Origin of the sequence: Sphingosinicella terrae, from assembly GCF_003347635.1 — a bacterium.
Taxonomy (GTDB): domain Bacteria; phylum Pseudomonadota; class Alphaproteobacteria; order Sphingomonadales; family Sphingomonadaceae; genus Allosphingosinicella; species Allosphingosinicella terrae.
In genome coordinates, this window is the sequence record NZ_QDFY01000013.1 from 1 (window position 1) to 54,161 (window position 54,161).

Genomic DNA, 54,161 nt, shown 5'->3' on the forward strand with positions numbered 1-54,161 from the left:
CCGGACAGATGGCAGCATCCGACAACGTGCCACGCCCGAAAAACCGCTTGCGCTGTAGGGGGCGTCCACAGATGATGAAATTGACGACCCCCAGGCGTTTTCAATTTGGACGCGCGGCCCCGCCCGAGCCGCCGCTCCGCTATCCCTTCAGCGCCCGCACATGCACCCGCCCCGCCGGCACCCGCTGCCCGCCGCTCAGCACCACTTCCGCCCGCCCCAGCCGCGGCCGCCGTACCTCGACGATCTCGCTGCGGCGGACCAGCCATTTGCGGTGGACCCGGACGAACGCGCCCGGATCGAGCCGCGCCTCGAGCTGGCGGATCGATCCGCGCATCAGCCAGGAGCCGGCCGGCGTGTAGAGCCGGACATATTCGTCCTCGCTGCCGACATGGGTGATCGCCTCGGCCGCCACCCGCACGGTGCCGCTGCCGTGGCGCAGCCAGAACTCGCTCTCCTGCGCCGGCCGGCGCTCCGCCGCCTCGGTCCCGGCGCGGAGCGCGGCGACCACCGACTGGAGCTCGGCGATCCGCGCCTGCGCGTCCTGGGCGGCGCGGCGGGCGCGGGCCTTGTCCAGCGCCTGCGCCAGCCGCTCGCGCTCGACCGGCTTCAGCAAATAATCGGCCGCGATCGTCTCGAAGGCGCGCAGCGCGAACCGGTCGAAGGCGGTGACGAAGACGATCGCCGGCGGCTCCGGCGCCCGGCTGAGCGCCTCGGCGACCGCGAAGCCGTCGCCATCGCGCATCCTGATGTCGAGCAGGACCACGTCCGGGACGAGCGCGCCGGCTTTCTCGATCGCCTCCGCGCAGCCGCCCGCCTCGCCGACCGCCTGCGCCTCGGGCAAAGCGTCGAGCAGCCGCTTCAGCCGCCGCCGGGCCAGCGGCTCGTCGTCGACGGTGAGCACCCGAAGCGCTGCCGGAGCGTTCACCGCCCCACCTCCGCCGGCAGCACCAGCCGCACCCGCCAGACGTCGCCGGCCGCGGGCCCGGCCTCGATCGACTGGGCCGCGCCATGGAGCAAGGCGAGGCGCTGGCGGACATTGGCGAGGCCGATCCCGGCGCCGGGCAGGCGGCCCGCCGCCGGCCGCTTCGTGCCGGGGCGGGCGCGGTTGGTCACCGCGATCGCCAGCCGCCCGTCCGGCGTCCGCTCGGCCTCGATCTCGATCCGCGTCGGCGGCGGCGATCCGGCGACGCCGTGCTTCACCGCATTTTCGACGATCGGCTGCAGGATCAGCGCCGGCACCGGCGCCGTCTCCAGCCCCGGCTCGACGCGGACGTCGATCTCCAGGTCCGGATAGCGATATTGCTCGATCTCCAGATAGGCGCGCTGGAGGGCGATCTCCTCGGCGAGCGGGATCGTCGCCATCGGATCGGCCGCGAGGCCCGCGCGAAGGAAGCGGGCGAGGCCGGTCACCATCGCCTCCGCCCGCTCGGCCTCGCCCTCGAGGATCAGCGCCGACACCGAATTGAGGCTGTTGAACAGGAAATGCGGGTTGATCTGCCCCTGCAGCGCCCGCAGCTGCGCCGCATGCGCCTCGGCCTGGAGCGCCGCCGATCGCGCCTTCTCCGCCTGCACGTCGAAGCTGTAGGACAGGGCCAGATAGAGGCCGGCCCAGGCGAGGAAGAACCAGGTCCAGTAGGCGATCGTCCGCACCGCCCCCGCCCAGGTGAAGCCGCCGAGGCCGATCGCCGGATCGGCCGCCATCTCGGCGAAGAAGGCGAGCCAGGCGAACAGCTCCGCGCAGACCGGCGCGACGATCGCCAGCGCGATCACCCGCCGCTGCCAGCTCGACAGCCTCGGCCAGGCCAGCAACCGGTGGATCAGCCAGCACAGGCCCAGCCCGAGCAGCATGACGAGCGCGCGCATGCCGGCAATTCCGGCCAGATGCGGGTTGCCGGACAAGGCGGTGCCCAGCGTCAGCAGCGCGAAGTTGGACAGCCAGAAAGCGAGGGTCAGCCAGACGATCGCCCGGCTGCGCGCCGACAGCCGGGGCAGGAGCCCCGCTCGCGGCAGCACGCCGCCTTGCGCCCCCGCGCGATCGAGGCTCCGGCTCGCCATGCGCGCGAGGATGCGCCGGGACGGCCGCGGAGTCGACGCCGTTCGTCCACGCCGTTTCGACGTCCACCGACAGCCGCGCACGTTCGGCGGCAGGATCGGCGCGCCCGCCGGCAACCCCGCCGCGCCCCGCCGCCCGCAGGCGTAGAAGCAAGCCGTTCGGCTCCCGCGCTTTTTCCCGGCCACGCCGCCCCTCGCGCGCCGGGAACAAGCACGGGGCCGGACGCCGCAATTTGCCCCCTCTCCCTGGAGGGAGAGGGCAAGACTCCCTCTCCCATTGGGAGAGGGTTGAGGTGAGGGTGCTCGGCGGCCGAGGATGATCCTCCAACGCCGAACACCCCCACCCTACCCTCCCCCTCCAGGGGGAGGGGCCTTCGAGGGGCACACTAAGGCTCCCTCCTCCTGGAGGGGGAGGGTTCAGTCGAGGGGAACAGCTAAGCTCCCTCTCCCATGGGGAGAGGGTTGGGGTGAGGGGGTTCGGTATCGGAGGACAGACCTCGGACTCCGAACACCCCCACCCTACCAGTTCAGCGGCAGCCCTGTCCCCCGGACAGGGCCGAGAGCCGCTGAACTCCCTCCAGGGGGAGGGAAGATCATGGGGGAGAGCGAAGTCCATGTCCGAAGCCGCCACCGCCTCCGCCGCCATTGCCGCCCCACCCGGCCCGCTTGCCGCGATCCTCGCCGGCGGCTTCGTCGCCGGGGCGATCGACATCGCCTACGCCATCCTCGCCAACCTGCCCAAGGGGGTGGCGCCGGCGCGCGTGCTCCAGTCGGTGGCGAGCGGCCTGCTCGGCCGCGACGCCTATCAGGGCGGCGCCGCCACCGCCGCTTTCGGCCTGTTCCTTCATTTCGCGATGACCGTGGCGATGGCCGCCTTGTTCGTCGCCGCCGCCCGATCGATGCCGGCGCTGCGCCAGCAGCTGCTCGTCGCCGGCCTGGTCTATGGCGGCCTGATCTATTTCGCGATGCGCTGGGTGGTGGTGCCGCTGTCCCGCTTCCCGGGCGACCTGCGCAGCTTCTCCGCCCTCGAATTCGCGGTCCACGTCGTCGGCGTCGGCCTCGTCATCGCTATCGCCGCCCGCCGTCTGGCGGCGCTCTGAGCCACCAGCCGGGGCCCTCATGCCCACCAGGCCCCGGCGAGGGGGTGGAAGTCATTCCCTTCCACCCCCTTCACCCTCAACCCCACTTCCGTTCGGGCTGAGCCCGTCGAAGCCCCTTCCTTTCCGGAAACAAGAATGGGGACTTCGACAAGCTCGGCCGGAACGGGGAGAGGGGATCAGAGCCGAGACGAGATTTCCGCCAGGAACGCGTCCCGCTCCGCCGGCGGCAGCGCCAGCGCGGCCTCGATGATCGCTATCCGCGCTCCGCACCGCAGCTCCGCCGATCCGCGACCGCGGGCCGCTCGGTCGAAGCGCCGGCGGTCGAGCGCCAGGCGCTGCCGCGCCGTCTCGGCGAGGCCCGGCGGAATGTCGAAAGCGTCAAGCGTTCCGGCGGCCGGCCGCGGCGTCGCCGGCGCGGACATCACCGCTTGCTCGACCAGCGCCCGCCCCCGCGCCTCGAGCGCCGGCGGAAGCTCGACCGGACGCCGCTCGCCGTCGAGCCACGCCCGGCAGGCTTCCGCGCCGTCGGCGCCGCCCCGCAGCCATTGCAGTCGATCGGCATGGAAGCGCCAATAGTCGCGCTGGAGTGCCGCGTCCCCGGCGGCGATGCCGTCGCGAAAGGCCTGTTCGATCATCTGCCCGATCGCCGCCGCGAAGGCCTGCTTGTCCTCGTCCGCCGCCCGCGCCTGCTCCCAGCGCGCCAGCAGCCGGTCGAACAGCGGCTTGTTGCGGATGTTCAGCCCGAAATAGCTGCCCTCGCTGCCTAGCGCCGCGTCGAGCACCGGTTCGAGATCGTCGAGCGCGCTCGCATAGGACGGGGTGGAGACGGCGATCGGCGGCGGTCCTGCGGCACCGGGCTCCGGCGGCGGGGGCGTCCAGGCGAGGAAGAGGAAGACCATCACCGAGAGCCAGGCGAAGCCGGCGAAGCGCAGCGCCGGAGGATAGCCGCGCTTCAGCAGGACCCAGGCGAACAGAAAGGGGGCGACCAGCAGCCCGATCCAGAGCCAGCCGCCCGGCCACAACCGCGGCGCCGGCTCGACCGACCAGATGCCGGTCCGGCCGCGCGCCATGCGCCGAAGCGAATCCCATTCGCGCTGCCACGCCGGCTGCGCCTCGAAATAGCCGTTCCACCAGTCGAGCATGGCCCGGCTGCATGCCTCGACCGAGCTGGGATGATGCAGCCGCGCATAATCGGCGAAATCGTGCACGTCGGGCGCGATCCGGCGGACCTGCTCGGCCGGCGGCGGCACCGCGTCGGAGCGCAGCAAAGCGAGCACCTCGGCGAAGCGCGGCCTCGCCGCGACCAGCCGGCGCTCGAAGGCGAGGTCGTTCAGCCGGCGCGCCGCCCAGCGGATGAAATGGGGCGCCTTCCAGTCGTCCTGCCGCGCCGCCCAGCCGAAATGCGCGCCTGCCGCCTCGAGCGCCGGATCGGAGCGCGGGTGGAAGTCCTCGATGAACTCCGCCAGCCAGTCCTCGACCGAGGCGGCGACGCGGATCCGGTCCAGCGAGGGGTGGGCGAGCAAAGCCTCGGTCGCGGCCCGCAGCCGTTCCGCTTCGTTCGGCCGCGGCCCGCCGGCGAGCAGCGCCTCGATCCGGGCGAACAGGGCCGCCTCGGGATAGTCGGCCGCGGCCGGCTCCGCCGCCGGCGGCGCTTCCGGCGCCGGCCGGACGATCACCTCCGGCGGAGGGTCGGAAGGGAGGGGGGCGGCCGGTGCCGGCGGCAGCACGGTGACGACCACTTCCGGCGCGGGATCGGTGGCGGCGGCGGGCTCCGCAGGCGCGCCGGGCGGCAGGTCCGTGATCGTCACCGTGGCGGGCGCGGCGGCGGCGGGTGCCTCCTCGGGCTCGGCGGCCCGGACGGCGACGTCGGCCGGCGATGGCGCGGCCGCCGCCTCGACCGGACCGGTCTCGGCGGGAGCGGGTGCGGGATCGGTTGTGTCCTGAGGGATTTGCTCGGCATAGGCCTGCGCCCCCGCCGCCTCGGCGGCCAGTCTCTGCGCCGCCTCCCATGCCTCGCGCAGGGCGATGAAGGCCTGCGGGTCGGCATCGGTGTCGATCGCCTTCAGTCTCGCGGCATAGGCTTTGCGGATCTCGCGCCGGTCCGCGGTCGGCGCAAGGCCGAGCCGGTTCCAGACCCAGCGATGCTTGGGCAGGTGGATCGTCAAGGCGCGTCCGGACCTACAGCGCCTGGGACATCTCGCGCAGGAAGCGCGCGCGCTCGCGTCCCTCCAGCGCCAGCGCCGCCTCGACCAGGGCGATGTCGGCGCGGCAGCGATCCTCCGGCGTGCCGCGCGCCTGCAGCGCCCCTCGGAATCGCGTCTCGGCCAGGCCCGAGCGCCGCCGGGCGTCGGCGAAGACCGCCCGGCGGATCGAGAAGCGGCGGTCCTCGCTGCGCGGGGCCGGCGCCGGCGGCGGCTCCAGCAGCGCCCGCCCGAGCACGCTGCGCTGGCGGCGCCTGAGTTCCGGCGGCAGATAGAGCCTCGCCACGCCTTCGGGATAGCGGGCGCAGCCCCCGGTACCGCCGTCGGTGCCGTCGCGAAGCCAGACCAGGCGGTCGCGGTGGAGCTGCCAGTAAGCGAGCTGAAGCCCGTCCGATCCGCCGCGCAGCCCCTGGGCCACCGCCCGGTCGACCAGCGCGCGAAGGTCGGCGTCGAGCTGGAAAGCGCCTTCGTGGCGGTCGCGTGCCTCGCGCCAGCGCGCCTCGAGCGTCGCGTGGAGCGCCGGGTTCGCCGCCCGCAGCCGGGCGGGCGCGTCGCCGTCGAGGAAGTCGTCGAGCACCGGCGCCAGCGCCGCGCCGGGCTCGGCGGCGATCCGGGGCGCGGCGGGGATGGGCGGCGGCCCGGCCGGCGGTGTCGCCGCATCGGGCATGGCGACGGACAGCAGCTGGGTTACCGCGAACACCACCCAGCCGGCCAGGATCATCCCGGCGATCGGCCTCGGCACCCTGGGCAGATCGTGGCCGTCCTGCTCCCACAAGGCGACCCGTGCTGGATTGAGCCACTCCATCGCCGCCGGACATTGCCCGCGTATCCGGCCCAGAAGCTGGCGAACGTCGCGGCCGAGGGTGAAGCGGCGAAGGCCGGGCCGCCTCGCGTCGGCGCGGGTCAGCTCGGCCCAGGCCTTGTGGAGCCGGTGCCCGGGCTGCGACACCGCCTCGGCGAGAGCGAGGGCGCGGGCGCGGTCGACGAGCAGGTCGACGTCCCACGGCTGGTCCCATTGGCCGGCGCGCTCCTCCCAGCCGAAATGGGCGACCACCATCGGCAGCAGCGGGTCCGACCGCGGCACGGCTTCCGCCAGCGCCTGGGCCAGCCAACCCTCGACGGCGCGGCCATGGTCGACATGCGCCATCTCGGAATGCTCGAGGATGGCCCGTACCGCCACGGTCAGCGCCGCCTCGTCCGGGCGGCGCTCCGGATCGGCGAAGAGCAGATGCTCGAGCCAGCCGAAGCGGTCGGACGTTCCGTCGGCCCGGGCGGCGGCGAGCGCCGCCTCGGCCTCCGCCTCCGAGACGTCGAACTGCGCCAGCGGCGGATAGGGATCGTCGGCCGCAGCGGCGCCGGCCGGCTCGGTCCAGGCGCGGCTCGCCCAGGCGAGCGCCTCCTCGAGCGCCTCGCGAAGCCGCATGAAAGCCTGCGGCTCGGCCTCGACGTTCATCGCCTTGAGGCGCCGCGCATAGGCCCGCCGGATCGCGCGGACGTCGCCGGTCCGCTCGATCCCGAGGACCGGCCACGGCTGGGTCACAGGTAGCGCTCGCCCTCGATCGCGTTCAGCCGCTCCTCGACGTCGCGGCGGACCGACTCGATCTCGCGCGGGTCCTGGCGCTCGAGCACCGCCTCGAAGGCCATGATGATCTGGCTGATCGCCTCGCGCCGCTCGCCGAGAAAGCCCTCGTAGCAGCGCGCCGCCCGCGCCAGCACCGCGGCATTGGCGGCATCGTCGCGGGGATGGACCTTGAGCGCCGCCAGCGCCTGGCGCCGCGCCTCGATCTCGGCCTCGCTCGGCGCATCCTCCTCGTCGAGGATGAGGAGCTGGCGGGCGGTTCCGGTCAGCGGCACCGTCGCATCCACCTCCAGCAGGCCGCTCGCATCGTAGCTGAAGCGGACGTCGACGCTGACCTGGCCGGCGGGCCGCGGCGGCACCGGCACGGAGAGCCGGCCGAGCAGGACGTTGGCCGAGACGTCGCGCGCCTCGCCCTGATAGACCTGCAGCTCGACCCGCGACTGGTTGTCCTGCATCGTCGAATAGCTGTGCACCCGGCTGGCCGGGATGACGGTGTTGCGCTCGATGATCGGCGAGAAGATGCCGTCATGGATGCGTCCGTGGCGGTCGCGCTCCGCCACCGCGATGCCGAGCGTGAACGGGCAGACGTCGGTGAGGCGGACCTCGTCCAGCGCCGCGTCGCGCGCGCGCAGCCCGGCCTGGACGGCGGCGCCGAGCGCCACCGCCCGGTCGGGATCGACCGAGGTGTCGGGAAAGCGCCCGAACATCCGGGTGACGGCGCGGCGGACGATCGGCATCCGGGTCGATCCGCCGACGAGGATGACCTCGCTCAGCGAATCGGCGAGGATGCCGCTGTCGCGCAGCGAGCGCAGGACGGGGTCGCGCAGCCGCGCCAGCAGCGGCTCGGCCGCCTCCTCGAACTCGGCGGCGCGGATCGACGTCGCGAAATGCCGGTCCTTCCAGACGAACTCGAACGGCGCCTCGTCGGCGCCGCTGAGGGCGCGCCGGGTGCGCTCGGCGGCGGCGCGCATCACTTCCTTGAGGAGGCTGTCATGGGCCGCCTCGGCCAGCTCCGGCAGCCGGCTGCGGACCAGGGCGACGACCGCCTCGTTGAAGTCCTCGCCGCCCAGCCGGTTGTCCCCGGCCGAGGCGCGGACCTCGACGATCCCCTCGAAGATCTCGACGATCGACACGTCGAACGTTCCGCCGCCGAGGTCGAAGACCAGGAACGGCTCCTTGTCCTCGCGCTCGTGGATGCCGTGGGCGAGCGCGGCCGCGGTCGGCTCGTTGAGCAGCCGCTCGACCTTGAGCCCGGCCAGCTCGCCCGCCCGTCGCGTCGCCTTGCGCTGGCGGTCGTTGAAATAAGCGGGGACGGTGATCACCGCCGCCTCGACCGGCTCGCCCAGCAGGGCCTCCGCGTCGGCCTTGAGGCTGCGCAGCACCAGCGCCGAGAGCTCCTCGGGCGCGTAGAGCTTCTTGCCGAGCGGCACCTTCTGGCTCGATCCCATCAGCCGCTTGAAGGCGGTCGCGGTCAGCTTCGGGTGGGTCGACTGGCGCTCGCGCGCGGCCATGCCGACGAGCAGCGCGCCGTCGTCCCCGAGGCTCACTGCCGACGGCGTCAGCAGATCGCCCAGGCTGTTGGGGATCAGCTCCGCTTTGCCTTCCCGCCAGATTCCGACCGCGCTGTTCGTCGTGCCGAGATCGATCCCGACGATCATTCCATTCCCTCGATCATGGCCGATGCTTGCAGAAGTCATTGCGCGAGAAAAGAGGGAATGGCCGACGCATTCGGGACGGGCCGGCGAATAAGGTTGCCCTTCGCCCGGAAAGCGCCCACGCCCGACGGGCGGCTCCGGGCATGTCGCCAGGCAATCCGCCGCTCCATCGGGAGGCGCCGGGTCCGGAGCGGAAAGGAACCTGCGTGACCACAACCTCCGAACATTACCAGGCCAAGGCCGACGAAGCCCTGACCCAGCTCGCCGAAGCGACCAGCGACGCCGAAAGGACCCGGCTGAAGCGGGCGCGCGGCGCCTATCTCAAGCTGGCCGCTCACGGCGCGCAGGCGGCCGAGCGCGCGGCTGCCGGGCCTGGTCCGCGGATCGTCCCGGAAAAGCCCACCGCCGCGGCGACGCCGCGCGCGTCCACCTGGACGCTTCGCTGACGTTCGGGACCTGCCTTGCCTCCCCCCGCAACCGCGGACGCGGCGGCAGGGGGAGGCGCTGGCAAGCGTCAAGTCAGCGCAGGCGCCAGGGCATTCCCGGCAGCTTGATCATCGGCTTCTGGCACAGGACGCAGCGGCTGACGAAATAGCCGCCGTCCCAATGGCTGGTCTTGAGATCGGCGACGTGCCGGCCGAGCCACGAATGCAGGCTCATCCATCCAGTCTTTCGGCGCGGGCGCGGCGCGTGACTTGCGCGAGCGCATCGGCGAGATTGCCGTAGCGATAGCCGTCGACATGATATTGGAAGGCGGCGACGCGGATGATGCCGTTGCGCTCCATCACCGCGGATTCGGGATCCGGCCGCGATGGGAGGCGCGCGTCGGGCGCGGTCGGTAAGGGCGTCGGCATCATCGTGCATCTCCTTCGGCGCGGCGCCGGGCTTCGATCGCGATCGCCGCCTCGACCACTCTCAGGCCGGCGCTGCTTGCCGCCGCCAGTTCGACCGGCGGCCCGTTGAGCCCGCGATGGTGACCGTTGAGGAAGGCGCGCCCGTCCTGCGCCCCGAAGGCCGCCACCGCGGCGGCGAGCGCCCGCTTGCAGCGGTCGGCCGAAGGGGCGGGGCTTCCCGATGGGCGCTTGCTCTTCTTCGCCGGCACCTTGCGCAATCGGAGCGTCCCGCCGAACAGGCCCGCCAGCTCGGACCGGATCAGACGGGCTTCAGCGGCGGTGGCGGAGCGCGCCATCCCGATCGCCGGCGGTCTGCCGATCCTGTCGTTTCGTCCCTGCATCGGAGATCACCTTGAACGGCAAGCGGGAGCACGAAGTGTCTCTCAGTCACGAGGGCTTGCGGACGGAATGCCGGTGATGACCTTCCATAGCAGAGCCGGCCAGGGCTGGCGAATCCCTCCGCCGTCGCCGCAGCCGAACGGTGCGTCTCGCGCGGGCGAGGGTTAACCCTTGATTCGGCACGATTAGCCGGAACAACGAACGTCCAGCTGCGCTATCGAGACGGGTCTTCGGACGGATGCGGAATCGACAGTGGGTGGCGACGACAAGGCGGAACTGCGCCGCAGCAGGCGGCTGAAGGTGTTCCAGCCGGCCGCCCTCGCGGGACCGGCCGGGACGATCCGGATCCATCTCCTCGACGTCTCCGCCACCGGCGCGCTCGCTTATGCCGCCACCGCCCCTCCGGCGGTCGGCGACGCCTTGCAGCTGGAATGTGCCGGCATCGTCGCCGCGGCCACAGTGCGCTGGTGCAAGGGGAACCGCTTCGGCCTCCATTTCGACGCGCCGCTCGACGCGGAGGCCCTCCGGCGCATCGCCTCGCCGTCGCATGCCGCCAAGGGCCGGGCCTAGGAGAGTTCGGCAGGTCGCCGAGGCTAGCGGGCAGCCGCCCGCTTCAGCCTCCGGACGAGGTCGGGATTGCTCAGCCGTCGATGCCGCGCCTCGACCAGGCTGAACAGGCCGAACAGGAAGAGGCCCAAGGCGATCGCCCAGCGCAGCGTCGGCGGCATCGCATCCATCGCCTGGCCCATCCCGCCGGCCTCGCCGGCATCGGCCTCGGCGCCGGCCCGCCACAGCAGGAGGGCCATCGCCAGGAAGACGATTCCGCGGGCGAGATAGCCGGCGCGGCCGAGCCAGGCGACCCAGGCGCGGTGGGCCGCGGTCGGCTCGAGGTGGCGCAGGAAGCCGAGCCGGACCGCCTTGACGAGCTGATAGCCGCCGGTGACGAGCAGCACGAAGGCGCCGGCGGTGAGCAGCCACTCGCCGCCGGGCCATTCCAGCACCGCCGCCGCCCCGCGCTCGAGCGAATCGCCGCCGCCGCCGGCATCGTCGGTGAGCCCGAGCTTCAGCGACAGCCAGGCGAGCCCGAGATGGATGAAGCCCGAGACGGCGCCGCCGAGACGCACCGCTCGGCCCTTGGCGTCGTCGCCATGGCCCTCGCTGTCGAGCACCGCTTCCGCGAGCCGCCAGAGGCCGTAGCCGATGAAGCCGACGGCCAGCAGCACGAGCAGGATCCGGCCCATCGGGCTGGAGAGATAGGCGAGCGATCCGGCGCCGTCCTCGGTCCGCCCGAGCCGCAACGCGAGATAGCCGATCAGCCCGTACATCACGCCGCGCGCGGCAAAGCCGAGACGGGTCACGGCCTCGAACGCCCCTACTGACAACATCGCTCACTCCCTTGCGCAGGCGCAACGAAGCTGTCGGGCCGCCGTTCCGATGACTCCGTCGGGCGGCCGGGTCGATCGGCTTCAGCGTGTCCGGGCACGATTGTGCTCGCGTCGGGGCGCGTTGCGGTTAGGAAATGAGACCGGGCGACGCTTTATCTCCCCGACGCCCGGGAGGCGACATGGAACGCGAACCCAAGAAGATCGACTCGCTCGAGCTACGGCTCGCGCCCGAGACGAAGCGCGCCTTCATGGCGGCCTGCCGCGCCAACGGCGAGTCGGCCAGCCAGGTTCTGCGGTCCTTCATCCATCGCTATCTCCGTTCCGCCTCCCGGGCATCGACCGAATGGACAAGGGAGAGAGAGATGCCGTTCATGACGAGACACCGCCGCGCCGGCCTGGCCTTGGGTCTGGCCGCAGGGGCTGCCGCTGCCGCCTCGCTGACGCTGAGCGGGCCGGCGCGGGCGACCGGACATCCCGGGATCGAGGCCGTGTTCGACCTGATGGACCGCGACCGCGACGGCCGCGTCAGCCTCGCCGAGTTCCGCGCTCCGCCGGTGCCGGCCGACGATTCCGGCGCGGTCAGGCTGGAAGTGACCGGCAAGGCGCCGCCGCAGCTGCAGGACACGCCGGAGAGCCTGTTCGCCGGTCTCGATGCGAATGGGGACCGCGCGCTCGTGCTCGACGAGCTCGTCGCCGGCACGCTCGCCCGCACCATCGCCACACGCGGCCTCGCCCCCGCCGATCGCGACGGCGACCTTTTCCTGACCGAAGGCGAGATCGCCGCCTTTCTCGGCGCCGAGCGCGTGCGCGGCGGCGTCGCCGACCCCGCCGCCGGAATCGCCCTCCTCGCCCGCGGCGTCGTCGCCGACCATGACCGCGACGGCGACGGAAAGGTGGCGCTGAGCGACCTCACGGGGTGAGGGTATTCCAAAATCAGTGTCATCCCGACGAAGGTCGGGACCCATGAACACCGCGTCCGACGAATTCCCTCGTCGGTCTGCGTTCATGGGTTCCGGCTTTCGCCGGAATGACGGATTTGGCCCTCCCCTAGGCCGCTCCCGCCCGCTCCGCCGCGATCCAGGCGTCGATCTCGCTCTCGAGGACGTCGAGCGGGACCGATCCGTTGCGCAGCACCGCGTCGTGGAAGCGGCGGACGTCGAAGCTCTCGCCGAGCGCCTGCTCGGCCCGCGCGCGAAGCTCGAGGATCTTGAGGCGGCCGATCATGTAGCCGAGCGCCTGGCCGGGCCAGCTGATGTAGCGGTTGACCTCCGCCTCGATATTGGCGTCGGTGAGGGCGGTATTCTCGCGCATGAAGGCGATCGCTCGCGCCTTGTCCCAGCCGAAGGCATGGATGCCGGTATCGACCACCAGCCGGCTCGCCCGCCACATCTGGTAGGAGAGCTCGCCCATCCGCCGCTCCGGCGTGTCGTAGAGGCCCATGCCGCCGCCGAGGCTCTCGGCATAGAGGCCCCAGCCTTCGGTGAAGGCGGTGAAGCTGGTGAAGTTCCGCCGGAACGGGGCGATGTCCATCTCCTGCTGGAGCGCGATCTGGAGATGGTGGCCGGGCACCGATTCATGCAGGCTGAGCGCCGGCACCTCCCAGAGCGGCCTCTGGTCGAGCTTCGAGGTGTTGACGTAATAGGTGCCGGCGATGCCGCTCTCCGGGGAGCCCGGCCCGTAGAAGGCGGTGGTCGTGCCCTCCGCGATCTCGGCGGGTATCTCCCTGATGCCGTAGGGGAGGCGGGGCAGGGTGCCGAACAGGCCCGGCAGCTGCCCGTCGATATGCTTGGTGACGCGGGCGACCTCGCGCATCAGCTGCTCGGGCTCGGTGACATAATGAAGCGGGTTGGTGCGCAGCGCCTGGATGAAGGCCTCGCGGCTGGGATGCCCGGCCTCGCGCGCGACCCGGTCCATCTCGGCGCGGATGCGCGTCACCTCGGCGACGCCGATATCGTGGATCTGCTGCGGGCTGAGGTCGGTGGTCGTGTACGCGCGCACCTGGAAGGCATAATAATCGGCGCCGCCCGGCTGGGTGGAGACGCTGTCGCTCGCCGCGCAATGCGGCTTGTACTCTTCGAGGTAGAAATCGAGGTGGCGCCGATAGGCCGGGTCGACCGTCCCGGTGATGATCCGGCGCGCGCGATCCTGCAGCGCCGCCCATTCCGCCTCCGGGATCGCCGCCGGCCGCTGCCCGGCGAACGGCTCGTAGAAGCGCGACTGCGCCGGATCCTCGGCGATGACGCCGGCGATCGTGCGCTCATAGCCGTCCAGCACCGAGCAGGGCAGGACGTAGCCGCCGCGCACCGCATTGGCGGTCAGCGCCAGCGCCTGGTCGTTGAGGCGGGGATAGAGGGCGAGGCGGGTGAGGTAGCTCTCATAATCGGCGCGTGTGCGGAAAGGGAGGTTCCGCGCCAGGCCGGCAAAGCCCTGGTGCCAGCCATAATAAGTGGTGAACAGCATGTCGCGCTGGCCGAAGCGGTTCTCCTCGACCGTCTCGGCCAGCGTCCGCCGCAGGATCGCCCGGTTGACCCGGTCGGCGGGGTCCAGCGCCTCGGCCGGAATGGCGTCGAGCCGGACGAGGAAGCCCTGCGCTTCGCGCACCCGCCGCTCGCGCGCCTCCGGCGAAAGGTCGCGGAGGCGATCGTCATGGTCGCGCACGCCGAGTGCGGTCGCCTCGGTCGGATTCTCGCGCAGCAGCCACTGATAATGCTCGTCGAGCAGCCGCCGGAAATCGTCGGCCGGCGCGGCGGCGGCGGCGGGCGAGGCGAAGGCGAGAGCGGCGGCGGCGGCGAGAAAGGCAAGGCGCATGAGCAGGTCTCCGGCTGACCTCCCCCGGATTTCCGGGGGAGGGGGACCGCGCGTGGCGCGGTGGAGGGGGCTCTTCGGCCGCAGGGCCCCTCCACCGTCCTTCGGACGGTCCCCCTCCCCTGCGAAAGCAGGGGAGGAAACAGGTCCGACCCTATTGCGGGAACGCCTGCGCGCAAGCCTTGTTGACCCGGTCGAGGAGGCCTTCGCATGTCCGACCATGTCTACAAGATCGTCGAGATCGTCGGCAGCTCGCCCGACAGCATCGAGGATGCCGTGCAGCGCGCCGTCGCCCGCGCCTCGCAGACCCTGCGCGAGATACGCTGGTTCGAAGTCACCGATACGCGCGGCCATGTCGAGGACGGCAGGGTGGCTCACTATCAGGTGACGCTGAGGATCGGCTTCACGCTCGAGGATTAGGCGTCCGTCCAGGCGGAGGACGTTGAAAAGGCGTGGCCAGGCGGGCGGTTCGCGCTACCAAGGGGCATCCTCAGCGAAAGGCCCGCATGACCAGCGCCGAAGCCACGCCGCCGCTCGACATCGCCGACCGCGCCGACCGCGCCTTCCTCGGCCATCCCAAGGGTCTCGGCTATCTCGCCTTCACCGAGGCGTGGGAGCGCTTCTCCTATTACGGCATGCAGGCCTTGCTCGTCCTCTACATGGTCAACGAGCTGCTCCTGCCCGGCCATGTCGAGAATATCGCTTTGTTCGAGCCCTTCCGGCGGCTCTACGGGCTCGAGGGCCAGCCGCTCGCCTCCGCCATCTTCGGCACCTATGCGGCGCTCGTCTATCTGACTCCGATCCTCGGCGGCTTCCTCGCCGACCGCGTGCTCGGCAAGCGGCGCACGGTGCTGCTCGGCGCGGTCACGATGGCGGTCGGCCACTTCCTGATGGCGTTCGAGCTCACCTTCCTGTTCGCCTTGCTCTGCCTGATCCTCGGCAATGGCATGTTCAAGGGCAATATCGCGAGCCAGGTCGGCTCGCTCTACAAGCCCGACGACCTCCGCCGTGCCGACGCCTTCCAGATCTTCTATCTCGGCATCAATGCCGGCGTGATCGCCTCGCCTTTGGTCGTCGGCACGCTCGGCGAGACGGTCGGCTGGCATTGGGGCTTCGGCGCGGCCGGAATCGGCATGCTGATCGGCCTCGCCATCTATCTCGCCGGCCAGAAATATCTGCCGAAGGAGCATTTCGAACCGCAGGCGCGCGCGGCCCGGGCGGATCGGCCCCGGCTCAGCCGGAGCGACTGGCTCGCCACCGCCGCCCTCGTCCTGCTGATCCCGGTGATGGCGATCGCGGTCGTCCCCAACCAGCAGATCTTCAACGCCTATCTGGTCTGGGGCGACCAGCGCTTCGACCTCGTCTTCATGGGGACGCGGCTGCCGACCACCTGGCTGGTCACCCTCGACGCGATCGTCAGCGTCTCCGCGCTCGTCGCCGTGACCGTCTTCTACCGCTGGTACGGCAAGCATTGGCGCGAGCCGGACGAGCTCGGCAAGCTCATCATCGGCTCGCTCTTCTCGGTCGGCGGGATGCTCTGCCTGTTCATGGCCGCCGCCTCGGCCGGGCCTGAGGAGAAGATCGGCCTGTTCTGGCCGGTCCTGTTCCACGTCGTGAACAGCATCGGTTTCGCCCACATGCTGCCGGTCAGCCTCGCTCTGTTCGCGAAGCTCGCGCCCAAGGCGATCAACGCCACCGTCATCGGCCTCTATTATCTCGCCTTCTTCGGCGGCAACTCGCTCGTCGGCTGGGTCGGCGGCCTCTACGAGACCTGGCCGACGACCAGCTTCTGGCTGCTCCATGCCGGCTTCGCCGCGGTCGGCCTCGTCGTCTTCATCCTGTTCAGGCTGCTTCTCGCGCCGCGGCTGATGGCAAGCGAGCCGGCGCCGCTGCCGGCCTGAACGCTGGACGGTGACGGCCCAGCTGCTAGACTGAAAAGATGCGCTATCTTCTCGTCGCCATGGCCGCCACTGCGGCCCTCGCTCTCCCCGCCGCCGCCGAGGCGCGGCCGGCACGCTGCGTCCTCACCGCGGCCGGATCGCCGCAGTTCAGCGGTCCCTGCGATTTCCAGGCGGAGCGAGGCGGCAGCTTCACGGTGACGCCGGCCGAACGCCGCCGCTTCCCGAACGGGCTCGGCGCCGTCAGCCTGTCCGTCGTCGAACCCGGGATCGGCGAGGTTCGCGGCCTCACCCGCGACGGCATCAACTCGCGATGGGGTGAAGCGCGGCGCTCGCCTCGCGACCCCGCCTGCTGGGTCGGTGCGGACTTCAGCCTCTGCGTCTACTGATCCTCTGAGGAGGCGGGGGCGGCACTTTCGCGCTGCGCCGCCTGTTCGCGGCGTCTCAGGTTCTCGGCGATCCGCGCCTGGACATCGGGGCGGCCGCACAGGGTGCGATCGTACGCCGACTGTGGGCGGTCCTCGTCCATGCAGAGCCAGGGCAGGCGGACCTCGTCAGCCAGGTCCAGCGGCTCGACCGCACCGTCCTGCCGCTCCACCGCCGGAAGCAACTGCTCGGCGAAGCGGCTCCATCCGCTCTGGTCTCCCGCCGAGGACCAGCCGACGATTTGCCGCAGCATCGCCGCCGCCTCGTCGAACCGGCCGAGCTCGCGCTGCGCGTTGGCGGCGCGCGCATGGAGGCCGACATATTCGGCGTCCTGCGGATCGGCCGGAAGCGCCATGACGCGGCGAACGAACTCCTCCTGATAGCGCCGCGCCCGCTCCGGCGACGGAAGGGGCTGACCGGTTGGCCCGTCTTCCGGCTTGACCTGCCACGTCGCCGCCAGCAGCAGGCCGAGCGCCTCCTTCTCGGGAAGGCCGAGGCGGGTCGCCAGCCACTGCGCCCGGTAATAGGTGCTGTCGTCGGCCACCATCGCCCGATAGGCGTCCGAAGCGATCAGCGACTCCAGCGTCCCGACCTCCTCCGGGCTGAAGTCGCGGAAGACGACGAGGCCGTTGGAGGGGCATTCGGGAATCGGAAGCGGCATGTACCAATAGCTGTGCGGCCGCCCGTCCGGTCGTCTTCCGGTGGTGCTGTAATGGCTGGACTGGAGCGCTTCGAAGGATTCGCCGCCGACGGGGCAGGTCATCGTCGCGGGGCCGCCATGGAGGGGCGGCGGTGGCGGTGGCCCGGCTTGCGCCAGCAGCAAGAGGGCGAATCCGATCATGCCACTACCCTAGGCCGGCGTCGCTCCGGCTGGAAAGGGGCGACCTCACCGCCCCAGCATGTTCTCCGGCTTCACCACCCGGTCGAAGGTCGCTTCGTCGACGAGGCCGAGGGCGAGGCCCGATTCCTTCAGGGTGAGGCCCTTCTCGTGGGCGTTCTTGGCGATCTTCGCGGCATGGTCGTAGCCGATCTCCGGCGCGAGCGCGGTCACCAGCATCAGCGACCGGTTCATCAGGTCGGCGATGCGCTGCTCGTCCGGCGCCATCTCGTCGAGGCAGCGTGCGGTGAAGCTCTCCATCCCGGTGGCGAGCAATTCGATCGACCGGAGCACGTTGGCGCCGATCAGCGGCTTGAACACGTTCAGCTCCATATGGCCCTGGAGGCCGCCGACGGTGACCGCGACATGATTGCCCATCACCTGGGCGCAGACCATGGTCAGGCTCTCCGCCTGGGTCGGATTGACCTTGCCCGGCATGATCGAGCTGCCCGGCTCGTTCTCGGGGAGCCTGAGCTCGCCGAGGCCGCAGCGCGGCCCCGAGCCGAGCAGGCGGATGTCGTTGGCGATCTTGGTCAGCGACACCGCGATGACGTTGAGCACGCCGGAAAGCTCGACCAGGCTGTCATGGCTGGCGAGCGCCTCGAACTTGTTGGGCGAGGTCTCGAACGGGAGCCGGGTGAGGTGGGCGATGTCGGCGGCGAACTTCTCGCCAAAGCCCTTGGGCGCGTTGAGGCCGGTGCCGACGGCGGTGCCGCCCTGGGCGAGCTGGTAGACGCGCGGCAGCGCCGCCTCGACGCGGGCGATGCCCTGCGAGATCTGGAAGGCGTAGCCGGAGAATTCCTGGCCGAGTGTCAGCGGGGTCGCGTCCTGGAGATGTGTGCGGCCGATCTTGACGATCCGGTCCCAGCTCTGCGCCTGCTCGGAGAGGCGGCGATGGATCGTCCGCATCGCCGGCAGCAGCCGATCGTTCACCGCGCGCGCCGCGGCGACGTGCATCGCCGTCGGGAAGCTGTCGTTCGACGACTGGCCGCGATTGACATGGTCGTTGGGATGAACCGGGCTCTTGCCGCCGCGATTGCCGGTCAGGATCTCGTTGGCGCGGCCGGCGATCACCTCGTTGGCGTTCATGTTCGACTGGGTGCCGGAGCCGGTCTGCCAGATGACGAGCGGGAACTGGTCGTCATGCTCGCCGCGCGCGACCTCGGCCGCCGCCTGCTGGATCGCCTCGGCGAGGCCGGCATCGAGGCCGCCCTCGCGCGCATTCACCCGCGCCGCCGCCTGCTTCACGAAGCCGAGGGCGTGAACGATCTCGGCCGGCATCTGCTCGCGCGGACCGAAGGGGAAATTCTCGATCGAGCGCTGCGTCTGGGCGCCCCAATAAGCGTCGGCGGGAACCTCGATCGGCCCGAAGCTGTCGGTCTCGGTGCGGCTTGTGTCGGTCATCTCTGGCGCTTCCTTTCGCCGCGCTTCCTAGATCGGGAGCGGCGCCGGGTGAAGGGGGGCGACTCCGAGGAGGTCAAGTCGCCGCGTCAGCGGACGATATGCCCCCGGCCGTCCTGGTCGACGCGCACGCGGATGGGCTCTCCGGCATAGAAGCGCTCGCGCGGAGCGACTTCGCCCGTCGCCTCGAGATGGATCGGCTCGAAGAAATAGCCGGTGGGGAGGTCGTCGAAGTGGATCTGATAGCCTTCTATCACGCCATGATCCGCCTCGACGCCGAGCATCCAGCCGAACCCGCCGCGGAGCTCCTTGTGCGGAGCGGAGTCGCGGATGCGGACCTTTTCGTAGAAGGCGACAAATGGACCGCCGTCGGCGGTCGGCAGGCCGCTGTGCCAGTCGCTCACTTCTTCCGCTTGAAGTCGACCGAGACGACGTTGGAGCCGTCCTCGATCGGCTCGGCCGCCGGCGCGTCATTCTCCGCCTCGTCATGCTCCTCGACCTGCGCTTCCTCGGCGCGGGCGTGGAACTGGAGGGCGAAGTCGACGGCGGGGTCGTGGAAGCCGGTGATCGCGGAGAAGGGGATGAACAGCCGCGCCGGCGCCTGATTGAAGGAGAGGCCGACCTCGAAGCCGTCCTCGCGCACCTTGAGGTCCCAGAAGCGGTTCTGGATGACGATCGTCATCTCGTCGGGAAAGCGCTCGGCGAGGTGGCGCGGAATGTCGACTGCGGCCGCCGCGGTCTTGAAGGTGATGTAGAAATGATGCTCGCCGGGCAGCCGTCCGGTCGCCTCGACCTCGCCGAGCACGCGGCCGACCACGGCGCGAAGCGCCTCCTGGACGATCTCGTCATAGGGAATCAGGCTGTCGGGCGGCGAGCCGGTCATCCCGCACTCGTAGCGCGGCGGGGATGGCGGTCAAGCTGTTGCTTTCCGTGGGCCGCAACCCGGTTGCGCGGCGCCCGTCGGCGGCGGTATCGCCCGCTTCGCCTCCTCAGGCCCCCATCAGGAGCAGGACCATGCCGATCGACGCGACCAGGCCTTATGACGAGAGCAACATCTTCGCCCGCATCCTGCGCGGCGAGCTGCCCTGCAGCAAGGTCTATGAGGACGAGCATGTTCTCGCCTTCAACGACATCAGGCCGCTCGCGCCCACCCACGTCCTGGTCATCCCGAAGGGTGCCTATGTCTCGTGGGACGATTTCTCCGCGCGGGGCTCGGACGAGGAGATAGCCGCCTTCGTCCGCGCCGTCGGCCGGATCGCGCGCGAGCAGGGGCTGGTGGCGCCAGGCTACCGCCTGCTCGCCAATATCGGCGAGGCCGCGGGGCAGGAGGTGCCGCACCTCCACGTCCACATCTTCGCCGGCCGCGGCCTCGGGCCGATGCTGGCCGGGTGACGCCAGCGAATGGCGGAATGGGCTCTTGCCCGCGTCGAATAAGAGGCTAGGCTCCGCGCCGAGCCGACCGATGCCAGATCTGGCGGCAAGGGGACAGGATCTATGATATTTGGGCGAGTAAAGCCTCTCGACGCCATTCTCGCGACAGCCGAGAAGAAGTCGCTGCACCGCTCGCTTGGCGCGGTACAGCTGACCTTGTTCGGGATCGGCTGCATCATCGGCACCGGCATCTTCGTGCTGACCGCCGCCGGCGCGCAGAAGGCCGGTCCGGGGCTGATGCTCGCCTTCGTCATCGCCGGGCTGGTCTGCGTCGTCGCCGCTCTCTGCTATGCCGAGATCGCGGCGATGGTCCCGGTCGCCGGATCGGCCTACACCTACACCTATTCGGTGATGGGCGAGTTCCTCGCCTGGACGGTCGGCTGGGCGCTCGTGCTCGAATATGCGATCGCCGCCAGCGCCGTCTCGGTCGGCTGGTCGGGCTATTTCACCGGCACCATCCTCAACGAGACGTTCGGCATCGCGCTGCCGGCCTGGCTCAGTGCCGGCCCGCTCGCCCTGGGTGGGGCACCGGGCGGATTCATCAATCTCCCGGCGATGATCATTGCCTTGCTGATCACCTGGCTGCTGATGGTCGGAACGACCGAATCGGCGCGCGTCAATGCCGTGCTCGTGACAATCAAGGTGGCGGCACTGACCGTCTTCATCGCCCTCACGCTGCCGCGCATCGACGGCGGAAATTTCAGCCCCTTCCTTCCCGCCGGCACGTTCGGCGGCTTCGGCACCGGCGTCGGCGCGGTTGGCGCCGCGGCGACGATCTTCTTCGCCTATGTCGGCTTCGACGCCGTCTCGACCGCGGCCGAGGAAACCAAGAACCCGCAGCGCAATGTGCCGATCGGTCTGATCGGAAGCTTGGGCTTCTGCACCATCTTCTACGTCCTCGTCGCCGCCGGCGCGATCGGCACGATCGGCGGCCAGCCGATCATGGGCCCGAATGGCATACCGTTCCCGGCCGGCTCCGAGGAGCTCGCCCGCCAGTGTGCGATGCCGCAATATGCCGAGGCGCTGGTCTGCTCCAACGAGGCCCTCGCGCACGTGTTGCGGACCATCGGCTTCGGCCCGATCGGCGATGCCGTCGGCTATGCGGCGATCCTGGCGCTGCCGTCGGTCATCCTCATCCTCCTGTTCGGCCAGACCCGGATCTTCTTCGTTATGTCCCGCGATGGCCTCCTCCCGGAAAAGCTGTCGACGGTCCACCCGAAGTGGCGGACGCCCTACGTCGTGACGGCGATCACCGGCGGCGTCGTCGCCGTCGCCGCCGCCTTCTTCCCGGTGGGTCAGCTCGCCGACATCGCCAATGCCGGCACCCTCTACGCCTTCTTCATGGTGGCGATTGCGGTGATGTTGCTCCGGCGCCGCGATCCGGCACGGGAACGGCGGTTCAGGGTTCCGCTCCTGTGGCTGGTCGGGCCGCTCACCATCGGCGGGACCTTGTTCCTGTTCCTCAACTTGCCGACCGAGGCGATGCTGGTGCTACCGATCTGGTCGGTGGTCGGCTTCCTGATCTATTTCGGCTACTCCTACCGTAACAGCCATCTCGGCCGCGGCCTCATCGAGGTGCATGAGCCCGAGATTCACGACGTCGATCCGGACATTCCCGGCCTCGACACGCGAGATCCGCTCGATCCTCCGCGCCGGCCGCCGGGTGTCTGACCGGAACGGTCCCGGGGAAGGGAGGCTTCGGCCTCCCTTCTCTTTTCGAGCCGACGCCGTCCGACTCAGAGCCGGCCTGCCGGGGCTTTGCAGCGCCCGGGCGTTCCTCTAGGCCGTTCGCGGACAAGAGCAAAAGGGGCGGGAATGACGGCAGCGCAGCAGGATGCGATCGCGGACGAGCCGGCGGTGGCCGGACTGATCGACCACGTCACCAACGTCTCCGACTTCATCTGGGGCGGCAGCTGGAACGGCGCCGAGGTGATCCCGCTCCCGCCGATGGTGCTGATCCTGCTCGGTATCGGCCTCTACATGATGGTCGGCTTGCGCTTCTATCCGATCCGCATGCTCGGGACCTCCTTCGCCGGCCTGTTCCGCCGGTCGGGCGACGGCGCGGCGGGCGAGATCTCGCCCTTCGCGGCCTTGTCCACCGCCCTCTCCGGACAGGTCGGCACCGGCAATCTTGCCGGCGTCGCCACGGCTATCGCGCTGGGCGGTCCGGGCGCGATCTTCTGGATGTGGATCACGGCGCTGATCGGCATGGCGCTCGCCTTCGCCGAAGGCGCGCTCGCCATTCGCTACCGCGAAATCCTTCCCGGCGGCCACCGACGCGGCGGACCGATGAGCTACATCGCGATCGGGCTGGGGCCGAAATGGAAATGGCTGGCGGTCGTCTTCTCCATCGGGACGGTCTTCTCCGCCTTCGTCACCGGCAACATGATCCAGGCCAATTCGGCCGGCGCCTCGATCCAGCAGCTCACCGGCTGGGAGGCCTGGGTCGGCGGACTGCTCGTCGCCGGGCTCACCTTCGTCGTCATCATCGGCGGCATCAAGTCGATCGGCGCGGTCGCCGAGCGCGTCGTGCCGACCATGGCCGTGGCCTATATCGTCATGGCGCTGATCGCGATCGCCATCAACATCGAGGACATTCCCGCGACCTTCGGCCTGATCTTCCACGGCGCCTTCAACCCGCAGGCGGCGAGCGGCGGCTTCATCGGCGCCGCGATGATCGTGGCGATCCGCGCCGGCGTCGCCCGCGGCCTTTTCTCGAACGAGGCGGGGCAGGGCTCGACCCCGATGGCCCATGCGGTCGCGCAGACCAACGATCCCGCGCTGCAGGGCCGCTTCGCGATGATGGGCACCTTCATCGACACGATCGTCATCTGCACGATGACCGCGCTCGTTTTGCTGACCGTGCAGGGCAGCTTCGCGTCGACCGATCCGGTGACCGGAGCGGTGACCTTGCAGGAGCACGCCTGGAACTCGGACCTGCGCGGCTTCGACATGACCGCCGGAGCCTTCGGCGCAGCCTTTCCCTTTGCCCTCGGCGGGATTCCGGTGGGCGTGCTGGTGGCGTCGATCGCGCTTCTCCTGTTCGTCTTCACCACCCTGCTCACCTGGTCCTATTATGGCGAGCGGGCGATTTCCTTCCTCGTCGGCGATTGGGCGATCATCCCCTTCCGCGTGCTCTGGTGCGTGATGATCTGGGTGGGCTCGTTCCAGGAGCTCGAACTGGTCTGGCGCCTCGGCGACATCGCCAATGCGACGATGGCGCTGCCTAATCTGATCGCCTTGCTCTTCCTGGCGCCGGTCGTCTTCGCCCTCGCCCGCGGCCGCCGCGACGCCGGCAAGGATCATGGCCGCGAGACGCCGCCGGAGCTGTGCGATCCGCCGCTTCCCGGACCCGCCGATTGAGAGGGCCGGCAAGAGGCCGCGATCGGATCCAACAGCCGTCCTGAATCGGTCTAGCCGGTCAACCGAGGCCCTCGGCTTCGGCCCGCCCGTGACCGGTGCCGCAACTCGCATCGTCGCCCGGCGTTGGTGCGGCGAAGGAGATTCGCATGGCGACCGATCCGCCGACCCCGTCCGTCCCGCCCGAACAGCCGCCCCGGCAGGAACCGCCTGACCAGCCTTCCCGGCCGCCCGAAATCCGGCCGCCCGGCCCCGACATCGACAATCCTGAACCACCGTCGACGCCGCCGGAAACACCGCCTCCGGGGCCCGGCGGGCCGGAGATCAGTCCGCCCGGTCCCGATATCGACGTGCCGCAGCCGGCGCCGGACATGCCGTCGACGCCGCAGCCGGGAGCGCCGATAGCCTGATCGCGGACGCGCGGCTAAGCGCGCCCTCAGCCCAGCCGTTCGGCGACGAGCGCCTTGAGGTCGGCCTGGGGCCGCGCGCCGTAATGGGAGATCACTTCGGCGGCTGCGATCGCGCCGATGCGCAGCGATTCCTCGAGACTGCGGCCGCGAGCCTCGCCGAACAGGAAGCCGGCCGCGAACAGGTCGCCGGCGCCGGTGGTGTCGACCACCGCCTCGACCGGCTCGGCCGCGACTTCGGCGCGCTCGCCGCCGCGCAGGGCGACCGCGCCCTTTTCGCTGCGCGTCACCACCAGCGTCCGGACCTGGCCCGCGATCGCCCGGATCGCGGCCTCGAAGTCGCTCTCGCCGGTCAGCTCGCTTATCTCGACCTCGTTGGCGAAGAGAATGTCGATGAAGCCGCCCTGGATCAGCTTGAGGAAGCCGTCCCGGTGACGCTGGATGCAGAAGCTGTCGGAGAGGGTGAAGGCGACCTTGCGCTTCGCGGCGCGGGCGATCTCGATCGCCTGCTGCATCGCCATTCGCGGCGCCTCCGGGTCCCAGAGATAGCCTTCAAGATAGAGAATCGCGGACTGCTCGATCTGGACCGGATCGAGCGCCTCGGGCGGCAGATGCTGCGCAGCGCCCAGGAAGGTGCTCATCGTCCGCTGGGCGTCGGGCGTGACGAGGATCAGGCAGCGCGCGGTCGGCGTCCCGAAATCCTGCGGCGGGGTCTCGAATTCGACCCCGATCGAGCGGATGTCGTGACTGAACACCTCGCCGAGCTGGTCGTCGGCGATCTGGCCGATGAAGCCGGCGCGGCCGCCCAAGGCGGCGACGCCGGCGGCGGTGTTGCCGGCGGAGCCGCCGCTCGCCTCGCGCGCCGGGCCCATATGCTCGTAGAGCCGGGTCGCTTCGTGCGCGTCGACCAGCCGCATCGAACCCTTGGCCAGACCCTCCGCTTCGAGAAAGGCGTCGTCGGCATCGGCGAGCACGTCGACGATGGCATTGCCGATGGCGAGGACGTCGAGGCGGGGTTCGGTCATTGGGGGCTCCGCAGCGGGGAAAGCGCCGGCCGTAGCCAAGGCGAGGGGGCAGGGCAATCGCCGAGCCTCCTTCCGCCCGAGCGTCAGGGGGCCCGCACCAGCTCCAGCGCCTCGACGATGCGCGCCGCGGCCTCGGCCGGCGCCAGCGCGCCGGTGTCGAGGGTGAGCGCCGGAGCCGGCATCGCGGCGTCGCAGGCCTCGAAGCCCTCCGCCAGCGCGCGCAGCAGCCCGACGTCGCGAAGCTTGCCATGCTCGGCACGCGACGCCTCGACGAGGCGCTGCTCCTGCTCGTCTCGTGCCACGGTCAGGCGGACGAAGGCGACTTCGCCGCCTTGCGCCGTTACGGCCTCCTTCAGCCGTTCGGGAAAATCGGGCGCCACCGTCGGCTCTGGGGCGAAGGTGAAGACAAGCGAGCGGCCGGCGCATGCCGCTTCCGTCATTGCCTCGATCCAGAACAGCTCCCGCAGCCTGACGAAGGCGGGCGAGCCGAACGGGAAGAGCGAAGCGACGGCATCGACGACGAGATGATTGTGAAAGAGCGCGAGGCCGCTCGTTTTGGCGATCTCGCGCCCGACGGTGAGCTTGCCGCTCGCCGGCGGACCATACAGGAAGACGAGCTTCATCGCGCCGGGATAGCCGACGCGCGGGCCCGCGCAAGGCCGCCTTCGTTCGGCCGCCATTGACGACGGGTCGCGCGGGTCCACATAGGCCTGCCGATGAAGCTTCTCGCCCTCGCCTTTGCCGCCGGCCTGGCCAGCGCCCTCGGCTTCCAGCCGATCGGGGCGTGGCCGGTGACCATCCTCGCCTTCGCCATGCTGCTCTGGCTGGTCGAGCGGGCGCCGTCGCGGCGGTCGGCGCTGGCGCGGGGATGGTGGTTCGGGCTCGGCCAGTTCGTGCTCGGGCTGAACTGGATCGCGACGGCGTTCACCTATCAGGCGGCGATGCCGGCCTGGCTCGGCTGGGTGGCCGTCGTCCTGCTGTCGCTCTATCTCGCCGTCTATCCGGCGGTCGCTGCCGGCCTCGCCTGGACCTGGGGCAAAGGCCGGCCCCTGGCCTTCGTCCTGTTCTTCGCTGCCGCCTGGATCGTCACGGAATGGCTGCGCGCGACCCTGTTCACCGGCTTCGCCTGGAACCCCGCGGGCGTGACGCTGGTCGGGCGCTCGATCGCCCCGATGGCGACGATCGTCGGCACTTACGGCCTGTCGGCCTTCGTCATCCTGTTCGCCGGCCTGGTCTGGATCGCGGCGGCGGGACCCGATCGGAGGCCGGCCCTGGTGCTCGCCGCCGTGGCGATCGCCGGCCAGATCGCCGCCGCGCTGGTCGTGCCGCGCGCGCCGGACGGCGCCGGTCCGCCGGCGCGGATCGTCCAGCCCAATATCGGCCAGGAGCTCAAATGGAGCCCGGCCTTCGCCGACCGGAACATGGCGCAGCTGACCCGCCTGTCGAACGGCCATGACGGCGAGCCGCGGCTGCTCATCTGGCCGGAGGCGGCGGTGACGGAGCCGCTCCAGGACGAGAGGCGCGGCTATCTGCCCGACGTCCTCGACGTGCGCCGCCGCGTCGTTGCGGCGATCGGACCGGGCGATCTGTTGCTGACCGGCGGCGTCACCGCGCAGTCGGAGGATGGCGTAAGCGCCAGCAGCGCCACCAACAGCATCTTCGCGGTCGGTCCGGGCGGCCGCATCCTCGCCCGCTACGACAAGGCGCACCTGGTCCCTTACGGGGAATATCTGCCGATGCGGCCCCTCTTGTCGGCGATCGGCCTGTCGCGCCTGGCGCCGGGCGACCTCGATTTCGAGCCCGGGCCAGGCCCGGTGACCTTGCCCGTTCCCGGCGCGGGGCTGGTCGGCTTCCAGCTCTGCTACGAGATCATCTTCTCCGGAGAAGTGGTCGACCGCGCGCAGCGGCCGGCCTTCATCTTCAATCCCTCGAACGACGCCTGGTTCGGCGCCTGGGGGCCGCCGCAGCACCTCGCCCAGGCGCGGCTGCGCGCGCTCGAGGAGGGATTGCCGGTGATCCGGTCGACCCCGACCGGCATCTCGGCCATCATCGATTCGGCCGGCAATCTCCTCCATTCGATACCGATGGGCGAGGCCGGCGTGATCGACGCCCGGCTGCCGCTGCCGGCGCCGCCGACCCTGTTCGCGCGCCACGGCAATATCCTGCCTTTCCTGTTCGCCATTCTGCTCGCCGCATCGGGCTGGCTGGTCCGCCGCAGGGCCATTGCGGAGGCACCGAATTCTCGCTAGGGCGGACATAAGGATATCTTTATATCCGCAATTCCTATTCTGACCGCCATCCAGGAAAGCAAAGGCTCCATGCGCAGCAATTATCTCTTCACGTCCGAGTCGGTCTCTGAGGGCCATCCCGACAAGGTCGCCGACCAGATTTCCGACGCCGTGGTCGACCTGTTCATGGGCCGCGATCCCGAGGCGCGCGTCGCCTGCGAGACGCTGGTGACCACCAATCGTATCGTCCTGGCGGGCGAGGTGCGCTGCCGCGAGGACGTCACCCCGACCCTGGCCGAGATCGAGGCCGCGGCGCGCGAGACGGTGAAGCGGATCGGCTACGAGCAGCACGGCTTCCACTGGCAATATGCCGACTTCGCCTGCCATCTACACGGCCAGTCCGCCGACATCGCCCAGGGCGTCGACGAGGCGGGCAACAAGGACGAGGGCGCCGGCGACCAGGGCATCATGTTCGGCTTCGCCTGCGACGAGACTCCGGACCTGATGCCGGCGACGATCCATTATTCGCACCGCGTGCTCGAGAAGCTCGCCGAGCACCGCCACAATCGCGAGGTCGATTTCCTCGAGCCGGACAGCAAGAGCCAGATCACGCTGGCCTATGAGAATGGCAAGCCGGTCCGCGCGGTCAAGCTGGTCGTCTCGACCCAGCATGCCAAGGGCTGCGACCAGGCCAAGCTGCGCGATTATGTGAAGGGCGTCTTCGCCGACGTCCTCCCGTCCGGCTGGATGCCGAACGACGACGACGCCATCTTCGTCAACCCGACCGGCCTGTTCGAGATCGGCGGACCCGATGGCGATGCCGGCCTGACCGGCCGCAAGATCATCGTCGATACCTATGGCGGCGCCGCGCCGCATGGCGGCGGCGCGTTCAGCGGCAAGGACCCGACCAAGGTCGACCGTTCGGCCGCCTATGTAAGCCGCTATCTCGCCAAGAACATCGTCGCCGCCGGCCTCGCCCGCCGCTGCACGATCCAGCTCTCCTACGCGATCGGCGTCGCCGAGCCGCTGTCGCTCTATGTCGACCTGCACGGCACCGGCAGGGGCGATGTCAGCGAAGCGCGTCTCGAGGAGGTGCTTCCGCAGCTGGTCCGCCTGACGCCTAAGGGCATCCGCACCCATCTCGGCCTCAACCGGGCAATCTACCAGCCGACCGCCGCCTACGGGCATTTCGGCCGCAAGGCCGAGGGCGAGCTGTTCAGCTGGGAAAAGACCGATCTCGTCGACCAGCTCAAGCAGGCGGTCGCCTGATCGAACGAGGCGGCGCCGTGCTTCTCGGAGGCCGGCGCCGTCGCCTCATGCCGATCTCCAGACCGGTGGCCGCACCGGAGCTCCGGCTTACTCGACCTCGCACCGCACCGGATGCGTGACGCCGTTGCGCACCAGCGTTCCCGCGCCCCGGCCGCGACCGCCGATTCTTGTGCGCAACTGCGCCTCGAACCGCATCGCGTCGGCATCGACGAGGTCGACGCGCAGCTCCCGTTCGTCGATCCAGCTGCGCCCGATCCGTATTTCCGGATCCGCATCGGTGGTCGCGAGGGTGCGGTCGCCCAGCCGCAGATGGGCCGCCACCAGCGGCGAGGTGATCACCCGACCGATCGTCCCGGACAGCATGATCCCGCTTCCGTCCGTCGCCCGGCAGTCGAAGCCGCCGGTGGCAAGCGCCGGAGAAGCCACGAGCAGGAGCGGCAGGGCGAGAAAGAGGCACGATTTCATGGCCCATGGCGTAGAGCAGCCGGCCTGAACCGGCGCTTGCCCGATCGAGCCAGGCTCGCGCCTCTCATTTCGGCGGCAGCGATCCCGCGAATCGCTCCGCCAGGAGGATCCACGATTCGAGCCCTGCCTGGTGACAGCTTTCCGCCGCCACCCAGACGATTCCGCCCATCGCTCGGCCGGCGAAGCTGACGATCTCGGCGCCGGGGCGGGAGAGGGCCTCGCGCTCCTGTGCCTTGCCGACCCGAAACATGTAGCGCCCGACTTCGACTCCGCAGAGCATGTTGCCGTCGAGCAGCCAGCAGATGCCGCCGAACATCGCCTTTTCGGATATGCCCGAGCGGCCGGCGAGCGCCTCCCGGAGGCGCCCCGCGAGGACTGGGTCATAGGGGCATTGCCTAGTCCCGTTCTTCGTTTCTGCCGGTCCCGCCGGCGCCCGTGCGGCGTTCGGCGAGGTCGAACAGGTCGGGCAGGACCCGAAGCGCGGCGTCGGGTCCTTCGACCACGGCCGATCCGTCGGCAATGGCGGTTGCGACCGGAACGGCGCCGGAGAGGATCTGCAGCAAGGTCTCGAAGCCGGTCTCGATCGCGGCGTCGAAGGCCCCTTCGCCGGCGGCGGCGACGGACGTCCCTGACGGGCCGCCCTCCACCCGGAATGTCGCCGCCTTGCCGCCGTGCACGAGATGCAGGCGGAAAGTAACGGGCGGCGTCGGCGTACGTCGGGCGATCGCGTCCAGGGCGAGCAGGGCCCAGGCCGGCTCGAACACCTCGCCGGGGCGCGTCGGGAACAGGAATTGACCGCCCCAACGGATCAGCTCGCGGATCGCCGGTCGCAGTCCCTCGCCGGCCGCCGTCAGCTCGTAGACCGGCGTCGCGACCGGCGGGGGCAGCGTGACCTTCCGGATCAAACCGCGCTCGGTCAGCGCGCTCAGCCGCGCGCTCAGCACGGTCGGGCTGACGCCCTGGAGATGGCTCGCCAGATCGGCGAACCGCTTCGGCCCGAGCAGCAGCTCGCGGACGATGAGCAGGGTCCAGCGCTCGCCGAGCAGCTCGGCAGCGCGGGCGAGGGCGCAGAACTGGTCATAGCGGGCTCCACTCATCGGCCGCGCGTGTCAGAATCGCCCCCGCACCGTCAATCGCGGTGTGCCAGCGCGATCAGGGGTCCGACGATCGCGAACTGGACCAGGGTGAAGCCGGTCTCCAAGGCGAGATAGGTCGGCACCGAGGTCATGACGTTCTTGGCGGCGACCGCCAGGGTCGTGAACGACCAGGAGAGCAAGCCGATCGCCAGCCCGTAAGCGAGGCCGTTGCGGAGCACCGTCCGGCGGGAGGCGAACAGGCGTGGATAGGCCCAGGAGAAGGCCGCTCCCTGGATCAGCATCGAGACGAGGCCGAACGGGATGACGACGTCGTCGCGATAGATGCCGAGCGCGCCATATGCGGGCGCGAAGACGATCAGGTGCCAGACGAAGGCGATCGGGAAGGTCGGCACGACATAGGCGGCGAGCCCCAGCCAGAAGCGGCGGCCCGGGGCGGGCGGGATCAGGACCTGCGTCGACATGGGAGCGCTCCTTCAGCTTTGCGGCGGCAACTCCGGGAAGGCCGGAATGCCCGGCGGGACCGCATCCCACGCCGGCGCGCGGGATGCGAAGACGATCATCTGGGGGTCGAACAGATCGGGCTCGTCAAGCGACGACGCGCGCAGGAAGAGGAAATGCGGCATCACCGCGTTGCGCCCGTAGATTCCGGCGCCGCAGGTCGGACAGAAGGCGCGCGTCACCTCCCGGCCGCTGTCGCCGCAATTCCGATATTCGCGGATTTCGCCGCCGAGAGCGACGGCTTCTGCCGGAAGGCCCATCAGCCCCGCATGGACTGCGGCGCTCGTCCGGCGGCAGTCGGTGCAATAGCATTTGAGCTGGAAAATCGGCGCGGCGTCCACCTGATAGCTGACCGCGCCGCAAAGGCATTTGCCAGACACGCACATCAGACCCTCCTCTTCAGGCGCCGGACGCCCGCTGCATCTGCTTGATCTCGGCGACCTCGATCGTGCCCATCTCCAGGAACGGACAGCTTCCCGCCATTGCGAGCGCGGAATCCAGATCGTCGGCCCGGACGATCGAGAAGCCCGTCAGACAATCGAGCTCGCTCTCCACGGCAACGCCGTCCGGCCTCACCATCCGCGAAGGACCGAGCGGGGTGCCCGGATCGACCATCGAACCCGAATGCCTGCCGATCCAGGCCTGCCATCGCGCCATCGCCTCCGGCCCGTCTCCGGCCCCCGGGCCTTCCGCGCCGCGGCGATAGGCGAAGAGATAATTCGGCATGGCGCACCGGTCTCCTTCGGCTGGACTAACGTATCTACTACGAAAAACGTAGTATCAACTCCCAAACACGTAGTCAACGGGACTTCGTTCGTCCCGGGACGCTTGGCGTGACCCGCTCACCGGATTAAGCCGCCGCGCATGTCGCCTTTGTCTCTTTCCGTCTTGCGGCGCCCGGACCGATGACCGCGGATCCGACGACGATCCGCCGCCTCTACGGCCGCTCCAAGGGGCGGCCGCTACGGGCCGGGCAGGCGAGCCTCGTCGAGGAATTGCTGCCCACCTTGTCCGTGCCCGAAGAGGGGCCGCTCGACTCGCGCCGCCTGTTCGGCGACGACCGGCCGCTTCATTTCGAGATCGGCTTCGGCGGCGGCGAGCATCTCGCTTTCCGGGCGGATCTCCTTCCCGACCATGGCTTCATCGGCGCCGAGCCCTTCCTCAACGGCGTTGCCGCCGCGCTCGGCCATGTCCGCGACCAGCATCTGGCGAATGTCCGCCTCCACATGGGTGATGCGCTCGAGGTGCTCGAGCGGCTGCCGGATGCGTCGCTGCGCTTCGTCTACCTGCTCCACCCCGATCCCTGGCCGAAGGCGCGCCACGCCAAGCGGCGGATGGTCAATCACGGCCCGCTCGACCTCATTGCCGCCAAGCTCCAGCCGGGCGGCGAGTTCCGGCTCGGAACAGACGACCCGACCTATTGCCGCTGGGCGATGATGATCATGAGCCAGCGCCGCGACTTCGACTGGCTCGCCGAGAGCGCCCGCGACTTCCTGGTCCGGCCCGGGGGATGGCCGGAGACGCGTTACGAGGCCAAGGCGCGCCGCCAAGGCCGCGAGGTGTGGTATTTCCGATATCGGCGGGGGTGAGGCCGAATGGATAGCCACCGGCGCTCGTGGCTAGCTAATTCCTTCCCCATCGACTATATAGCGGGGCCACGGAGTCTCGCGATGTCCCGCCAGGATCATGTCCAGTTCAATGTTCGATCGGCCTATGCGCGGACTCGCGCTCACGAACTGGCTCGACAGACGGGTATGACGGCCACGCAGATCGTCGAGGATGCGTTGCGCGCCTATGTGCCGCCCGGCGCAACCCAGACGGCTGGCCGCCTCGTCAGGCGCGGTCCGATCCTCGTCAAGCCCGCCGGCGGCCGGTGCGTGAGCCTTGCCGAGGCCGAGACGATTCTGAAGGCGATCCGCGAGCGTGAGCTTGAGGATTGAGGCGCTTCTCGACAGCAATGTCCTGATCGCGGTTCTGGCCGAAGCCCACGAGCATCACGAACCCTCATTCGCGCTCATCGCGGAGGAGAATGGCGGTCGCTTCGCGATATCCGCGCACAGCTATGCGGAAGCCTACAGCACCCTCACTCGTCGAGGCGAAAGCGGTCTATTTCGATTCACGCCGGCCGAGGCGATATCGGCGCTCGAGAGCCTCCGCGGCGTGACGACCCTGGTCGGGCTGACGCCGGCCCAGACGTTCGACACGATCAGGGATCATGCCTCTACCGGCGGTATCGGCGCCCGCCTTTGTGACCGGCTCATCGGGCAGGCCGCGGCGGCAAACGGAATCGTCACAATCGTGACCTGGAAGGTCACGCACATGCGCAGCCTGTTCCCGGACCTGGAGGTCCTTTCACCGCTCGAATTCCAGAAAAGCGGCAACAAGGCGACTTAGACGCCGGCGACTCCGGCCCGTGCCCAGTCCGGTTCAGGGATCGTCGGCGAAATCGAGGCGAGGGAGGCGGTCGCCGAACAAGTTCCGCCCGCCACGAGCCGGAGGCCGGCAAGGTCGGGTGTTGCGCAACGAGGCGCCTTGCGCTCTAATCCGCGCCGCCGGTCAGGGCACCGGATCGGCACAATCGGCTTATCGACGCGGCGGGCGCTGCCACTCTCTTCGAGGAGGCGGCATGCCCATCGATCTGAACAGGCGCCACCTGCTGGCCGGCGCCGCCCTGCTCCCCGCGACCTTTTCGGCGGGCACGCCAAACACCGGCCCATGCGAAGCCGACTTGGGATTCGACCGGCTGTTGCGGCCGACGGTCCGCACGGCCGATTCCGGCCGCTGGACGCTCGCCGAGCGGATGGCCCACCATCATGTCCCCGCCGTCGCCGTCGCAATACTTCGGGACGGCCGCCTGCACCACGTTCGCGGCCTTGGCCGCCTGGCCGCCGGAGCCTCGGCAGCGGCTGGACCGTCGACCTTGTTCTCGGTCGGGTCGGTCAGCAAGGTCGCGACCGCGGCGCTCTGCCTGCGGCTGGTCTCGCTCGGCCATCTCGACCTCGACCGCGACGTCGGGCGGTGGCTGAGGCGATGGCGGCTCCCGCCCGGACCGGCGGGCGACGACGCACCCGTCACGATTCGAATGCTGCTCTCCCACACCGCCGGGCTGAACGTGCACGGCTTCGCCGACTTTCCTCCCGGCGCCGAACTGCCGACGCTGGGCCAGATCCTGGCCGGCGCCGCGCCCGCCCGCAACCGGCCCATCGCCCGCATCGGCCGGGCCGGCGAACGCGCTCGCTATTCGGGCGGCGGCTACATGGTCGTCCAGGCGGTGCTGGAGGACGCGATGGGCCTGGCCTTCGAGCGCCTCGCCGCCGATCATCTGTTCGCGCCGCTCGGCATGGCGCGAAGCTTCTTCTCGGCGGCGCTCTCGGCGGACCAGGGCGACATCGCCCGCGCCCACGACCGCGAGGGCAATCCGGCGGCGCTCCCCCGCGGGTGGCAGAGCTTTCCGGAGCTCGCCGCCTCGGGTCTGTGGACCTGCGCACTCGATCTTGCACGCCTGATCGCTGCCCTGACCGGCAGCCATCGCGGCTTCGCGAATGCCTTCCTGCCGCGCAGCCTGGCGATGGAGATGATGATTCCGGTCTCGCCGGGAACGTTCGGGCTCGGGCCGCGCCTGGCCGGCCATGGCGAATCCGCGATCTTCCACCATGGCGGCGCCAATGACAGCTACAAGGGCTGGATCGAGGGCCATCTCGCCAGCGGCGACGGTCTCGCCATCCTGACCAACGGCGCCAATGGCGACGTGCTCGGCGACGAGATCCGCAACGCGGTGTCCGACGCCATGGGCTGGCCGGGCGATTGGTCGGTCATCGCCCAGGCCGCGAACGGAAATGACTTCCTCCCCGCTTATGCCGGGCGCTATGCCCGACGCCCCGACCAGCCGCTCGAACTGGCCGGCGCGCTGGACGCCGCCTTCGATCATGCCTCGATCGGCATCGAGACTCGGGAAGGCGGGCTCGTTCTCGTCGCCGGCGAGCGCCGCCTCGGGCTGGCGCCCCTGACCGGCAGCCGCTTCGTCATGCCCGATTTCTACATCCCCGCCGACACGCTGCAGCTCGAATTCAAGCGCGCCGCCGACAGGTCGGTCGACGGGCTGCTCGTGCTCGGCGGAGGCGGCATTTTGCTCTTCGACCGCGCACGCGATAGCTGAAACGTTTGCCGCCGCGCTTGCGGCGCGGGCCCTTCCGTGTAGCGTGGGGCCGTGCCGCGAGGGAGGGGGAATGGCCCAGCACAGCACCTGTCTTTCGCCCTTCTGCGGCTATTGGGCGGACCGCTATCTCGCCACCTGCCCGCGCTGCGGGCGGATGATGCGTCCCGACGACGAGATCGTCGGTCGCGGCGGCCATGTCGTCTGGTGCGGCCTGATTCTCGTCGCGGCGATGGGCGGCGTCGCCTGGGCGCTGGGACCGAAGGTGCTGCAAGCGCTCACGGATCCGCTCGCGCCGGCGGCGCCACGGCCGACGGTGCTGCAGGCGCAGCTGGCGATCGGCCTGATCCTCCTCATGTTCGCCGGCGGCGTCGCCTTCCTGCTCAACGGCATCGTCATGGTGGCTCGGGCCCGGCCGATGCGCTGGCTCACCCTGGCCGGAATTTCCTGCATCGTCCTGGCCGCCCTCGCCGCGCTCGGCTTCGCTGCCACCACGCTTGCGTAGGCCGCCGCGCGGCGGCCTACCGGAAGCGGTGACCTAGCCCGCCGGCGTCAAGTGCAGCAGCCTTCCGCCGCGGCCCTCGCGGCTGTCTTCGAGCAGATAGAGCGATCCGTCGGGCGCCTGCTCGACCTCGCGGATGCGCGCGCCCATCGGCCAGCGCCCGGCCTCGCGCGCAGCGTCGCCATCGAGGTCGACGTGGATCAGGGCCTCGCTGGACAGCCCGGGCACCAAGGCGTCGCCGCGCCATTGCGGGAACAGGTCGCCGGTATAGACGATCATGTTGCCGGGGGAGATGACCGGCGTCCAGGTGACCTTCGGCGCGGCGAATTCGGGCCGGGTGCTGTGGTCCGGGATCGGCCGCCCGTCATAATGATCGCCGTCGGACACGATCGGGTAGCCGTAATTGGCGCCCCGCTGGACGAGATTGAGCTCGTCGCCCCCCTCCGGGCCCATCTCGATTTCCCAGAAACGCCCGTCCGGCGCGAAGGCGAAGCCGAGCGGGTTGCGGAGTCCGAGCACCCAGATCTGCGCGGCGACACCGCCGCGATCGGCGAAGGGATTGTCGGCGGGGACGCTTCCGTCCGGATTGAGCCGGAGGATCTTGCCGAGATTGGCATTCATGTCCTGCGCCGGATCGAACTTCTGGCGGTCACCGGAGCTGATGAACAGATGCCGGCCGTCGGGGGAGAAGAGCAGGCGGTGGGCGTAATGGCCGCGACCGGTCACCTTGGGCTGCTGGCGCCAGATCACCTGAAGGCCTTCCAGCCGCGCGGCATTGCCGTCGACGACGAGGCGGCCGCGTCCGACGGCGGCGCCGCGCGTATCGCCTTCACCCGCCTCGGCCCAGCTCAAATAGATGATGTTGTTCGTGGCGAATTCAGGGTGCAGAATGACGTCGCCCAACCCGCCCTGGCCGCCATGGTCGACTTGCGGCACGCCGGAGACGTCGATCGCCGCGCCTCCGACCGTCCACAGCTTCAGCGCCCCATGCTTCTCTGTGATCAGCGCCTGACGGCCGCCCGGCAGGAAGGCCATCGCCCAGGGCTCGCTGAACTGGCCGACCGGCTGCACCCGGAAGGGCTGAGCGCCCGTATCCTGCGGCTCCGACTGCGCGGCGGCATTGCCGTCGGCGACGCCGCCATTGGCGGTGCAGCCGATGAGGGCGAGGGCGGGGAGGGCGAAGGTCCGGAACGCGCGCATGTCTGGTCTCCCTGATCGGTGGCTTCCGGTCCCGTTCCAGAAGGGGCGGAGCACGTCAACGGTTCCATTCGCGCTCCGGCGACGGCGGGCGAAGCTTCGTCGAAGCGCCGCCGGAGACCGGCCGGGGCTTTCGCTCTTGCTTGCCCGCATTCGCTCGGGCTTGCGCCCGCCGGCGCGGGCTGCCGCGAAAGCCCGTCCGTCCGGCGCGGAGCCGCCCGTGCAAAGGTGCATCCGGCAGGCCGGGCCGTTCCGCCGACGGCTGCAACGCCCTAATTCGCTTGCCGGATATTTCCCCCGCCCCTATATAGCCGATGCCTTTCTCGACATCGGTGACGTTGTTGAGGCTGGTCCCGGGGGTCGGGGCCGGCGCGGGTGAACTTTACTTACGAGGACGAGTTGGCGGATCTCGCACGCCTGACCGAGTTGATCGAGCCCGAGGCGGAAGCCGAGGGCCTCGCCCTCGTGCGCGTGATGATGATCGGCGGCAAGGACGATCCGACGCTCCAGGTCATGGCCGAGCGGCCCGACACGCGCCAGCTCACGCTGGCCGATTGCGAGCGGCTTTCGCGCCGCCTCTCCGAGCGGCTCGACGCGCTCGAGGCCGAGGGCGCCGATCCGATCGAGGGCGCCTATCGGCTCGAGGTGAGCTCGCCGGGCATCGACCGGCCGCTCACCCGCCGCCAGGATTTCGAGGACTGGAAGGGGCACGAGGCCCGGATCAGCCTCGCCGAGAAGAGGGACGGCCGCCGCGAGTTTCGAGGCGAGCTGGTCGGCCTCGACGGCGACTCTGTCGTCATCGAAGTGCCCAAGCTGGGCGAGACCAGGCTCGAGCTGGCCGCCATCCACTCGGCCAAGCTCATGCTCACCGACAAGCTCATCGAGGCGACCGCTCCGCTGTCCGCGGAGGGCGCCGACCAGATCATTCAGATGGAAGGACAGGACTGACATCATGGCCACCGCCGCCTCTGCCGTTTCCGCCAACAAGGCCGAGCTGATCGCGATCGCCGATGCCGTCGCGCGCGAGAAGCTGATCGACCGGATGATCGTCATCGAGGCGATGGAGGACGCGATCCAGCGCGCCGCCCGCGCACGCTACGGTGCCGAGAACGACATCCGCGCCAAGCTCGACCCGACGTCTGGCGACCTGCGCCTGTGGCGCGTCGTCGAGGTGGTCGAGGAGGTCGAGGACTATTTCAAGCAGGTCAGCCTCGAGGACGCCCAGAAGCTCCAGCCCGGCGCCAATCTCGGCGACTTCATCGTCGATCCGCTGCCGCCGATCGAGTTCGGCCGCATCGCCGCCCAGGCCGCCAAGCAGGTCATCTTCCAGAAGGTCCGCGACGCCGAGCGCGAGCGCCAATATGAGGAGTTCAAGGACCGGGTCGGCGAGATCATCACCGGCGTCGTCAAACGGGTCGAGTTCGGCCACGTCGTCGTCGACCTCGGCCGGGCCGAGGGCGTCATCCGTCGCGACCAGCAGATCCCGCGCGAGGTGCTTCGCGTCGGCGACCGCACCCGCAGCATCATCTCCAACGTCCGCCGCGAGAATCGCGGACCGCAGATATTCCTGTCCCGCGCCCATCCGGACTTCATGAAGAAGCTGTTCGCGCAGGAGGTGCCGGAAATCTATGACGGCATCATCGAGATCAAGGCGGCCGCCCGCGATCCCGGCAGCCGCGCCAAGATCGGCGTGCTCAGCCACGACAGCTCGATCGATCCGGTCGGCGCCTGCGTCGGCATGAAGGGAAGCCGTGTCCAGGCGGTCGTCCAGGAGCTGCAGGGCGAGAAGATCGACATCATCCCCTGGTCGCCCGACCTCGCCACCTTCGTCGTCAATGCGCTCCAGCCGGCGACGGTCAGCCGCGTCGTCATCGACGAGGAGGAGAGCCGGATCGAGGTGGTCGTCCCCGACGACCAGCTCAGCCTCGCCATCGGCCGCCGCGGCCAGAACGTCCGGCTGGCGAGCCAGCTGACCGCCTCGGCGATCGACATCATGACCGAGGCCGATGCCAGCGAGAAGCGCCAGCGCGAGTTCGTCGAGCGCTCCGAGATGTTCATGAACGAGCTCGACGTCGACGAGACCCTGGCGCAGCTGCTCGTCGCCGAGGGTTTCGGCGCGCTCGAGGAAGTCGCCTATGTCGAGGCCGAGGAGCTGTCCTCGATCGAGGGCTTCGACGAGGAGCTCGCGGCCGAGCTGCAGAACCGCGCCGCCGAGGCGCTCGAGCGCCGCGAGGCGGCCGCGCGCGAGGAGCGCCGCGGTCTCGGCGTCGAGGACGCTCTCGCCGAGATCCCCTATCTCACCGAGCAGATGCTGGTCACTTTGGGCAAGGCCGGGATCAAGACCCTCGACGACCTCGCCGATCTCGCCACCGACGAGCTCATCGCGCGCCGCCGGGTCGAGCCGCGCCGTCGCCAGGAGAGCAGCCGGTCCGAGGACAAAGGCGGCATCCTCGCCGAATATGGCCTGAACGAAGAGCAGGGCAACGAGATCATCATGGCCGCCCGCGCCCACTGGTTCGAGGAAGAAGGGGAGGACGCGGTTGCGGAAACTCCCCAATGAGACCCTAGCGGCCCAGGCTAGCGACGGTCGCCTCGTCCCCTCCCCGTTTCCGGGGAGGGGCCTATGCTGAGGACCGAGAAGAGCGTCCCCGAGCGGACCTGCATCCTCACCCGCCGCACCGCGGGCCGGAGCGAGCTGATCCGGCTCGCGCTCGGCCCCGAGGGGCAGGTGGCGCCTGACGTGCGCGCCCGCGCGCCTGGGCGCGGCGCCTGGATCGGCGTCGATCGCCCCACGCTCGAGGCGGCCCAGGCGAAGGGCAGGTTGAAGGCGGCGCTGGCGCGGGCCTTCAAGACCGGCGACCTCCGGATCCCCGACGATCTCGGCGAGCGCGTCGAGGCGGCGCTGCGTCAGGCGGCACTCGACCGGCTCGGGCTCGAGGCCAAGGCCAGCAATTTGATCAGCGGCAGCGACAAGATCGAGGTCGCGGCGCGGCGCGGGCAGGTGCGCCTGCTCATCCACGCCGCCGATGCCGCCGAGGAAGGGCGGCGCCGGCTCGACCAGGCCTGGCGAGTCGGCTCGGAGGATGAAGGAAGCGGGCGCCAGGGGGTGGTTTTTCCGGCGGGACGAACCATATTGTCGTTGGCGCTCGGCCGCGAGAATGTGGTACATGTCGCCATCGTGGATGGGGCCGCGGCAGCGCGCATCGGCCAGGCGATCGACCGCTGGCGCGCTTTTCTCGGACGTGAGGCTGGGCTAGGAGCCGCTCCGGCGGAGGCGTCCGGCGCGCCCGAAATGGAATTTGGTGAAGGATCAGAATGAGCGAGACGACTGACAAGCCGAAACTCGGAGCGCGCGCGCCGCTGGGCCTCAAGCGCACGGTCGAGACCGGCAAGGTGAAGCAGAGCTTCAGCCACGGCCGATCGAATACCGTCGTGGTCGAGGTCAAGAAGCGGCGCATCCTGGGCCGCCCGGGCGAGGCCGAGACGGCGAAGCCAGAGCCGACGCCGGCACCGGCGCCGGCACCGGAAGCGCGCGCGCCCGAGCCGGCGCCCCAGCCCAAGCCCCCCGTCCGCCCGGCCGCCGCCGATACGCTGACGCGCCGCGAGCTGCAGGAGAAGCTGCTCCGCGAAGCCGAGGAAGCCCGTCTTTCCGCGCTCGAGGAAGCGCGCCGCCGCGAGGACCGCCAGGCCAAGGAAGCGAGCGACGAGGAACGGCGCCGGGCCGAGGACAATCGCAAGGCCGAGGACGAGGCCCGTCGCCAGGCCGAGGAAGATGCCAAGCGCCAGGCGGAGGAAGAGGCCAGGGCCGCCGCCGCGCCCGATCCCGCCGCCGCGCCCGCGGGGCAGGCCCCTTCGGAGGAAGAAGATCGCCGGCCCGCCCATGCGCGTCCCAAGGGCGCCCATGTTCCGGTCAAGCGGCCGGAGCCGGCTCGTCCGAGCCGCGGCCGCGAGGAGCATCGCCGCGAGCGCGGCAAGCTCACCGTCACCCGTGCCCTGGAGGGCGAGGGCGATGCCCGTGCCCGTTCGCTGGCCGCGCTCAAGCGCGCCCGCGAGAAGGAGCGGCGCGCCCATCAGCAGTCGGGCCCGCAGGCCAAGCAGGTCCGCGACGTCGTCGTCCCCGAGGCGATCACCGTCCAGGAGCTCGCCAATCGCATGGCCGAGCGCGGCGCAGACCTGGTCAAGGCCCTGTTCAAGATGGGCACGCCGGTCACCGTCACCGAGACGATCGACCAGGATACGGCGGAGCTGCTGATCGAGGAATTCGGCCATCGCATGGTCCGGGTCAGCGACGCCGACGTCGACATCCAGACCGAGACGGACGTCGATCCGGCCGAGACGCTGCAGCCGCGGCCCCCGGTGGTCACGATCATGGGCCATGTCGATCACGGCAAGACCTCGCTGCTCGATGCGATCCGCGGCGCCAACGTCGTGTCCGGCGAGTCCGGCGGCATCACCCAGCATATCGGTGCCTATCAGGTCGCGCTTCCCGACAAGTCGAAGGTCACCTTCCTCGACACGCCGGGCCACGAGGCGTTCACCGAAATGCGCGCCCGCGGCGCCAACGTCACCGATATCGTGATCCTGGTCGTCGCGGCCGATGACGGCCTCAAGCCGCAGACGGTGGAGGCGATCAACCACACCAAGGCGGCCGGCGTGCCGATGATCGTCGCGATCAACAAGATCGACAAGGAAGGGGCGCGTGCGCAGCGGGTCCGCGAGGAGCTGCTCCAGCACGAGATCGTGGTCGAGGACCTGGGCGGCGACGTCCAGGACGTCGAGGTCTCCGCGCTGAAGAAGACCAATCTCGACAAGCTGCTCGAGGCGATCCAGCTCCAGGCCGAACTGCTCGAGCTCAAGGCCAATCCCGACCGGGCGGCGGAAGGCGCCGTGGTCGAGGCCAAGCTCGACAAGGGCCGGGGCCCGCTCGCGACCGTACTCGTCCAGCGCGGCACGCTGCGCGTCGGCGACGTGTTCGTCGCCGGGGCGATCTCCGGCAAGGTCCGGGCGATGATCGACGACAAGGGCCGCCAGGTGAAGGAAGCCGGACCGAGCGTGCCGGTCGAGGTGCTCGGCCTGTCCGGCGTCCCGTCCGCCGGCGACGTGCTCACCGTCGTCGAGAACGACGCCCGCGCCCGCGAGGTCGCCGCCTATCGGCAGAGCGTGCTCGACCGCAAGCGCACCACCTCCGCCCCGGCCAGCTTCGACACGATGTTCTCCGCCTTGAAGGAGAAGCAGGCGATCGAGTTCCCGCTGGTCATCAAGGGCGACGTCCAGGGCTCGGTCGAGGCGATCGTCAGCGCGGTCAACAAGATCTCCAACGAGGACATCCGCGCCCGCGTGCTCCATGCCGGCGTCGGCGGGATCACCGAGAGCGACGTCACCCTGGCCAGGGCCTCGGGCGCCCCGATCATCGGGTTCAACGTCCGCGCCAACGCCAAGGCCCGCGAGATCGCCGAACGCGATGGCGTCGCCATGCAATATTACGACGTCATCTACGACCTCACTGACGCGGTGAAATCGGCCATGGCCGGCGAGCTGGGTCCGTTGATCGTCGAGAATGTCGTCGGTCGCGCCGAGGTCCGCGAGGTCTTCTCGGCCGGCAAGCACGGCAAGGCGGCGGGCCTGCTCGTCACCGAAGGCTATATCCGCAAGGCGCTCAAGGCCCGGATCATGCGCGACGACGTCATCATCTACACTGGTGCCATCGCCTCGCTGCGGCGCTTCAAGGACGACGTCGCCGAAGTGCGCGCCGGCCTCGAATGCGGCGTCACGTTCGAGAACACGACCGACCTCAAGGCGGGCGACTTCATCGAGACCTACGAAGTCGAGGAGCGCGAGCGGACCTTGTAATCTCCGACCCTCTCCCCTGCAGGGGAGAGGGAAGAGCCGCGGCAGCGGTGAAGGGAGAGGGGCCGTGGGCGAAGGGGATTTTTCGGACTCCCCCTCTCCCCAACCTCTCCCCTGAAGAGGAGAGGAGAAGATGCCGTTGGATAAAGCGCCGCCATCCGTGTTCGACAAGCTGCCGCTGCCCTCCGCCAGCCGTTTGCTCGGCTGGACGCTGCGCGCGGTCGATCCGGGCGCCGGCACGATCGAGATCGGCTTCACCGCCGACGATCGCTTCCTCAACCCGGCCGGGACGGTGCAGGGTGGCTTCCTCGCGGCGATGCTCGACGACACCCAAGGGCCGGCGCTGTTCGCCCGGACCGGCGGTGCGATCTACGCTCCGACGATCGACTTCAGCATCGCCTTCATCAAGCCGGCGCGCCCGGGACGCTTCGTCGCCAAGGGACGGGTGGTCAATCTCGGCAAGACGATCGCCTTCACCGAGGCCGAGCTCTTCGACGAGGCGGGAGACCTGGTCGCGCGCGGCACGTTCAGCAATCGGGTGATGCGCACCGAGCGCGTGGTGGGAGAGGGCTGATGCGCCGCAACGAGACTCCGGAGGGCCGCTCGGTGCGGCTGCTGCGCGTCGGCGAGCAGGTTCGCCATGCCTTGTCGGAGGTGCTGATGCGCGGCGACGTCCATGACGAGACGCTCGCCAGCCACAGCGTCTCGATCACCGAAGTCAGGATGTCGCCGGACCTTCGGCACGCGACCGTCTTCGTGAAGCCCCTGCTCGGCGCCGACGAGGAAGCGGTGCTGAAGGCGCTGAAGAAGAACGTGCGCTACCTCAAGGGCGAAGTCGCGCACCGGGTGAACACCAAATATGCCGCCGACCTCAAATTCCTGCCCGACGAGAGCTTCGACGAGGGCGGCCGCATCGACCGGCTGCTGCGGTCACCGAAAGTGGCGCAGGACCTCGAGGAGGAAGAAGACGACGGCGAATAAGGGAGGGGAGGATGCGTTCCTGGCGGCGGCTTTCCGGCTTGGTCACGCTGGGCCTGGCGGGAGGCGCCGCGGCCGAACCGTTCGCGATTCGCGAAGTCGCCTATCCCTCGCTCCCGCAAGCGGCGGCAGACGCCGCCGGCTTCGCGCCGCCGGGCTGGCAGGTGGAGCGGCGGGCGGAAGGCGATCTCGACGGCGACGGACGCATCGATCTGGCCTTCGTCATCCGCAGCCGCGATCCCGCCAACATCCTTGCCAATGAGGGGCTCGGCGAGCCGGTCTTCGACACCAATCCCCGCATCCTGGCGATCGCCCTGCGCGGGGCGGACGGGCCCTACCGGCTGGTGGTGCAGGACCACGCGCTCATCCCTCGCCGCAGGTATCCCACCCAGCAGGATCCGTTCGACGAGACCGACTCCGCGCTGACGATCGAAAACCGGACGCTCAAGCTGGTCATGCCGCGCTTCTGGAGCGCGGGCAGCTGGAGCATGGGACCGGTCGGCTTCACCTTCCGATGGCAGGATGGCGCGATGCGGCTGATCGGTTACGACTATGACAACATTCAGCGCAACAGCGGCGAATCGACCTCGATCAGCGTCAATTTCCTGACCGGGCGGGCAAGGATCGATCTGGGCAACATGGAAAGCGACGATGAAGACGTGCGCTGGATCCGGATCGAGCGCCGGCCGCTCCTCGCGCTCGAAGAGGTGGGCGACGGCCTCGCCTTCGACCCGCAGGGCCTTGTCGCCGGCCTGCCCTGACCTCCCGGCCACGCCATGGCCATCTTTCTGCCGCAGCGAGGCGTGACTCAAGGCCGGCATCCAGTCCCAGGAGACGCTTCATGACCGTTCCGCCAGCCCTGGCCGAGCCGATGGAGGCGGACGGCATCCGCCTCGAGCCGGCGGCGCCGTCGCATCGCGAAGGCCTCCGGGCGGCCTGCACCGAGGACATGGACATCTGGCCGATCTATGCGGTCAATTGGGGGCCCGAGCAGTTCGACGACAATTTCGACAAGCTCCGGCAACGGCCGCGCACGCAGGGCTTCGCGATCCTCGGCGAAGGCGGGATCGTGGGCATGAGCGCCTATCTCGGCATCGAGCCGGAACGGGGCGTGCTCGAGATCGGCAACACCTATTACGTCCCCGCGCTGCGCGGGACCGGCTTCAACCGGCGGGTCAAGGATCTGATGATCCGCCGCGCCTTCGCCTGCGGCTTTCGCCGCATCGAATTCCGCGTCGACAGCCGCAACGCCCGCAGCCAGGCGGCGATGGCGAAGCTCGGCGCGGTGCGCGAGGGCGTGATCCGCGCCGAGCGGATCACCTGGACCGGCCATGTCCGCGACACCGTCCTCTTCTCGATCCTGGCCGGGGAATGGCCCACGGTTGAAGGGGCGTCGGCGAGGGTCTAGGTATTGGCGGTGAACGCGAAGACCAAGCTCGAATCGGCCGGCAAGGTGCAGTTGCCGAAAGACGTGCTGGAGCAGCTCGGCTTCGAACCGGGCCAGGTGCTCGAAGTCGTGCCCAGCGCCAGGGGGATCCTGCTTCGGCGGCCCTTCGCCAAGTCGGGCCGGCGGACCGAGGACGTCCTGGCCGAGATCCGGAAGATCGTGAAGTATGAGGGCCCGGCGGTCCCAGTGGAGGAACTCAGCTTCCCGTCCCCCGAGCATTGGCGCCGGGAACCTTGATCACCGAAGGGTTGAAGGCGGCCGACACGAACGTCATCGTTCGCATCATCGTGCGCGACGATCCCGACCAGATTACCATCATCGATGCGCTGCTCGAACAGTCGTTGTTCGTGCCGATCACCGTTCTCCTGGAGACGGTCTGGGTGCTCAGCTCACGATATAGGATGCAGCGGCGCGATATTGCCGATGCCATGGAAAACCTTCTCGACCTGCCCGCTATCGTCGTCGACGAGCCCGACCTGATTCTCTGGGCGCTGGGCCGCTTCCGCAACGGTGCCGATTTCGCCGACATGCTCCACTTGATCGTCAGCCGCGAGACAGAAGGGCTGGTGACGTTCGACAAAGGCATGCCCAAGGCGGCGGCGGAGCAGGCACCGGTGCCGATCATCACCCTTCGGGCCTGAGCCATGGCCAAGCTCTATTTCTATTATTCGTCGATGAACGCCGGCAAGTCGACGACCCTGCTCCAGGCGGACTTCAACTATCGCGAGCGGGGGATGGCGACGATGCTCTACACCGCCGCCGTCGACGATCGCGCCGGCCAAGGCCTGATCGATTCCCGGATCGGGCTTCGGGCGGAGGCGAATAGCTATGCGCCCGGCAAGAGCCTGCGCGTCGAGGTCGAGGAGGAGATGAAGCGGCGCCGGGTGGATTGCATCCTCCTAGACGAGGCCCAGTTCCTGACCCGAGCCCAGGTGCTGGAGCTGGCGTCGATCTGCGACGAGCTCGACATTCCGGTGCTCGCTTACGGTCTCAGGACCGACTTCCAGGGCGAGCTGTTCGAGGGCAGCGGCGCGCTCCTCGCGCTGGCGGACGCGCTGGTCGAGCTCAAGGCGATCTGCGAGTGCGGCCGCAAGGCGACGATGAACCTGCGCGTCGACGAAGAGGGGCGGGCGGTACGCGCCGGCGCCCAGACCGAGATCGGCGGCAACGACCGCTACGTCGCCTTGTGCCGCCGCCACTTCTTCGAGCGCATGCGCGAGGCGGAGGAAAGGCAGCTGAGGCTCGTTCTCACCTGCGAGGCCGGCGCCGCCGCCTGATCGTTGCGGCGCGGTATTGATCCGATCGCGCCGCATCCCACATCCGGATCGAGGAGATCCGAAGAAGATGGCCAGCGTCCTGTTCACCGCCCTTGCCTTGATCGCCGCCGGCCAGGCGGGCCCGGTCCCAGCCGTGTCGAGCAGCGCGCCGACGCGCTGCACCGCATGCGGAGCCGCCTCGGCCCCGGCGGCCGAGACCCGTGCGGCCGTTGCCCAAGCGGGGCTGCGCCGCCAAGGCTGACACCACGGCGCCCAGGCGTTAAGCGCCGGGCGTGCATGGCTGGCTGATCATCGACAAACCGGTCGGGCCGGGCTCGACTCCGATCGTCGGTGCCGTGAAGAGGGCGCTGCGCGAGGGCGGCTATCCCAAAGTGAAGGTCGGCCATGGCGGGACGCTCGATCCGCTGGCGAGCGGCGTGCTGCCGGTGGCGCTCGGCGAGGCGACCAAGCTTTCCGGGCGGATGCTCGACGCCGACAAGGGCTACGATTTCACCATCGCCTTCGGCGCCGAGACCGACACGCTCGACGCCGAGGGCAAGGTGGTGGCGCATTCGGAGCGGCGGCCGACGATCGAGCAGGTCGAGGCGGTGCTGCCGCTTTTCACCGGCGCGATCGTTCAGGTGCCGCCGGCCTATTCGGCGCTGAAGGTGGAGGGGAAGCGGGCCTACGATCTGGCACGCGCCGGCGCCGAGGTGAAGCTGGCTTCGCGGCAGGTGACGGTTCACCGGCTTGCTTTGCGTCATCCTGGCGAAAGCCAGGATCTCACGGCCTCGACAGAGTCGACGAAGGAGAAGGGAGATCCCAGCTTGCGCTGGGATGACGGCAAGGGCCTGGAGCGGGTCACGCTCTCCGCCCTCGTCTCCAAGGGCACCTACATCCGCTCGCTCGCCCGCGACATCGCCCGGGCCCTTGATGGCGTCGGCCACGTCACCATGTTGCGGAGGACCAAGGCCGGGCCCTTCACCCTCGAAGGGGCGATTTCGCTGGACAAATTGGACGAACTCGCTAAGGCCCGCGACCTTGAACAGGCACTCTTGCCGCTGACGGCAGGGCTGGACGACATCCCGGCTCTTCCCGTCACCCCCGATCAGGCAGGAGCGCTCCGACAGGGGCGGATCTTGATCGGGATTGCCGCAAAGCCGGGGCTTCACCTTGCGACCGACCAGTCTGTTCCGGTCGCTTTGGTCGAAGCCGAAGCCGGAAATCTCCGGGTGGTGCGCGGCTTCAACCTCTAGTTCGAAAGGAATGAACGATGTCGGTCACCGCCGAGCGCAAGCAGGAACTGATCAACGACAATGCCCGCACTTCGGGCGATACCGGTTCGCCGGAGGTGCAGGTCGCGATCCTCACCGAGCGGATCAGCAATCTCACCGAGCATTTCAAGACCCACGCCAAGGACAATCACAGCCGGCGCGGCCTGCTGATGCTCGTCAACAAGCGCCGCTCGCTGCTCGATTATCTCAAGGGCAAGGACGAAGCGCGCTACACCGCCCTCATCGCGAAGCTCGGGCTTCGCAAGTAACCGGAAACGGCCTCCTCGCGAGGCCGTTTTTCGTATCGGGCCCGCGCAATCCGGCGCGGACTCGATGGGACCGATCGGGTCCGACCAGGCGGGCGAGAGCGCCCGCACAGAGGCCCCGGCCGCATAGGGCGGCCGGACGCAAGGAAAACATACATGTTCGACATCAAGAAAGTAGAGATCGAGCTGGGCGGCAAGACGCTGTCCCTCGAAACCGGCCGCGTCGCCCGACAGGCCGATGGCGCCGTGATAGCCCGGCTCGGCGACACCGTCGTGCTGTGCGCCGCGACGGCCGCCAAATCGGTGAAGGAGGGGCAGGATTTCTTCCCGCTCACCGTTCATTACCAGGAGAAGTTCTCCGCCGCCGGCCGCATCCCGGGCGGCTTCTTCAAGCGCGAGCGCGGCGCCACCGAGAAGGAGACGCTGACCTCGCGTCTCATCGACCGCCCGATCCGCCCGCTTTTCCCCGAGGGCTTCTACAACGAGGTCCTCGTCATCGCCCAGGTCCTTTCCTATGACGGCGAGAACGAGCCCGACATCCTGGCGATGATCGCGGCCTCGGCCGCGCTGACGCTCTCCGGCGTTCCGTTCATGGGCCCGATCGGCGGCGCCCGCGTCGGCTACCAGGATGGCGAATATATCCTCAACCCGACGCTGGAGCAGGTCGCCGAGGGCGAGCTCGACCTCGTCGTTGCCGGCACCCGCGACGCCGTGCTGATGGTGGAATCGGAGGCCAAGGAGCTGTCCGAGGACGTCATGCTCGGCGCGGTGATGTTCGCGCATGCCGAGTCGAAGAAGGTCGTCGACGCGATCATCCGGCTCGCCGAGCAGGCGGCGAAGGAGCCGTGGGAGCTCGCCTCCAACGACGGCCAGAACGAGATCCTCGCCAAGCTGCGCGAGCTCGCCGGCAGCGGCCTCGAGCAGGCCTACAAGCTGGTCGGCAAGGCGGAGCGCGTCGCCGCGATCGCCGCCGCCAAGACCCCGCTCAAGGCCGCCTATGAGGATGCCGATCCGCAGACCAAGCTGAAGGCGTCGAAGCTCGGCAAGAAGCTCGAGGCCGAGATCGTCCGCACCGCCATCCTGAAGGAAGGCCGGCGCATCGACGGCCGCGACACCAAGACGGTCCGCCCGATCGAGGCGATGGTCGGCTTCCTGCCGCGCACCCACGGTTCGGCTTTGTTCACCCGGGGCGAGACCCAGGCGATCGTCAGCACGACGCTGGGAACCAAGGACAGCGAGCAGATGATCGACGGCCTGACCGGCCTGTCCTACGAGCGCTTCATGCTCCACTACAACTTCCCGCCTTACTCGGTCGGCGAAGTGGGGCGGTTCGGCGCTCCGGGGCGGCGCGAGGTCGGCCACGGCAAGCTCGCCTGGCGGGCGATCCACCCGATGCTGCCGAGCCACGAGGAATTCCCGTACACGGTCCGCGTCCTTTCGGACATCACCGAGTCGAACGGCTCGTCGTCGATGGCGACGGTGTGCGGCGCCTCGCTGTCGCTGATGGATGCCGGCGTTCCGCTGAAGCGGCCGGTGGCAGGCATCGCGATGGGCCTCATCCTCGAAGGCAGCGACTTCGCCGTCATCTCCGACATCCTCGGTGACGAGGATCATCTCGGCGACATGGACTTCAAGGTCGCCGGCACATCCGAGGGCATCACCGCCCTGCAGATGGACATCAAGATCGCCGGCATCACCGAGGAGATCATGCGCGTCGCCCTGGCCCAGGCGAAGGAAGGCCGCGCCCACATCCTCGGCGAGATGGCCAAGGCGCTCGACCATACGCGGTCCGAGCTGTCGGCCCACGCGCCGCGGATCGAGACGATGCAGATCCCGAAGGACAAAATCCGCGACGTCATCGGCACCGGCGGCAAGATCATCCGCGAGATCGTCGCCACCACCGGCGCCAAGGTCGACATCGACGACGAGGGCGTGATCAAGATCAGCTCCTCCGACCTCACCCAGATCGAGGCGGCCCGCAAGTGGATCGCCGGAATCGTCGAGGAGGCCGAAGTCGGCAAGATCTACGACGGCAAGGTGGTCAACATCGTCGACTTCGGCGCCTTCGTGAACTTCATGGGCGGCAAGGACGGGCTCGTCCACGTCTCGGAGATCAAGGCGGAGCGGGTCGAGAATGTCCGCGACGTCCTCTCCGAGGGCCAGGAAGTGAAGGTCAAGGTCCTCGAGATCGATCCGCGCGGCAAGGTCCGCCTGTCGATGCGCGTCGTCGACCAGGAGACCGGCGAGGAGCTGGAGGACACCCGACCGGCGCGCGAGCCGCGGGGCGAGCGTGGCGACCGCGGCGACCGTGGTGACCGTGGCCCCCGCCGCGAAGGCGGCGGCGAAGGTCGTGGCGACCGGCGCCGGGGCCGCGGCGGCGGCGGTGGTGGCGGCGGCGGCGGCCGCAGCGGTGGCGAGCGTGGCGATCGTCCGCGCGGCGACCGCGAGGGCGGCGCCCGGCCGGAGCGCGAGGAGGGCGAGCCCGAATTCGCGCCCGCCTTCCTGACCCGCGACGACGACTGATCCGCAGCGACCGCTCGGACGGTTCAAGAAGAAGGGGCCCCGGCGACGGGGCCCCTTTTGTATTGGGAGAGCGGGCTTGCCCGATGACCGAAGCGCCGGATCCGTCGATCCTGCCGAAAGGGTCTAGGCAGCAACCTTCGGCGCTGACGAGGCGGCTTCCTGCGCGACCTCCGCCGTGTCGAAGCGGCGGACCAGCCGTCCCCCGCACCACAGCTCGACCGGTTGGTCGACGGCGCGACGCTGGGCGATGCCGATCGCCACTTCGTCGTTGACCGCGTCGAAGGATTCCTCCCGCTCGAAATAGCCCATGGTCGGGCTGACGAAATGGAGGCTGTAATAGGACATCGATGATCCCTCGTGATGGGCCGTCCGCAGGGAACCGGCCGGGACAGCCGGGCGATCGGGCCCAAGGAGGAAATGCTCGACTCCTCAGAGCGGTTCCGGAACTGGCTGTTAATCTGCGGTTTAATATTGCGCAGTGCGGCAGGACGGTGCCGGGACGCGCCGGGCGCCGTCGCTTCGAAGCCGATGAGAGCCCCTCGCCTTCGGCCCACGGCGCCTTTAGCCTGGTGCAGGCCCAGCCAAAAGGCGGTGAAAACTTAACCCTGGCTTGCCGGAATGCTGCGGCGCAGCATAGCAACGCGCGGTGCGCATCGCGATCATCGACGAGAAAGCGGGCCGGGCGAGCATCATCCAGGAGGGTCTCGTCGAGGCCGGTCTCACCGACAGCGTCGTCGTCACCGAACGCACCGGCCTGCTCGCCCGGCTCGAGGCGATCGGCCCCGAGGTGGTGCTGATCGACCTCGAAAATCCCGGCCGCGACGTGCTCGAGGAATATTTCGCCGTCTCCCGGGCGCTGGCGCGACCGATCGCCATGTTCGTCGACCAGAGCGACGAGGAATCGACGGCAGCCGCGATCGATGCCGGCGTCTCGGCCTATATCGTCGACGGCCTCGCCAAGAGCCGGATCAAGCCGATCCTCGATCTCGCGGTGCGGCGCTTCCAGGCCTTCTCCAAGCTCCAGCGCGAGCTTCACGAGGCACGGAGCGCGCTCGCCGAGCGCGCGGTGATCGATCGGGCCAAGGCGATCCTGATGGCGCGGCGGCGGATCGACGAGCCGGCCGCCTATGCCCTGCTGCGCAGCCACGCGATGCGCTCCAATCGCCGCATCGCCGAGGTGGCCGAGGCGATCGTCACCGCCGAGACTCTGATGGGAGGGGAGGGATGACGCTCGACCGGATCCGGATCGGCTTCCTGCCGCTGGTCGATGCCGGCGTGCCGATCCTGGCGCACGAGCTCGGCCTGGCCGAGGAGGAGGGCCTGTCGATCGAGCTGGTTCGCGACATGACCTGGGCGACGGTGCGCGACCGCCTGCTCTACGGCCATAGCGACGCCGCCCACTTAGTCGCGCCGCTGGCGATCGCGACCAGCCTTGGCCGGGGGCGCCCGCCGGCATCGCTGTCGGTGCCGTTCGTGCTCGGCCTCAACGGCAATGCCGTCACGCTGGCGCCCGATCTCGCCGACGCGGTAGTGCCGGGGCGCGGACTCGGCGATCCGCGCGCCGCGGGGATACGGCTCGCGCAGGCGGCGCGCGCGCGGCGCGAACGCGGAGCGCGCGTCCGCATCGGCGTCGTCCATCGCTATTCGAGCCACAATTACATGCTGCGCTACTGGCTGGCCGAATGCGGGCTGCGGCCGGACGAGGACATCGAGATCGTCACGATCAGCCCGCCCTTCGCCGCCGATGCGCTGGCGGCGGGCGAGGTGGACGGGATCTGCGTCGGCGAGCCCTGGAACAGCGTCGCCGTCGAACGCGGCGCCGGCCGGATCGTGCTGGTGACGGCGCAGATCTGGCGCCGCGGCGTCGAAAAGGTGCTGGCCTTGCGCACGCGCCGGATGGAGGAGGCCCCCGATCTGGTCGACCGCCTGATCCGCGCACTGCACCGCGCCGCCGCGCGCTTCGCCGATCCGGCGCTGGCCGACATCCATGCCTCGATCCTGGCGCGACCGGCCTATCTCGACGGCTCGGCCGACATGATCCGGCGCGCCATCTCGGACCGGATCCTGCTCGGCCGGGGCACCGAGCCGGTCCACATCCCCGATTTCATGTTCCAATATCGCCAAGGGGCGAATTTTCCGTGGGTGAGCCAGGCCGCGTGGCTCTACTCCCAGATGGTGCGATGGGACAAAAGCGCCTTCTCGGAGGCGGATGCCGAGCGAGCGCGGCGGGTGTTCCGGCCCGACGTCTATCGGCGCGCGCTGGCCGGCACCGGCGCGCCGCTGCCCGGCGCCAGCTCGAAGCTCGAGGGCGCGATCGACGGCGAGCTCGGCGCCGGATCGGTCCAGGGCCGGCTGCTGCTCGGCACCGACCTGTTCTTCGACGGCCGCGCCTTCGATCCCGACCATATCGCCGATTATCTGCGCGCCCTCCCGGGCTGAGACGCGTGCGCGGGGCGCAAGAGCGCGGCTGCAATTGCTGCATGCGCGAAATTTGTTGCAGTGCAGCGGCGAACGACTATCCTTCTTCGAGTCGGGCAAAGACGTCCGACCTCACAGAACCATTCCGGCCGTCCAGCGCGGGGCGACGGGAATAAGGCGGCCGATGACCGGCCGCTACAGGCAATGGTGCCGCCCGACAGGCCGAGACCCGGCATGTCGAGGCGGCTTTTTTCGTTTCGGCGAGGTATTGCATGACCGCGACCCCAAATCCCTTCCCGAGCCACCTGCCGCGCCGGCCGGCGCGGCCGGGCTTCTGGTCCACCGGCCACCGCCCGACCTTGTTCGCCGCCTTCCTCTATTTCGACCTCGCCTTCATGGTCTGGGTCCTGCTCGGTCCGCTCGCGCCGGACATAGCGCGAGAGCTCGGGCTCGATCCCGCTCGAACGGGGCTGATGGTGGCGCTGCCGACGCTGGCCGGAGCAATGCTTCGGATCCTGCTCGGCCTGCTGGTCGACCGGATCGGGCCGAAGCTGACCGGGACGATCGCCCAGATCGTCGTCATCCTCGGTCTCGGCGCCGCCTGGGCGATCGGGGTTCGATCGTTCGGGGGCACGATCGCCCTCGGCCTCGTCCTCGGCGTGGCGGGAGCGAGCTTCGCCGTCGCTCTGCCTTTGGCCAGCCGCTGGTACCCGCCCGAACATCAGGGCAAGGCGATGGGCATTGCCGGCATGGGAAATAGCGGCACCGTGCTCGCCGCCTTGTTCGCGCCGATGCTCGCCGCCGCCTTCGGCTGGAACGCCGTGCTCGGCCTCGTCACCCTTCCCCTGACGCTCGTCCTCCTCCTCTATCTCTTCCTTGCGCGGGATCCGCCGGGGCGACCGCCGGCGCGATCGCCCGCCGGCTATCTCGCCCCCTTGCGGACCCGCGACGCCTGGTGGTTCATGTTCCTCTACGGCGTAACCTTCGGCGGCTTCTCCGGCCTGGCGGCATCGCTCTCGCTCTACTTCACCGACCGGTTCGCGCTCTCGACCGTCGCCGCCGGCTATTGCACCGCCGCCTGCGTCTTCGCCGGATCCCTGGTCCGCCCGATCGGCGGCGCGCTCGCCGACCGCTTCGGCGGCGCCGGCACGCTCAGTCTCGTCTATCTGGTCGCGGCGATCGCCCTGATCGGGATCAGCTTCGGCCCGGCCACGGTGCCGGCCGCGCTCGCTTTGTTCGTCCTCGCCATGCTCGCCCTCGGCGCGGGAAACGGCGCCGTCTTCCAGCTCGTCCCGCAGCGCTTTCCGGGCGAGATCGGGGTGATGACCGGGCTGGTCGGCATGGCCGGCGGGGTCGGCGGCTTCTACCTCGCTTCGAGCCTCGGCTTCGCGCGCCAGGCGGTGGGAAGCTACCAGCCCGGCTTCCTGATCTTCGCGGCGCTGGCGGTGATCGCCCTGGCCGGGGTCAACCGGGTCAAGCGGCGCTGGCGATCGAGCTGGGGGCTCGACGCCAAGGGAGTGCGGATCTGATGAGCCGGCACTGGACCCCGCCCGCGGACCCGGCGGACGCGCGGCCGCGCCTCGTCGTCATCGGCAACGGCATGGCCGGCTGCCGCGCCGTCGAGGAGCTGCTCGCCCGCGATCCGGACCGCTACCGGATCACGATCATCGGCGCCGAGCCGCACGTCAATTACAACCGGATCATGCTCTCGCCCTTGCTCGCCGGCGAGAAGAGCTTCGACGAGATCGTCATCAACGACGCCGGCTGGTACGAGGAGAACAAGATCGCCCTCGTGTCGGGGGACCCGGCCGTGGCGGTCGACCGGAGGGCGAAACGAGTGACGACGCGCAGCGGCGCCGCCATCCCCTACGACAAGCTGCTGCTCGCCACCGGCTCGGATCCCGTCATC

60 protein-coding genes and 1 pseudogene (1 of these 61 running past the window's edge) are annotated in these 54,161 nt (G+C 69.7%); 37 read left to right on the plus strand and 24 right to left on the minus strand.

Annotated features, from left to right (window positions below; translation table 11 throughout):
- Positions 1 to 139: 139 nt before the first annotated feature.
- Complete coding sequence (locus DDE10_RS23585; RefSeq protein ID WP_162806738.1) at positions 140 to 925, minus strand: LytR/AlgR family response regulator transcription factor; 786 nt, start codon at positions 923 to 925, stop codon at positions 140 to 142.
- Entirely contained in the window at positions 922 to 2,055 is a 1,134-nt protein-coding gene (locus tag DDE10_RS19215; RefSeq protein WP_114954424.1) for a sensor histidine kinase, read from the minus strand. The genes DDE10_RS23585 and DDE10_RS19215 overlap by 4 nt, the downstream gene beginning before the upstream one ends.
- A 611-nt stretch (positions 2,056 to 2,666) precedes the next feature.
- Between DDE10_RS19215 and DDE10_RS19220 the strand changes: the two genes are divergently transcribed.
- Positions 2,667 to 3,152 carry a hypothetical protein gene (locus DDE10_RS19220; protein WP_114954425.1) on the plus strand — a complete coding sequence of 162 codons (486 nt, stop codon included), beginning with the start codon at positions 2,667 to 2,669 and terminating at the stop codon, positions 3,150 to 3,152.
- Between the two features lie 176 nt (positions 3,153 to 3,328).
- Here the strand turns inward: DDE10_RS19220 and DDE10_RS19225 are convergent, their stop codons facing one another.
- The 3 genes from DDE10_RS19225 to DDE10_RS19235 are packed head-to-tail and all read right to left on the minus strand — an operon-like array spanning position 3,329 to position 8,590.
- A complete protein-coding gene (locus DDE10_RS19225) occupies positions 3,329 to 5,317 on the minus strand; it encodes a J domain-containing protein (RefSeq protein ID WP_114954426.1) in 1,989 nt (662 codons plus the stop codon).
- Between the two features lie 13 nt (positions 5,318 to 5,330).
- On the minus strand, positions 5,331 to 6,893 hold the full coding sequence (locus DDE10_RS19230) for a hypothetical protein (protein ID WP_114954427.1): 1,563 nt from the start codon (positions 6,891 to 6,893) through the stop codon (positions 5,331 to 5,333).
- Complete coding sequence (locus DDE10_RS19235; protein WP_114954428.1) at positions 6,890 to 8,590, minus strand: Hsp70 family protein; 1,701 nt, start codon at positions 8,588 to 8,590, stop codon at positions 6,890 to 6,892. Before DDE10_RS19235 ends, DDE10_RS19230 begins: the two co-directional genes overlap by 4 nt.
- Before the next feature lie 203 nt (positions 8,591 to 8,793).
- Between DDE10_RS19235 and DDE10_RS19240 the strand changes: the two genes are divergently transcribed.
- Positions 8,794 to 9,033, plus strand: a complete 240-nt coding sequence (locus tag DDE10_RS19240) for a hypothetical protein (protein WP_162806739.1) — start codon at positions 8,794 to 8,796, stop codon at positions 9,031 to 9,033.
- A 73-nt stretch (positions 9,034 to 9,106) separates the two neighbouring features.
- On the opposite strand, the gene DDE10_RS23590 is transcribed toward DDE10_RS19240, so the two are convergent.
- Genes DDE10_RS23590 through DDE10_RS19250 form a run of 3 tightly spaced genes read right to left on the minus strand, consistent with a single transcriptional unit; the run spans position 9,107 to position 9,821 of the window.
- Positions 9,107 to 9,247, minus strand: coding sequence for a hypothetical protein (locus DDE10_RS23590; RefSeq protein ID WP_162806740.1), 141 nt, complete (start codon positions 9,245 to 9,247; stop codon positions 9,107 to 9,109).
- Positions 9,244 to 9,441 carry a hypothetical protein gene (locus DDE10_RS19245; protein ID WP_162806741.1) on the minus strand — a complete coding sequence of 66 codons (198 nt, stop codon included), beginning with the start codon at positions 9,439 to 9,441 and terminating at the stop codon, positions 9,244 to 9,246. The genes DDE10_RS23590 and DDE10_RS19245 overlap by 4 nt, the downstream gene beginning before the upstream one ends.
- Positions 9,441 to 9,821 (minus strand): hypothetical protein, encoded by a 381-nt coding sequence (locus tag DDE10_RS19250; RefSeq protein WP_114954431.1) that lies wholly within the window; start codon positions 9,819 to 9,821, stop codon positions 9,441 to 9,443. The genes DDE10_RS19245 and DDE10_RS19250 overlap by 1 nt, the downstream gene beginning before the upstream one ends.
- 250 nt (positions 9,822 to 10,071) lie before the next feature.
- Here DDE10_RS19250 and DDE10_RS19255 point away from each other — a divergent pair, with 250 nt between their 5' ends.
- Positions 10,072 to 10,389: a PilZ domain-containing protein gene (locus DDE10_RS19255; protein ID WP_162806742.1), complete on the plus strand. Its 318-nt coding sequence runs from the start codon at positions 10,072 to 10,074 to the stop codon at positions 10,387 to 10,389.
- A 23-nt stretch (positions 10,390 to 10,412) separates the two neighbouring features.
- Here DDE10_RS19255 and DDE10_RS19260 read toward each other — a convergent pair whose 3' ends face one another.
- Complete coding sequence (locus DDE10_RS19260; RefSeq protein WP_114954433.1) at positions 10,413 to 11,204, minus strand: DUF1206 domain-containing protein; 792 nt, start codon at positions 11,202 to 11,204, stop codon at positions 10,413 to 10,415.
- A 179-nt stretch (positions 11,205 to 11,383) separates the two neighbouring features.
- Between DDE10_RS19260 and DDE10_RS23940 the strand changes: the two genes are divergently transcribed.
- Positions 11,384 to 12,124 (plus strand): EF-hand domain-containing protein, encoded by a 741-nt coding sequence (locus tag DDE10_RS23940; RefSeq protein WP_284734780.1) that lies wholly within the window; start codon positions 11,384 to 11,386, stop codon positions 12,122 to 12,124.
- A 127-nt stretch (positions 12,125 to 12,251) separates the two neighbouring features.
- Here the strand turns inward: DDE10_RS23940 and DDE10_RS19270 are convergent, their stop codons facing one another.
- Entirely contained in the window at positions 12,252 to 14,012 is a 1,761-nt protein-coding gene (locus tag DDE10_RS19270) for a DUF885 domain-containing protein (RefSeq protein ID WP_114954434.1), read from the minus strand.
- A 207-nt stretch (positions 14,013 to 14,219) separates the two neighbouring features.
- Between DDE10_RS19270 and DDE10_RS19275 the strand changes: the two genes are divergently transcribed.
- From DDE10_RS19275 to DDE10_RS19285, 3 genes are all read left to right on the plus strand, one after another.
- The gene (locus DDE10_RS19275; RefSeq protein WP_114954435.1) at positions 14,220 to 14,429 is read left to right on the plus strand and encodes a dodecin; all 210 of its coding nucleotides are present in this window, start codon (positions 14,220 to 14,222) and stop codon (positions 14,427 to 14,429) included.
- 86 nt (positions 14,430 to 14,515) lie between these two features.
- Positions 14,516 to 15,910 carry a peptide MFS transporter gene (locus DDE10_RS19280; RefSeq protein ID WP_114954436.1) on the plus strand — a complete coding sequence of 465 codons (1,395 nt, stop codon included), beginning with the start codon at positions 14,516 to 14,518 and terminating at the stop codon, positions 15,908 to 15,910.
- 38 nt (positions 15,911 to 15,948) lie between these two features.
- Positions 15,949 to 16,296, plus strand: a complete 348-nt coding sequence (locus DDE10_RS19285; RefSeq protein WP_114954437.1) for a hypothetical protein — start codon at positions 15,949 to 15,951, stop codon at positions 16,294 to 16,296.
- Here DDE10_RS19285 and DDE10_RS19290 read toward each other — a convergent pair.
- The 4 genes from DDE10_RS19290 to DDE10_RS19305 all read right to left on the minus strand — a co-directional run bounded on the left by DDE10_RS19290 (position 16,290) and on the right by DDE10_RS19305 (position 19,494).
- Complete coding sequence (locus tag DDE10_RS19290; protein ID WP_114954438.1) at positions 16,290 to 17,174, minus strand: hypothetical protein; 885 nt, start codon at positions 17,172 to 17,174, stop codon at positions 16,290 to 16,292. The two genes, DDE10_RS19285 and DDE10_RS19290, sit on opposite strands and share 7 nt — an antisense overlap.
- Before the next feature lie 45 nt (positions 17,175 to 17,219).
- Positions 17,220 to 18,614, minus strand: coding sequence for a class II fumarate hydratase (gene fumC / locus DDE10_RS19295; RefSeq protein WP_114954439.1), 1,395 nt, complete (start codon positions 18,612 to 18,614; stop codon positions 17,220 to 17,222).
- 86 nt (positions 18,615 to 18,700) lie between these two features.
- A complete protein-coding gene (locus DDE10_RS19300; RefSeq protein ID WP_114954440.1) occupies positions 18,701 to 19,015 on the minus strand; it encodes a hypothetical protein in 315 nt (104 codons plus the stop codon).
- A complete protein-coding gene (locus DDE10_RS19305; RefSeq protein ID WP_114954441.1) occupies positions 19,012 to 19,494 on the minus strand; it encodes an SspB family protein in 483 nt (160 codons plus the stop codon). Before DDE10_RS19305 ends, DDE10_RS19300 begins: the two co-directional genes overlap by 4 nt.
- A 131-nt stretch (positions 19,495 to 19,625) precedes the next feature.
- On the opposite strand from DDE10_RS19305, the gene DDE10_RS19310 reads away from it, so the two are divergent.
- The 4 genes from DDE10_RS19310 (at position 19,626) to DDE10_RS19325 (ending at position 23,812) form a co-directional block, all read left to right on the plus strand.
- Positions 19,626 to 20,003 (plus strand): histidine triad nucleotide-binding protein, encoded by a 378-nt coding sequence (locus DDE10_RS19310; protein ID WP_114954442.1) that lies wholly within the window; start codon positions 19,626 to 19,628, stop codon positions 20,001 to 20,003.
- Between the two features lie 102 nt (positions 20,004 to 20,105).
- Entirely contained in the window at positions 20,106 to 21,713 is a 1,608-nt protein-coding gene (locus DDE10_RS19315; protein WP_114954443.1) for an amino acid permease, read from the plus strand.
- A 144-nt stretch (positions 21,714 to 21,857) separates the two neighbouring features.
- A complete protein-coding gene (locus DDE10_RS19320; protein WP_114954444.1) occupies positions 21,858 to 23,405 on the plus strand; it encodes an alanine/glycine:cation symporter family protein in 1,548 nt (515 codons plus the stop codon).
- Positions 23,406 to 23,551: 146 nt separating this feature from the next.
- Positions 23,552 to 23,812: a cell wall protein gene (locus DDE10_RS19325; RefSeq protein ID WP_114954445.1), complete on the plus strand. Its 261-nt coding sequence runs from the start codon at positions 23,552 to 23,554 to the stop codon at positions 23,810 to 23,812.
- Positions 23,813 to 23,838: 26 nt separating this feature from the next.
- Here DDE10_RS19325 and DDE10_RS19330 read toward each other — a convergent pair whose 3' ends face one another.
- Both DDE10_RS19330 and DDE10_RS19335 read right to left on the minus strand, forming a co-directional pair.
- Complete coding sequence (locus tag DDE10_RS19330) at positions 23,839 to 24,834, minus strand: adenosine kinase (RefSeq protein WP_114954446.1); 996 nt, start codon at positions 24,832 to 24,834, stop codon at positions 23,839 to 23,841.
- A gap of 83 nt (positions 24,835 to 24,917) precedes the next feature.
- The gene (locus tag DDE10_RS19335; protein ID WP_114954513.1) at positions 24,918 to 25,457 is read right to left on the minus strand and encodes a P-loop nucleotide/nucleoside kinase family protein; all 540 of its coding nucleotides are present in this window, start codon (positions 25,455 to 25,457) and stop codon (positions 24,918 to 24,920) included.
- 93 nt (positions 25,458 to 25,550) lie between these two features.
- Here DDE10_RS19335 and lnt point away from each other — a divergent pair, with 93 nt between their 5' ends.
- Both lnt and metK read left to right on the plus strand, forming a co-directional pair.
- Complete coding sequence (gene lnt, locus DDE10_RS19340) at positions 25,551 to 27,083, plus strand: apolipoprotein N-acyltransferase (protein ID WP_114954447.1); 1,533 nt, start codon at positions 25,551 to 25,553, stop codon at positions 27,081 to 27,083.
- A gap of 69 nt (positions 27,084 to 27,152) precedes the next feature.
- Entirely contained in the window at positions 27,153 to 28,331 is a 1,179-nt protein-coding gene (metK, locus tag DDE10_RS19345) for a methionine adenosyltransferase (RefSeq protein ID WP_114954448.1), read from the plus strand.
- Between the two features lie 87 nt (positions 28,332 to 28,418).
- Here the strand turns inward: metK and DDE10_RS19350 are convergent, their stop codons facing one another.
- The 6 genes and pseudogenes from DDE10_RS19350 to DDE10_RS19375 all read right to left on the minus strand — a co-directional run bounded on the left by DDE10_RS19350 (position 28,419) and on the right by DDE10_RS19375 (position 31,117).
- Positions 28,419 to 28,796 (minus strand): hypothetical protein, encoded by a 378-nt coding sequence (locus DDE10_RS19350; RefSeq protein WP_114954449.1) that lies wholly within the window; start codon positions 28,794 to 28,796, stop codon positions 28,419 to 28,421.
- A 64-nt stretch (positions 28,797 to 28,860) separates the two neighbouring features.
- Positions 28,861 to 29,139: pseudogene (locus DDE10_RS19355) on the minus strand (TfoX/Sxy family protein); the annotation flags it as partial.
- Between the two features lie 52 nt (positions 29,140 to 29,191).
- Complete coding sequence (locus tag DDE10_RS19360) at positions 29,192 to 29,893, minus strand: winged helix-turn-helix transcriptional regulator (RefSeq protein WP_114954451.1); 702 nt, start codon at positions 29,891 to 29,893, stop codon at positions 29,192 to 29,194.
- A 32-nt stretch (positions 29,894 to 29,925) separates the two neighbouring features.
- Positions 29,926 to 30,354 carry a hypothetical protein gene (locus DDE10_RS19365; RefSeq protein ID WP_114954452.1) on the minus strand — a complete coding sequence of 143 codons (429 nt, stop codon included), beginning with the start codon at positions 30,352 to 30,354 and terminating at the stop codon, positions 29,926 to 29,928.
- A gap of 12 nt (positions 30,355 to 30,366) precedes the next feature.
- Entirely contained in the window at positions 30,367 to 30,777 is a 411-nt protein-coding gene (locus DDE10_RS19370; RefSeq protein WP_114954453.1) for a GFA family protein, read from the minus strand.
- A gap of 13 nt (positions 30,778 to 30,790) precedes the next feature.
- Positions 30,791 to 31,117 carry a YciI family protein gene (locus DDE10_RS19375; protein ID WP_114954454.1) on the minus strand — a complete coding sequence of 109 codons (327 nt, stop codon included), beginning with the start codon at positions 31,115 to 31,117 and terminating at the stop codon, positions 30,791 to 30,793.
- A 179-nt stretch (positions 31,118 to 31,296) separates the two neighbouring features.
- On the opposite strand from DDE10_RS19375, the gene trmB reads away from it, so the two are divergent.
- From trmB to DDE10_RS19400, 5 genes are all read left to right on the plus strand, one after another.
- A complete protein-coding gene (gene trmB, locus DDE10_RS19380) occupies positions 31,297 to 31,980 on the plus strand; it encodes a tRNA (guanine(46)-N(7))-methyltransferase TrmB (protein ID WP_114954455.1) in 684 nt (227 codons plus the stop codon).
- Positions 31,981 to 32,061: 81 nt separating this feature from the next.
- Positions 32,062 to 32,331, plus strand: a complete 270-nt coding sequence (locus DDE10_RS19385; protein WP_114954456.1) for a hypothetical protein — start codon at positions 32,062 to 32,064, stop codon at positions 32,329 to 32,331.
- Complete coding sequence (locus DDE10_RS19390) at positions 32,315 to 32,785, plus strand: type II toxin-antitoxin system VapC family toxin (RefSeq protein ID WP_114954457.1); 471 nt, start codon at positions 32,315 to 32,317, stop codon at positions 32,783 to 32,785. Before DDE10_RS19385 ends, DDE10_RS19390 begins: the two co-directional genes overlap by 17 nt.
- 232 nt (positions 32,786 to 33,017) lie before the next feature.
- Positions 33,018 to 34,547: a serine hydrolase domain-containing protein gene (locus DDE10_RS19395; protein WP_114954458.1), complete on the plus strand. Its 1,530-nt coding sequence runs from the start codon at positions 33,018 to 33,020 to the stop codon at positions 34,545 to 34,547.
- 70 nt (positions 34,548 to 34,617) lie between these two features.
- Positions 34,618 to 35,049, plus strand: coding sequence for a hypothetical protein (locus DDE10_RS19400; RefSeq protein ID WP_114954459.1), 432 nt, complete (start codon positions 34,618 to 34,620; stop codon positions 35,047 to 35,049).
- Between the two features lie 33 nt (positions 35,050 to 35,082).
- On the opposite strand, the gene DDE10_RS19405 is transcribed toward DDE10_RS19400, so the two are convergent.
- Complete coding sequence (locus DDE10_RS19405; RefSeq protein ID WP_114954460.1) at positions 35,083 to 36,246, minus strand: PQQ-dependent sugar dehydrogenase; 1,164 nt, start codon at positions 36,244 to 36,246, stop codon at positions 35,083 to 35,085.
- A gap of 396 nt (positions 36,247 to 36,642) precedes the next feature.
- Between DDE10_RS19405 and rimP the strand changes: the two genes are divergently transcribed.
- The 15 genes from rimP (at position 36,643) to pnp (ending at position 49,834) form a co-directional block, all read left to right on the plus strand.
- Complete coding sequence (rimP, locus tag DDE10_RS19410) at positions 36,643 to 37,191, plus strand: ribosome maturation protein RimP (RefSeq protein WP_114954461.1); 549 nt, start codon at positions 36,643 to 36,645, stop codon at positions 37,189 to 37,191.
- A 4-nt stretch (positions 37,192 to 37,195) separates the two neighbouring features.
- Entirely contained in the window at positions 37,196 to 38,803 is a 1,608-nt protein-coding gene (gene nusA / locus DDE10_RS19415; RefSeq protein ID WP_114954462.1) for a transcription termination factor NusA, read from the plus strand.
- A gap of 63 nt (positions 38,804 to 38,866) precedes the next feature.
- Entirely contained in the window at positions 38,867 to 39,562 is a 696-nt protein-coding gene (locus DDE10_RS19420; RefSeq protein ID WP_114954463.1) for a DUF448 domain-containing protein, read from the plus strand.
- Positions 39,559 to 42,093, plus strand: a complete 2,535-nt coding sequence (gene infB, locus DDE10_RS19425) for a translation initiation factor IF-2 (protein WP_114954464.1) — start codon at positions 39,559 to 39,561, stop codon at positions 42,091 to 42,093. Before DDE10_RS19420 ends, infB begins: the two co-directional genes overlap by 4 nt.
- A 130-nt stretch (positions 42,094 to 42,223) precedes the next feature.
- A complete protein-coding gene (locus DDE10_RS19430) occupies positions 42,224 to 42,664 on the plus strand; it encodes a PaaI family thioesterase (RefSeq protein ID WP_114954465.1) in 441 nt (146 codons plus the stop codon).
- Complete coding sequence (gene rbfA / locus DDE10_RS19435; RefSeq protein ID WP_114954466.1) at positions 42,664 to 43,071, plus strand: 30S ribosome-binding factor RbfA; 408 nt, start codon at positions 42,664 to 42,666, stop codon at positions 43,069 to 43,071. The genes DDE10_RS19430 and rbfA overlap by 1 nt, the downstream gene beginning before the upstream one ends.
- Before the next feature lie 11 nt (positions 43,072 to 43,082).
- Complete coding sequence (locus DDE10_RS19440) at positions 43,083 to 43,829, plus strand: hypothetical protein (protein ID WP_114954467.1); 747 nt, start codon at positions 43,083 to 43,085, stop codon at positions 43,827 to 43,829.
- Positions 43,830 to 43,909: 80 nt separating this feature from the next.
- Positions 43,910 to 44,476: a GNAT family N-acetyltransferase gene (locus tag DDE10_RS19450; protein ID WP_114954468.1), complete on the plus strand. Its 567-nt coding sequence runs from the start codon at positions 43,910 to 43,912 to the stop codon at positions 44,474 to 44,476.
- A 9-nt stretch (positions 44,477 to 44,485) separates the two neighbouring features.
- Positions 44,486 to 44,752 carry an AbrB/MazE/SpoVT family DNA-binding domain-containing protein gene (locus DDE10_RS19455; protein ID WP_162806743.1) on the plus strand — a complete coding sequence of 89 codons (267 nt, stop codon included), beginning with the start codon at positions 44,486 to 44,488 and terminating at the stop codon, positions 44,750 to 44,752.
- Positions 44,749 to 45,156, plus strand: coding sequence for a type II toxin-antitoxin system VapC family toxin (locus DDE10_RS19460; RefSeq protein WP_162806744.1), 408 nt, complete (start codon positions 44,749 to 44,751; stop codon positions 45,154 to 45,156). The genes DDE10_RS19455 and DDE10_RS19460 overlap by 4 nt, the downstream gene beginning before the upstream one ends.
- Before the next feature lie 3 nt (positions 45,157 to 45,159).
- On the plus strand, positions 45,160 to 45,792 hold the full coding sequence (locus DDE10_RS19465; protein ID WP_114954471.1) for a thymidine kinase: 633 nt from the start codon (positions 45,160 to 45,162) through the stop codon (positions 45,790 to 45,792).
- A 67-nt stretch (positions 45,793 to 45,859) separates the two neighbouring features.
- Positions 45,860 to 46,033: a hypothetical protein gene (locus tag DDE10_RS23595; RefSeq protein ID WP_162806745.1), complete on the plus strand. Its 174-nt coding sequence runs from the start codon at positions 45,860 to 45,862 to the stop codon at positions 46,031 to 46,033.
- Between the two features lie 31 nt (positions 46,034 to 46,064).
- Complete coding sequence (gene truB, locus DDE10_RS19470) at positions 46,065 to 47,027, plus strand: tRNA pseudouridine(55) synthase TruB (RefSeq protein WP_114954472.1); 963 nt, start codon at positions 46,065 to 46,067, stop codon at positions 47,025 to 47,027.
- A gap of 17 nt (positions 47,028 to 47,044) precedes the next feature.
- A complete protein-coding gene (gene rpsO / locus DDE10_RS19475) occupies positions 47,045 to 47,314 on the plus strand; it encodes a 30S ribosomal protein S15 (protein WP_114954473.1) in 270 nt (89 codons plus the stop codon).
- Between the two features lie 153 nt (positions 47,315 to 47,467).
- Positions 47,468 to 49,834, plus strand: coding sequence for a polyribonucleotide nucleotidyltransferase (gene pnp / locus DDE10_RS19480; RefSeq protein WP_114954474.1), 2,367 nt, complete (start codon positions 47,468 to 47,470; stop codon positions 49,832 to 49,834).
- Between the two features lie 123 nt (positions 49,835 to 49,957).
- On the opposite strand, the gene DDE10_RS19485 is transcribed toward pnp, so the two are convergent.
- On the minus strand, positions 49,958 to 50,179 hold the full coding sequence (locus DDE10_RS19485) for a hypothetical protein (RefSeq protein ID WP_114954475.1): 222 nt from the start codon (positions 50,177 to 50,179) through the stop codon (positions 49,958 to 49,960).
- A gap of 301 nt (positions 50,180 to 50,480) precedes the next feature.
- On the opposite strand from DDE10_RS19485, the gene DDE10_RS19490 reads away from it, so the two are divergent.
- From DDE10_RS19490 to nirB, 4 genes are all read left to right on the plus strand, one after another.
- Positions 50,481 to 51,062, plus strand: coding sequence for an ANTAR domain-containing response regulator (locus DDE10_RS19490; RefSeq protein ID WP_114954476.1), 582 nt, complete (start codon positions 50,481 to 50,483; stop codon positions 51,060 to 51,062).
- Positions 51,059 to 52,273 (plus strand): ABC transporter substrate-binding protein, encoded by a 1,215-nt coding sequence (locus DDE10_RS19495; protein ID WP_114954477.1) that lies wholly within the window; start codon positions 51,059 to 51,061, stop codon positions 52,271 to 52,273. Before DDE10_RS19490 ends, DDE10_RS19495 begins: the two co-directional genes overlap by 4 nt.
- A 251-nt stretch (positions 52,274 to 52,524) precedes the next feature.
- The gene (locus DDE10_RS19500) at positions 52,525 to 53,781 is read left to right on the plus strand and encodes a nitrate/nitrite transporter (RefSeq protein WP_114954478.1); all 1,257 of its coding nucleotides are present in this window, start codon (positions 52,525 to 52,527) and stop codon (positions 53,779 to 53,781) included.
- Positions 53,781 to 54,161, plus strand: partial view of a nitrite reductase large subunit NirB gene (nirB, locus tag DDE10_RS19505; protein ID WP_114954479.1) — the 5' end (the start) only. It continues 2,103 nt past the right edge of the window; only the first 381 of its 2,484 coding nucleotides appear in the window; the start codon lies at positions 53,781 to 53,783; its stop codon lies beyond the right edge, outside the window. The genes DDE10_RS19500 and nirB overlap by 1 nt, the downstream gene beginning before the upstream one ends.

Coding starts and splice junctions, on each gene's coding strand:
- DDE10_RS19405 (WP_114954460.1), bottom strand. CDS start 36,246: ATGCGCGCGTTCCGGACCTTCGCCCTCCCCGCCCTCGCCCTCATCGGC.
- DDE10_RS19440 (WP_114954467.1), top strand. CDS start 43,083: ATGCGTTCCTGGCGGCGGCTTTCCGGCTTGGTCACGCTGGGCCTGGCG.
- DDE10_RS19260 (WP_114954433.1), bottom strand. CDS start 11,204: ATGTTGTCAGTAGGGGCGTTCGAGGCCGTGACCCGTCTCGGCTTTGCC.
- DDE10_RS23590 (WP_162806740.1), bottom strand. CDS start 9,247: ATGAGCCTGCATTCGTGGCTCGGCCGGCACGTCGCCGATCTCAAGACC.
- DDE10_RS19270 (WP_114954434.1), bottom strand. CDS start 14,012: ATGCGCCTTGCCTTTCTCGCCGCCGCCGCCGCTCTCGCCTTCGCCTCG.
- DDE10_RS19290 (WP_114954438.1), bottom strand. CDS start 17,174: ATGATCGGATTCGCCCTCTTGCTGCTGGCGCAAGCCGGGCCACCGCCA.
- DDE10_RS19275 (WP_114954435.1), top strand. CDS start 14,220: ATGTCCGACCATGTCTACAAGATCGTCGAGATCGTCGGCAGCTCGCCC.
- DDE10_RS19335 (WP_114954513.1), bottom strand. CDS start 25,457: ATGAAGCTCGTCTTCCTGTATGGTCCGCCGGCGAGCGGCAAGCTCACC.
- DDE10_RS19395 (WP_114954458.1), top strand. CDS start 33,018: ATGCCCATCGATCTGAACAGGCGCCACCTGCTGGCCGGCGCCGCCCTG.
- DDE10_RS19325 (WP_114954445.1), top strand. CDS start 23,552: ATGGCGACCGATCCGCCGACCCCGTCCGTCCCGCCCGAACAGCCGCCC.
- pnp (WP_114954474.1), top strand. CDS start 47,468: ATGTTCGACATCAAGAAAGTAGAGATCGAGCTGGGCGGCAAGACGCTG.
- DDE10_RS19350 (WP_114954449.1), bottom strand. CDS start 28,796: ATGAAATCGTGCCTCTTTCTCGCCCTGCCGCTCCTGCTCGTGGCTTCT.
- DDE10_RS19245 (WP_162806741.1), bottom strand. CDS start 9,441: ATGCCGACGCCCTTACCGACCGCGCCCGACGCGCGCCTCCCATCGCGG.
- DDE10_RS19305 (WP_114954441.1), bottom strand. CDS start 19,494: ATGACCGGCTCGCCGCCCGACAGCCTGATTCCCTATGACGAGATCGTC.
- trmB (WP_114954455.1), top strand. CDS start 31,297: ATGACCGCGGATCCGACGACGATCCGCCGCCTCTACGGCCGCTCCAAG.
- DDE10_RS19500 (WP_114954478.1), top strand. CDS start 52,525: ATGACCGCGACCCCAAATCCCTTCCCGAGCCACCTGCCGCGCCGGCCG.
- nusA (WP_114954462.1), top strand. CDS start 37,196: ATGGCCACCGCCGCCTCTGCCGTTTCCGCCAACAAGGCCGAGCTGATC.
- DDE10_RS19250 (WP_114954431.1), bottom strand. CDS start 9,821: ATGCAGGGACGAAACGACAGGATCGGCAGACCGCCGGCGATCGGGATG.
- DDE10_RS19430 (WP_114954465.1), top strand. CDS start 42,224: ATGCCGTTGGATAAAGCGCCGCCATCCGTGTTCGACAAGCTGCCGCTG.
- DDE10_RS19375 (WP_114954454.1), bottom strand. CDS start 31,117: ATGCCGAATTATCTCTTCGCCTATCGCCGCGGCGCGGAAGGCCCGGGG.
- metK (WP_114954448.1), top strand. CDS start 27,153: ATGCGCAGCAATTATCTCTTCACGTCCGAGTCGGTCTCTGAGGGCCAT.
- DDE10_RS19365 (WP_114954452.1), bottom strand. CDS start 30,354: ATGTCGACGCAGGTCCTGATCCCGCCCGCCCCGGGCCGCCGCTTCTGG.
- DDE10_RS19215 (WP_114954424.1), bottom strand. CDS start 2,055: ATGGCGAGCCGGAGCCTCGATCGCGCGGGGGCGCAAGGCGGCGTGCTG.
- fumC (WP_114954439.1), bottom strand. CDS start 18,614: ATGACCGACACAAGCCGCACCGAGACCGACAGCTTCGGGCCGATCGAG.
- DDE10_RS23595 (WP_162806745.1), top strand. CDS start 45,860: ATGGCCAGCGTCCTGTTCACCGCCCTTGCCTTGATCGCCGCCGGCCAG.
- DDE10_RS19220 (WP_114954425.1), top strand. CDS start 2,667: ATGTCCGAAGCCGCCACCGCCTCCGCCGCCATTGCCGCCCCACCCGGC.
- DDE10_RS19330 (WP_114954446.1), bottom strand. CDS start 24,834: ATGACCGAACCCCGCCTCGACGTCCTCGCCATCGGCAATGCCATCGTC.
- DDE10_RS19495 (WP_114954477.1), top strand. CDS start 51,059: ATGACGCTCGACCGGATCCGGATCGGCTTCCTGCCGCTGGTCGATGCC.
- infB (WP_114954464.1), top strand. CDS start 39,559: ATGAGCGAGACGACTGACAAGCCGAAACTCGGAGCGCGCGCGCCGCTG.
- lnt (WP_114954447.1), top strand. CDS start 25,551: ATGAAGCTTCTCGCCCTCGCCTTTGCCGCCGGCCTGGCCAGCGCCCTC.
- DDE10_RS19400 (WP_114954459.1), top strand. CDS start 34,618: ATGGCCCAGCACAGCACCTGTCTTTCGCCCTTCTGCGGCTATTGGGCG.
- DDE10_RS23940 (WP_284734780.1), top strand. CDS start 11,384: ATGGAACGCGAACCCAAGAAGATCGACTCGCTCGAGCTACGGCTCGCG.
- DDE10_RS19285 (WP_114954437.1), top strand. CDS start 15,949: ATGCGCTATCTTCTCGTCGCCATGGCCGCCACTGCGGCCCTCGCTCTC.
- DDE10_RS19320 (WP_114954444.1), top strand. CDS start 21,858: ATGACGGCAGCGCAGCAGGATGCGATCGCGGACGAGCCGGCGGTGGCC.
- rbfA (WP_114954466.1), top strand. CDS start 42,664: ATGCGCCGCAACGAGACTCCGGAGGGCCGCTCGGTGCGGCTGCTGCGC.
- DDE10_RS19450 (WP_114954468.1), top strand. CDS start 43,910: ATGACCGTTCCGCCAGCCCTGGCCGAGCCGATGGAGGCGGACGGCATC.
- DDE10_RS19485 (WP_114954475.1), bottom strand. CDS start 50,179: ATGTCCTATTACAGCCTCCATTTCGTCAGCCCGACCATGGGCTATTTC.
- DDE10_RS19420 (WP_114954463.1), top strand. CDS start 38,867: ATGCTGAGGACCGAGAAGAGCGTCCCCGAGCGGACCTGCATCCTCACC.
- DDE10_RS19385 (WP_114954456.1), top strand. CDS start 32,062: ATGTCCCGCCAGGATCATGTCCAGTTCAATGTTCGATCGGCCTATGCG.
- DDE10_RS19310 (WP_114954442.1), top strand. CDS start 19,626: ATGCCGATCGACGCGACCAGGCCTTATGACGAGAGCAACATCTTCGCC.
- DDE10_RS19315 (WP_114954443.1), top strand. CDS start 20,106: ATGATATTTGGGCGAGTAAAGCCTCTCGACGCCATTCTCGCGACAGCC.
- DDE10_RS19235 (WP_114954428.1), bottom strand. CDS start 8,590: ATGATCGTCGGGATCGATCTCGGCACGACGAACAGCGCGGTCGGAATC.
- DDE10_RS19370 (WP_114954453.1), bottom strand. CDS start 30,777: ATGTGCGTGTCTGGCAAATGCCTTTGCGGCGCGGTCAGCTATCAGGTG.
- rpsO (WP_114954473.1), top strand. CDS start 47,045: ATGTCGGTCACCGCCGAGCGCAAGCAGGAACTGATCAACGACAATGCC.
- DDE10_RS19360 (WP_114954451.1), bottom strand. CDS start 29,893: ATGAGTGGAGCCCGCTATGACCAGTTCTGCGCCCTCGCCCGCGCTGCC.
- DDE10_RS19465 (WP_114954471.1), top strand. CDS start 45,160: ATGGCCAAGCTCTATTTCTATTATTCGTCGATGAACGCCGGCAAGTCG.
- DDE10_RS19280 (WP_114954436.1), top strand. CDS start 14,516: ATGACCAGCGCCGAAGCCACGCCGCCGCTCGACATCGCCGACCGCGCC.